We start from the raw sequence: 43,157 nt of genomic DNA, 5'->3' as shown, positions 1-43,157 counted from the left end.
TGGCGGGGGTTCGAAAGGCGCTAAATTGCCGGGGAAAGCGGCAAGCTGCAAGCTACAAGCTGGAAGAAAAAGCAGCAGAGTGCACGGCCCACGCTTTCTTGTCGCTTGCAACTTGCAGCTCGCCGCTCAAGAGAGCCTCAAGCCCCGTGGCACTTCTTGAATTTCTTCTGGCTGCCACACGGGCAAGGATCGTTGCGCCCGACATCCTTCAGGGCATTGCGGACCGGCTCCTGGTGGCCGTGGTTGCAGTGCGGGCCGTGCACATGGCCATGATCGTGGTGGTGGTCGTGACCGTGGTTGCAGTCGGGGCCATGGACATGGGGTTGCTGGGTCATTGCAGGGTTACTCCGGTTGAAGATCGCCGGGGATTATCTCACCACTGCGCGACAAGTGCAGGTCCCGGCGAATGAGCAAGCCGGTATTCAGTTCGCCCTGCAGCCGGTAGTGCAATGGCTGCTCGCTGCGCAGCAGCTTGGCCAGGGGCTTGAGCTGCCGCCACAGGTTGGTCCGTGCGGTGATCTTGAAGGTCCGCCGGGCATGGCCGCCGACGCTGCGCCAGAGGCTGGCCTGGTCCTCGACCAGCAGCAGGTCGTTGAGCCGCACCGAGTAGGCCAGGTTGCGGATGAACAGGCGGCTGTCGTTGGGGTTGTCGACGCGCAGGTGCAGGACGAATTCCTGCTGGTGCAGCCGGGCCTTGACCGTCTCGACCTTGACCAGGTGCACCTCGGGCTGGCGCCAGTCGCTGCCGCCCCAGCCGGCGCAACCTGCCAGCAGCGTCAGCACGAAGCTGAAGACGAGCAGGCGGGCCAGGGCGATCATGCTCAGCTACCGATGTAACTGGCGCAGCACTTCTTGAACTTCTGCCCGCTGGCGCAGGGGCAGGGGTCGTTGCGTCCGGCCTTCAGCCCCACGGTCGGGTCGATGAAGTACCAGCGCCCGTCGTGCTGGACGAAGGCCGACCGCTCGCGGTGCTGGTGGTCGCCTTCCTGGTCGTGCCAGCGCGCGGTGAAGGTGACGAAGGCATGTTCAGGCTGACCACCGAGCACCTCGGCGCTCTCCACCTCCAGGCCCAGCCAGGTGCTGCCGGCACTCCAGGCGGCCATGGCGGCGCAGTCCAGGCCGGCCTGCTGGGCCGGCAGGGTGGTGGCCACCAGGTAGTCGACCAGGCCCAGCACATAGGCGCTGTAGCGCGAGCGCATCAGCGCCTGGGCATCCGGGGCCGGGGTGCCGGCATGGTAATGCCCGCAGCAGGCGTCGAGCAGGTTGCCACTGCCACAAGGGCAGACCGAGACACTCATCGGGTCACCACCAGTACTTGCCGAAGTTTTCAGGGTTGGCCCAGAACTTGGCGTTGAGCCAGTCGGGGACCTGCTTGTAGTCATGTAGATCATAGGTGAACAGGCTCAGCACCTGCTCGTCGCGGCGAAACTTCTCGCTGGCCGACAGGGCCAGGGCGAAGAAGTCGGTGTCCTGCCAGCCACAGGCGGCCAGGTCTGCCAGCACCGCGACCCTGCTGGCATTGAGATTGCGGATGCCACCCAGCAGTTCCAGGCCGGCGCGCCGGGGCAGGTGTTCGAGGCAGTCGACCAGCACCGCCAGGTCGAAGCGCTGGGCAGCCAGCGGGGCCGGCAGCGGGCCTGGCGCGGCGACCTCGATGCAAGTGCCGGGGTGGGCCTCGGCGAAGGCGTCCAGGGCCGGAAAACGGCTGCCGACCAGCAGCAGGCGCTGGGGCGTGAAGCGCTCGAGCAGGGCGGCCAGCGCCTGCTGCGGCGTGCGTTGGGAAAAACCGTCGGTCATTGCCAATCCTCGTTCAGGTCGCTCAAGACTAACGGGCCGGCGCGCGCGGGCAAAGGGGCGAGCGGCCGCGTCGTGGCTTATTGCTGGCAGAGAGGTAATGCGCGGTCTTTACTCCCAAGGATCGGTCTTATGCCGATTCCCCCTAGGAGAAGCAACGAAATGAGCATAGTACGCACAGCGATACCCCTGGTTCTGCTCACCAGTGTGTTAACTGGTTGTGCAGGTTTGCAAAAAACCGACTGGCCGAAGTGTGCTGCCGTCGGGGGTGTGAGCGGCGCGGCCCTCGGCGCCATCGAGAGCTCCAGCTGGGCCGGATGGGGCGCGCTGCTCGGCGGTGGCCTGGCGGCGGGCTACTGCTGGGCCCATGGCGATGGCGACGAAGATGGCGATGGCGTGCCGGACAGCCGCGACAAGTGCCCTGGCACGCCGCGTGGCGTGCAGGTCGATGCCAATGGCTGCCCGCCGGAGCCGGTCGCCGTGGTGGAAGAGGTGGTGGTGGAGAAAGAGGAAGTCATCGTCATCCGTGACGTGCACTTCGAATTCGACTCCGCACGCCTGACCGCCGCCGACAAGACCCGGCTAGACACCATCGCCACTCGCCTGAAGCAGGAAGCGCCGAGCGCCCGCCTGAGCGTCACCGGGCATACCGACAGCGTCGGCTCCGACAGCTACAACCAGAAACTGTCCGAGCGCCGTGCCCACTCGGTCACCGACTACCTGGTCGACAGCGGCGTGCCACGCAGCAGCTTCGTCTCGGTGGTGGGCGCAGGCGAAACCCAGCCGGTCGCGGACAACGCCACCGCCGATGGCCGTGCCATGAACCGTCGCACCGAGATCAAGATCGAGCGTTGACGGCAGGCGCCCGCGCCTTGAGAAGTGGCGCGGGCGCGTCTTTACTCCTGAATGACCGGTTCGGGCCGGTGACACAGGAGCATTCATCATGAGTGTTTTGTCGAAGGCGGCACTGCCACTGCTGGTGGCCTCCAGCCTGCTTACCGGTTGCGCCACCCACAGCGATGGTAGTGCGCCCCTCAATCAACGGAACTGGCCCCTGTGCAGCCTGCTCGGCGGGTTGGTCGGCGGTGGCCTGGGCGCCATCGAGAGTTCCAGTTGGGCCGCCGGTGCCGGCGTCGCTGGCGCCATCGCCGGTGGCTTGATCTGCTACGCCCAGGATGGCGACGAAGATGGCGATGGCGTCTTCGACCGTCGTGACCGTTGCCCCGATACCCCGGCCGGTACCGCGGTCGACCACATGGGCTGCCCATTGCCGCAATACCCACCCTCCACGCCCAAGGCCGAGGCGCCAGTCCCCGAGGTGATCACCCTCGACGACCAGGGGCAGGTGTTGTTCGCCTTCGACTCGGCCGAGTTGACGGCGGGTGCCAGGGAACGCCTGCTGGCCTTGCTACCCACGCTCAATGACCCCCGTGTGGCCAGCATCAGGGTCATCGGCCACACCGACAGTGTCGGCACCGATGGCTACAACCAGGGGCTGTCCGAGCGTCGCGCCAGCAGCGTCGCTGAATTTCTCATCAGCCAGGGGGTGGCGCCGAACAAGGTGACCAGCCAAGGGCGTGGCGAAAGCGAACCGGTGGCCGAAAACGGCACCGACGAAGGCCGCGCGCACAACCGCCGGGTGGAACTGCACCTCGACTGACTAGCAGGGAGGGAACATGAAATTCATCCTGGGTCTGGGCAAGGCCTTGACGGTGGTGTTCTGGTGGGTGGTGCTGGTGAACCTGTTCATACCCCAGCCGCTGCCATTCAACCTGTTGATCAATGCCGCGGGCATCGCCCTGCTGGGGCTGCATTTCCTGGAGGTGCTGTTCTTCAATGGCAGCCTGCGCGGGCGCAGCCATCGCTGGTTCGACCGCCTGCAGATCCTGCTGACCGGCATCTTTCACGTCATGTCCATTCCCAAGCCGCTGGAGGTGCCGCGCAAGGCGTAGATCGAGGCTGCCGAGGTGGCTCAAACCAGCAGCCGCGAACTGGCCACCGCCACCACCAGCAGCCCCAGCAGCAGGTTGATCCCCACCATCCGTCGTATCCGCCCCAGCACCCCGGCACCTGCCGCCCAATCCTCGGCCTGCACCGCCGCGCGCAGCTCCGGCAGCAGCAGCGCCTGGATCCGCAGGAACAGCGCGAACATGGCGATCCCCCCGCCGATCATCACCTGGATGTAGCGCGGTGCCGTCTCGAAGCCGGCGAAGCGCATATGCAACATGCCGATGCCGCTGATCGCCAGGATCGCTACCGCCAGCCAGACCCATCTGAAGAACCGTCGGAAAACTTCCACCCACAGCCGCAACCGTGCCGGCCCCTCCAGGGCCGCGACCGTTGCCGGGCGCAGCACCAGCCAGGCGAAGAACATGCCGCCGACCCAAACCAGGGCGGCCAGGACATGCAGGGTGTAGGGCAGGGCAAAGGCGAGCATCCGGATCTCCATGCGGCATAAAGGGCAATAGCGGGGTATGATAGCCGGCCCATGCGAAACACTGAAAATATATCCAGCCCTGCGGGCGCCCCCAGATCATGATCAGCAAAGAACTCAAAGCCACCATCCAGGGCGCCTACACGCGTTTTCTCGAAGCCAAGAGCCTGCGCCCACGCTACGGCCAGCGCCTGATGATCGCCGAAGTGGCCAAGGTCCTCGGCGACATCGCCTGCGACGACGAAGGCCGCCGCGCCGGCGAGCCCGCCGTGGTGGCGGTGGAGGCCGGTACCGGTACCGGCAAGACGGTCGCCTACAGCCTGGCCGCGATCCCCGCCGCCAAGGCCGCCGGCAAGCGCCTGGTGATCGCCACCGCGACCGTCGCCCTGCAGGAGCAGATCGTCTTCAAGGACCTGCCCGACCTGATGCGCAGCAGCGGCCTGAACTTCAGCTTCGCCCTGGCCAAGGGGCGCGGCCGCTACCTGTGCCTGTCCAAGCTCGACGTGCTGCTGCAGGAGGGCCATGCCCAGTCGGCCACCGCCCAGCTGTTCGAGGAGGAGGGCTTTCGCATCGAGGTCGACGAGAAGAGCCAGAAGCTGTTCAACAGCATGATCGAGAAGCTCGCCGGCAACCGCTGGGACGGTGACCGCGACAGTTGGCCCGAGGCCCTGGAGGACCAGGACTGGGCGCGGCTGACCACCGACCACAGCCAGTGCACCGGCCGCCACTGCCCGAACTTCCAGCAGTGCGTGTTCTACAAGGCCCGCGAGGGCATGGGCAAGGTCGACGTGATCGTCACCAACCACGACATGGTCCTGGCCGACCTGGCCCTGGGCGGCGGCGCCGTGCTGCCCGACCCGCGCGACACCATCTATGTGTTCGACGAAGGCCATCACCTGCCGGACAAGGCCATCGGCCATTTCGCCCACTATTCGCGCCTGCGCTCCACCGCCGACTGGCTGGAGCAGACCGCCAAGAACCTCACCAAGCTGCTGGCCCAGCACCCCTTGCCAGGCGACCTGGGCAAGTTGATCGAGCAGGTGCCGGAGCTGGCGCGGGAGATCCGTACCCAGCAGCAGTTCATGTTCACGCTGTGCGAGCAGGTGGCCGACTTCCGCCCCGGCGAGGACATGGAAGGCCGCGAGCGGCCACGCTACCGCTTCGAGGGCGGCGTGGTGCCGGAGCAGATCCGCGAGGTGGGCATCGAGCTGAAGAAAGGCTTCGCCCGCCTCAACGACCTGTTCACCCGCCTGGCCGACTTGCTCAAGGAAGGCATGGACGGCGAGACCAACATCGGTATCGCCAGCCACCAGGCCGAGGAGTGGTACCCCCTGTTCGGCAGCCTGGTGACCCGCGCCCAGGGCAACTGGGAACTGTGGACCGCCTTCACCGCCGAAGACCCGCAGGACAGCCCGCCGATGGCGCGTTGGCTGACCCTGGCCGAGAGCGGCGCGCTGTTCGACATCGAGGTCAACGCAAGCCCCATCCTCGCTGCCGAGATGCTGCGCCGCAGCCTGTGGAACGTCGCCCATGGCGCCTTGGTGACCTCGGCCACCCTGACCGCCCTGGGCAAGTTCGACCGCTTCCGCATGCGTTCGGGCCTGCCCCGCGACGCGGTCACCTGCGTGGTGCCCAGCCCGTTCCACCATGGCGATGCCGGCCTGCTGCGGGTTCCGGACCTGGGCGCCGATCCGCGCGATGTACCCGGGCACACCGCGGCGATCATCCGCGCGTTGCCCAACATGCTCGAGGACGCCCGTGGCGCGCTGGTGCTGTTCTCCTCGCGCAAGCAGATGCAGGATGTGTTCGACGGCCTGGACCGCGACTGGCGCAAGTTGGTGCTGATCCAGGGCAACCTGTCCAAGCAGGAAACCCTCAACAAGCACAAGGCGCGGGTCGACGATGGCCAGCACAGCGTGCTGTTCGGCCTGGCCAGCTTCGCCGAGGGGGTCGACCTGCCCGGCGCCTACTGCGAGCACGTGGTGATCGCCAAGATTCCCTTCGCCGTACCGGACGACCCGGTCGAGGCGGCGCTGGCCGAATGGATCGAGGCCCGCGGCGGCAATCCATTCATGGAGATCGCCGTGCCCGATGCCTCGCTGCGCCTGATCCAGGCTTGCGGTCGCCTGCTGCGTACCGAGCAGGACCGTGGCGTCATCACCTTGCTGGATCGGCGCCTGGTCACCCAGCGCTATGGCAAGGCTATCCTCAACGCCCTGCCGCCGTTCCGGCGTGAGATTTCCTGACGGCCGGAGCATGATGCGCCGGTCCTCCGTCCACCTCTGTCGTCACCCATCGAGAGGAGAACGACCGCCCCATGATCCGCCGTACCCTGCCTGCCGTGTTCGCCCTGCTGTTCAGCTCGCCGCTGCTGGCCGGGCAGCAGACGTTGTTCAGCTTCGTGCGCCCGGCCTCCGTGGTCATCGTGACCACCACCGATGCCGACCTGCCGCAGTACAACGCGGAGCAGACAGCCGAGGGCGAGGTACTGCGGCGCGTGGTGTTCAACCCGGTGGCGCGGCCGACCTTGCGCTTGAGCCCGCAGAGCGGCGCCTGGGACTGGTCTGCCGGCCAGGCCCTGACGCTGCGCCTGCAGAGCGCCATGGATTGGGCCCTGACCGTGGACGTGACGGTGCAGAGCAGCGACGGCCGTACCCTGACCAGCCGTGTCGACCTGCCCGCAGGGCCCGCGCAGACCGTGATGGTGCCACTCAAGGCCCGTTCGCCGCTGAGCCAGGGCATGCGCGCCGGCCCTCCGATGCCCTGGGTCCATGAGGGCCAGCGCCTGCTGCTGGCCAGCAGTGAGGGGGAGGTCGACCTGGGGCAGGTCGTTTCCGTCAGCCTCAGTATCCCCAACCCCCGGGTAGCGCAGAGCCTGTTGATCGAGAAGGTCGGCATCCAGGACGATGACCTGGCATTCAAGGCGGCCTACGAAGGGCTGATCGACGCCTATGGCCAGTCCACCCGAGGGCGCTGGCCAGAGAAGATCATCAACGACCAGCAGCTCAAGGCCGCCGAGCGCCGCGAACGGCAGCAACTGCAAGGCTGGCTCGCCGAGCGTGGCAAGCAGCGCCTGGACATCTACGGCGGCCTGTTGGCGGGGCCGGTGTTCGAGGCCAAGGGCTTCTTTCGTACCGAGAAGCGTGATGGTCGTTGGTTCCTGGTGACGCCGGAAGGCCACCCGTTCTACTCCCTTGGCGTCAATGCCGTGGCCAGCGACGGCGGGCGCACCTACGTGGCCGGCCGCCAGACCCAGTTCCAGGCCTTGCCGGGCGAGGGCGAGCCCCTGGCGGCGTTCTATGGCGAAGGCAACAACGACGACGGCAATCCGTCGTCGCAAGGGCGCAACTTCAAGCAGGGGCGCTGGTTCGATTTCTATGCCGCCAACCTGCAGCGTACCTATGGCGAGCCTTGCCCGGAGGTACTCGAGGGGCAGACGGCCGAGGTTTGCCCAGCGCCGGCGGTGGATGCACCGCGTTGGCAGGCCCATGCCCTCGACCGTCTGCTGGCCTGGGGATTCAATACCCTGGGCAACTGGAGCGACCCGGCCTTGGGGCAGGCCAAGCGGGTGCCCTATACCTTGCCGCTGTCGATCGTCGGCGATTACGCCAGCATCAGCACGGGCATGGATTGGTGGGGACGCATGCCCGACCCGTTCGATCCACGCTTCGCCATGGCCACTGAACGTGCGGTGGCCATCGCCGCCCGCGATCATCGCAACGACCCTTGGCTGATCGGCTATTTCGCCGACAACGAGCTGGCCTGGGCCGCGCCCGGGGACGACCCCAAGGCCCGCTATGGCCTGGCCTACGGCACCCTGCGCCTGACCACCGACGTGCCGGCCAAGCGCGCCTTCCTCAAGCAGTTGCGCGACAAGTACCGCAACGAGGAGGGGCTGTCCAAGGCCTGGGGTATCGACCTGCAGGGCTGGGAGCTGCTGGAGGACCCCGGCTTCGAGGCGCCGCTGCCCAGCCCCGAGCACCCGGAGATCGAGCGCGACTACCAGCATTTCCAGCTGGTGTTCGCCGAGACCTACTTCAAGACCATCGCCGACTCGCTGCAGTGGCATGCCCCGAACCACCTGCTGCTGGGGGGACGCTATGCCGTGAGCACCCCGGAGGCGGTCAAGGCCTGCGCCGAGTTCTGCGATGTCCTGAGCTTCAATTTCTATACCCTCAAGCCCGAGGACGGCTACGACTTCGCCCAGCTGGCCGAGCTGGACAAGCCGGTGCTGGTCTCGGAATTCCAGTTCGGCTCCCGCGACCGTGGGCCGTTCTGGCCGGGGCCGCTGGAGGTCGCCCGCGAAGAGGACCGGGGGCCTGCCTATGGCAATTTCCTCAAGGCGGCGCTGGCCCAGCCGATGATCGTCGGCGCGCACTGGTTCCAGTACCTGGACCAGCCGGCCAGCGGGCGACTGCTCGATGGCGAGAACGGCCATCTGGGGCTGGTGGCCATTACCGACGTGCCGTACCCAGGCTTCGTCAAGGCGGTACGCAGGAGCAATCTGCAGTTGATGGACGAGCTGGGCAGGATCCTGGAAAAGCCGGCGCCCTGATTTTTCGTTGCCCGTACCGGCCCATTCGCGGCGGTACAGGCAGCGCAAGCCTCGAATCCCGACAGCACAGGCGACCACCCAGCCACAGGTTGTTTGCAAATCCGTCAACTACTGAAACAATGCATCCTTTTGTAAGACGAGTCGACGGAGAACAGGCGGGTGCAGATCCAGGGTCACTATGAGCTGAAGTTCGAGGCGGTGCGCGATGCCTTCGCCGCGTTGTTCGAAGATCCCCAGGAGCGTGGTGCGGCGCTGTGCATCCAGGTCGGTGGCGAAACGGTCGTCGACCTGTGGGCCGGTAGCGCCGACAGGGATGGCCAGGAAGCTTGGCACAGCGACACCATCGCCAACCTGTTCTCCTGCACCAAGACCTTCACCGCCGTCACCGCGTTGCAATTGGTGGGCGAGGGCAAGCTGGCCCTGGATACCCCGGTGGCGCGCTACTGGCCGGAGTTCGCCCAGGCCGGCAAGGACGGCGTGACCTTGCGTCAACTGCTCAGCCACCGCGCCGGCCTGCCAGCCATCCGCGAGCTGCTGCCGGCCGAGGCCCTGTACGATTGGCAGGCCATGGTCGATGCCCTGGCCGCCGAGGCGCCCTGGTGGGTGCCAGGCAGTGAGCACGGCTACGCTGCCATCACCTACGGCTGGCTGGTCGGCGAGCTGATTCGCCGCGCCGATGGGCGTGGCCCGGGTGAGTCGATCGTCGCCCGCACCGCACGGCCGCTGGGCCTGGATTTTCATGTGGGCCTGGCGGACGAGGAGTTCCACCGCGTGGCGCACATCGCCCGTGGCAAGGGCAACCCCGGCGACGCCGCGGCCCAGCGGCTGCTGCAGGTGACACTGCGTGAGCCGGAGGCACTGTCGACCCGCGCCTTCACCAACCCACCGGCGATCCTCACCAGCACCAACAAGCCCGAATGGCGGCGCATGCAGCAGCCTGCGGCCAACGGCCACGGCAACGCCCGCAGCCTGGCGGGCTTCTATGCCGGCCTGCTCGACGGCAGCCTGTTGGAGTCGGAGCTGCTCGACGAGCTGACCCGTGAACACAGCCTCGGCCAGGACCGTACCCTGCTGACCCAGACCCGCTTCGGCCTGGGCTGCATGCTCGACCAGCCCGACGTGGCCAACGCCACCTTTGGCCTGGGCGCGAAAGCCTTCGGCCATCCCGGCGCCGGTGGCTCGGTCGGCTTCGCCGATCCCGAGCACGATGTCGCCTTCGGTTTTGTCACCAATACCCTTGGCCCCTATGTGCTCATGGACCCCAGGGCACAGAAACTGGTGCGCGCCCTTGGCACGTGCCTTTGATCGGGTTGTGCGGGTATTGCCCGGATCCTTTGACTATCCTCAATGCCAACGCCTGGTGTGCGCGGGCAAAATCTCTTTCAATTTCATGGTGTATCGCTGATGTCTTCACATAAAACCTTAGCACTTGCCCTGTGCCTGGCCGCTACCGGTTGCGCCCAGCACCCGCAGACTGCCTCGAACGACACGAGCCACAGCTGGTGGCCATTCGGCTCGGACAAAGTGGCCGAGCAGGAAGTGAAGGAGGCTGTGACCGAGAAGGTGGCCAAGGCCGAGGCCAAGTCCGAGAGCGGCAGCCGCTGGTGGTGGCCCTTCGGCGGCGCAGAACAGCAGGCCAAGGGCCCGGCGGTGCCGAAGATCGACGAGAAGGCCACCCAGGCCTGGCTGGACGAGTACGAGCCCAAGGTGCGCGAGGCGATCAAGGGCAGCAAGTTCGAGCTGGAGCGCCGCGACGATGTGCTGGCGGTGACCATCCCGGTGGATGGCTCCTACAACCCGGATCGCCCGAACATGCTGCTGCCGATGACCCTGGGCCCGATCACCCGCGTGGCCAAGCTGGCCGAGGCCGATACGAAGAGCGCCGTGCTGATTCTGGGCCACGCCGACAGCAGCGGTGCCGCCGCGGCGAACCAGAAGCTCAGCCTGGAACGTGCCGCGTCGGTGTCGGCGATCTTCCGTCTCAGCGGCCTGGAGCGTGATCGCCTGATGCTCAAGGGCATGGGTTCGGACATGCCGCGTGCGGCCAACGACAGTGTCGAGGGCCGGAAGCTGAACCGTCGGGTGGAAATGCTGCTGACTCCGCAGAACACCATGGTGGCGCTGCTGGCCAAGTACCAGCAGGCCGCCCCGGCACCGGCCGCAGCCTCCATGGTTGCAGTCCAGGACGCCAAGGCGCCGGCAGCCAAGGCCGCCGCCAGCAAGCCTGCGGCGAAGGCCCCGGCCAAGACCGTGGCGAAGAAGCCTGCGGCCAAGACCACCGCGAAGAAGGCCTCGACCAACAAGAAAGTAGCCGCCAACAGCCCTGCGAAGAAAGGCAACTGATCGTCTTAAGGAAACGCAGTCATGACCCAATCCCTGGCCGATATGCGCCGCGACTACACCCGTGATGGCCTGGCCGAAGCTCAGGCCCCGGGTGAGCCGTTCGCCCTGTTCCACCAGTGGTTCGCCGATGCGGTGAAGACCGAGCAGCCACCGGTGGAGGCCAACGCCATGACCCTGGCCACTGTCGACGGCGAAGGCCGGCCGCATTGCCGGGTGCTGCTGCTCAAGGGGCTCGATGAGCGCGGTTTCACCTTCTTCACCAACTACGACAGCGCCAAGGGCCAGCAACTGCTGGCCAACCCCTTTGCCGCCATGACGTTCTTCTGGCCGGCATTGGAACGCCAGGTGCGTATCGAAGGGCGGGTGGAGAAGGTCACGGCCAAGGAGTCCGACGACTACTACCAGGTACGCCCGCTGGGCAGCCGCCTGGGGGCATGGGCGTCGCCGCAGAGCCGGGTGATTGCCAGCCGCGAGGCGTTGGAGAACCTGGTCAAGGCTACCGAGGCGCGTTTTTCCGATACCCAGCCGCATTGCCCCGAGCACTGGGGGGGCTATCGCTTGCTGCCCGAGCGCGTCGAGTTCTGGCAGGGGCGCGCGAGCCGCCTGCACGATCGCCTGAACTATCGCCTGGTGGATGGCCAGTGGCTGCGTGAGCGCCTGGCTCCCTAACCCGGATAGGCGGCGGCTTCGCGTTCCAGCCAGGCCGCCAGTTCCTTTCGCTTGATCTTCTGCGCCCGCGCCTGCTCGAGGCGTTGCAGCATGTAGGTGCGCTTGGCTTCGTCGTTGCCGGCCAGCGACAGCGCCAGGTCACGGTCCATCCAGCGTCGCATGCGCACGTACAGCCACCAATGGAAGTACAGGCCCGCGACGGTCGCGACCACGACGATGAAGTAATCCATGGCTATCCTTGGTCAGAATGTTTAGCCGCAACACAGCCGGCGCAGGCTGTACCTGAGCTGAATGAAAACAATTTTATAACCTTTGCGCCGTGACAGTCGTCAATCCACGGCGTCTAATGGACACATGACCTATGGAGAGTTATCCCATGCGTAAATCCGTTTTGCTGGTGGCGAGCTTCACCACCATGTCGCTGCTGCTCGGCGGTTGTGCCTCGAACCTGACGGGCGACAGCTATTCCCGGGATGAGGCCCGTCGCGTGCAGACCGTGCGCATGGGCACTATCGAATCCCTGCGCCCGGTGAAGATCGAAGGTACCAAGACCCCGATCGGCGGTGGCGCGGGCGCGATCGTCGGTGGCGTGGCCGGCAGCGCCGTGGGGGGTGGCCGTGGCAGCATCGTGGCTGCGGTGATCGGTGCCGTTGCCGGTGGCCTGGCCGGTTCTGCCGCCGAGGAAGGCCTGACCCGCACCCAGGGTGTCGAGATCACTGTGCGCGAGGACGACGGCAGCATGCGCGCCTATGTGCAGGAAGTGCAGCAGAACGAGATCTTCCGCGTCGGCGAGCGGGTACGCATCATGACCGTTGACGGTACCAGCCGCGTCACTCACTGAAGTTGCACTAAAAACAAACCCCGACACGGCGAGGCCGGTCGGGGTTTTTTCTTGCCTGCAAGGCGCTGTCAGGCATCCAGCCCCAGGATGTCCCGCGCCACCGCCTCGGCGACGCGAATGCCATCGACCCCGGCCGAGAGAATGCCGCCGGCGTAACCTGCGCCTTCGCCAGCCGGGAACAGGCCCTTGAGGTTGAGGCTCTGGTAGCTGGCGTCGCGGGTGATGCGCAGGGGCGAGGAGGTGCGCGTCTCGATGCCGGTCAGCACCGCATCGTGCAGGTTGTAGCCTTTGATCTGGCGATCGAAGGCCGGCAGTGCCTCACGGATGGCCTCGATGGCGAAATCGGGCAGGCTGGGTGCCAGGTCGCCGAGGGTCACCCCCGGTTTGTAGGACGGCTCGACACTGCCCAGCTCGGTGGAGGGCCGCCCGGCGACGAAGTCGCCGACCAGTTGCGCCGGTGCCTGGTAGTTGCTGCCGCCCAGCACGTAGGCATGGGCTTCCAGGCGCTCCTGCAGCTCGATACCGGCCAGCGGGCCGCCCGGGTAGTCGCGTTCGGGGTCGATGCCGACGACGATGCCGGAGTTGGCGTTGCGCTCGTTACGCGAATACTGGCTCATGCCATTGGTGACCACCCGGCCCGGCTCGCTGGTGGCGGCGACCACGGTGCCGCCTGGGCACATGCAGAAGCTGTAGACCGAGCGGCCGTTGCTGGCGTGATGCACCAGCTTGTAGTCGGCGGCGCCGAGTTTCGGGTGCCCGGCATACTTGCCCAGGCGCGCCTTGTCGATCAGCGATTGTGGGTGCTCGATGCGAAAACCGATGGAAAACGGCTTGGCTTCCATGTAGATGCCCTTGCCGTGCAGCATGCGGAAGGTGTCGCGAGCGCTGTGCCCCAGGGCCAGGACCACATGGCGCGAATGCAACTGCTCGCCGCTCTCCAGCACCACGCCGTTGAGCTGGCCATCGTCGATGAGCAGGTCGGTGACCTTTTCCTGGAAACGCACTTCGCCGCCCAGGGCGATGATTTCCTGGCGCATGTTCTCGACCATGCCGGTCAGGCGGAAGGTACCGATGTGCGGCTTGCTGATGTAGAGGATCTCGTCCGGGGCGCCGGCCTTGACGAACTCTTCCAAGACCTTGCGGCCATGGTGCAGCGGGTCCTTGATCTGGCTGTAGAGTTTGCCATCGGAGAAGGTCCCGGCGCCGCCTTCGCCGAACTGCACGTTGGACTCGGGGTTGAGCACGCTCTTGCGCCACAGGCCCCAGGTGTCCTTGGTGCGCTGGCGCACTTCCTTGCCGCGCTCGAGGATGATCGGTCGAAAGCCCATCTGTGCCAGCAACAGGCCGGCGAAGATGCCACAGGGGCCGAAGCCGACCACGATCGGGCGCTCCACCTGGTTGGCCGGAGCCTGGCCGACGAATGTGTAGCTGATGTCGGGGGCGACGCTGATGTTGCGGTCATCGGCGAACGTGTGCAGCAGTTGCGCCTCGTTGCTCGCTTCCAGGTCGATGGTGTAGATGAACAGCATCTCGCTGTTCTTCTTGCGGGCGTCGTAGCTGCGCTTGAACAGGGTGAAGCTGAGCAACTGCTCGTCGAGGATGCCCAGGCGCTGGACGATGGCCTCGCGCAGGGCCTCGTCGGAATGGTCCAGGGGCAGCTTCAGTTCGGTGATTCGTAGCATGGCAGGATCCAGTATCCCGGCCATGGGGTGGCCGGCGGCTTTACACAAACCGCCAAGTATAAGCTGTTCGCCACCTTGACTGGCAGGATAAACGCATCCGGGCGATCAGTTGTCGCGGGCGCCGCCGTAGTAGCCGCAGCCTTGCAGGGTCTGGCCGTCGATGCGCAGTTCGGCGCGCAGGTGGCGTATCGCGCCGGTGGCGATGTCGACGCAACGCTGCGGAGCGACCCAGAGCTCGATGTGTTGCCCATTGGCTTCGCTGGACAGGCTCAGGCCGCCGTTGGGCATCTGTTCTTCCAGGTAGGGCAGTGGCAGCGGATCCTGGCCGAGCCGTTCCAGGACCATACCCTTGCCGCTGGCCTTGATCGCCCAGCCTGGTTCATGGCCGTCGGCGCGCAGGGTCAGTTGCTTGAAGTTGGGATCGCCGCAGGCATTGGCGGAAGGCTCGAGACGGTACAGGCGCGTCACGTCGAGGCGGCCATCGCTGTCGGCCTGCTTGCTGCCGGCAAGGCGGCCGCGCACGTCGGCGAACAGCGTGTCGCCAGCATCCTCGGCGAGGTTGGCGGCTTCCTGCAGCAGGCCGGTGGCCCCCACGTCGTTGACCTCGAAGTGGCGGCTTTCGCTGCAGGGCTTGAACAGCAGCTTGCCACCTCCGGCACTCAGTTCGCCCTGCATGCGCGTGGTGCCGATGTTCGGGTCGGTTGGCTTGTTCGCCAGCGCCTGGCAGCCTGCGAACAGGGGGAGCAGGGTGACGAGCAGCAGGGAAGGGGTGACGCGCATGGGGCAGGCTCCGGGCGATCCAGCAAAAGAAGTGGCCACGTTACTCAGCCTGGGGGGCGATCACAAGGTTTCATGTGTTCCGCTCTGTTGGCAGCGGTCTGGTGTGCCGGGCGAAGCCCCAATTGCCATTTGGGGCCGCTTCGCGCCCCATCGCCGGCAAGCTCCCACATGGCCCGTGCAAACCGCATCATGTGTGGTCGACGCGGTCCCTGTGGGAAGCCGGCTTGCCGGCGATGGGCTGCGAGGCAGCCCCAAATATGACAAAGCGCCGCTTAACTGACAGGCGTTGGCCCGAAGGCCCTTTTCCACACCATGACGATCAACCGCCCAGGTAGGCGTCGCGCACCTTCGGGTCGCTGAGCAACGCCTCGCCGGTGCCCTGCATGACCACGTGGCCGTTCTCCAGCACGTAGGCGCGGTCGGCGATCTTCAACGCCTGGTTAGCGTTCTGCTCCACCAGGAACACGGTCACGCCATCGCGGCGCAACTGCTCGATGATGTCGAAGATCTGCTGGATGATGATCGGCGCCAGGCCCAGCGACGGCTCGTCGAGCAGCAGCAGCTTGGGCTTGCTCATCAGCGCCCGGCCGATGGCCAGCATCTGCTGCTCGCCGCCGGACATGGTGCCGCCACGCTGCACATAGCGCTCCTTCAGGCGCGGGAACAGTTGCAGGACCCTGTCCAACTGCTCCTGGTAGTCGCCCTTGCTGGTGAAGAAGCCGCCCATGGCCAGGTTCTCCTCCACGGTCAGGCGGGCGAACACGCGGCGGCCCTCCGGGACCACGGCGATGCTCTTGCGCATGATGTGCGAGGAAGGCTGGCCGACCAGCTCCTCGCCCAGGTACGTGATGCTGCCGCTGTGTGCCTGGGGCGAGCCGCAGAGGGTCATCAGCAGGGTCGACTTGCCGGCGCCGTTGGCGCCGATCAGGGTGACGATCTCGCCCTGGTTGATCTCCACGTTGACGCTGTGCAGCGCCTGGATCTTGCCGTAGAAGGTGGAAACGTTCTCGAACTTCAGCATTTACGCCTCCCCCAGGTAGGCCTTGATCACATCAGGGTTGCCGCGGATCTCCTCCGGCGTGCCGTCGGCCAGGGGCGTGCCCTGGTTGATCACCACGATGTGGTCGGAAATGCTCATCACCAGCTTCATGTCGTGCTCGATCAGCAGCACCGTCACGTTGTGCGACTCGCGAAGGTAGCTGATCAGGGCCTTGAGGTCCTCGGTTTCCCGGGGGTTGAGGCCAGCGGCCGGCTCGTCGAGCATGATGATCCGGGGCTGGGTCATCATGCAGCGGGCGATCTCCAGGCGACGCTGCTGGCCGTAGGCCAGGGTACCGGCGGTACGGTTGGCGAAGGCGGTCAGGTTGACCTTCTCCAGCCAGTACTGGGCCCGTTCCATGGCCTCCTTCTCGCTGCGGCGGAAGCTCGGGGTCTTGAGCAGGCCGGCGAAGAAGTTGGTGTTCAGGTGCCGGTGCTGGGCGATCAGCAGGTTTTCCAGCGCGGTCATTTCCTTGAACAGGCGTACGTTCTGGAAGGTCCGCACCACGCCCTTGCGGGCGATCTGGTGGCCGGCCAGGCCCTGGATCGGCTGGCCATCGAGCAGGATGGTGCCGCCAGTGGGCTTGTAGAAGCCGGTCAGGCAGTTGAACACGGTGGTCTTGCCGGCGCCGTTCGGGCCGATCAGCGCCACCACCTGTTTTTCCTTGACGGTCAGGCCCACGCCATTGACCGCCAACAAGCCGCCGAAGCGCATGCTCAGGCCGCTGACTTGCAGAATTTCGCGGCTCATCGACGCAGCTCCATGTGTGGACGTTGCATAGGCAGCAGGCCTTGCGGACGCCAGATCATCATCAACACCATCATCGCGCCGAACATCAGCATGCGGTACTCGCTGAACTCACGCATCAGCTCCGGCAACAGGATCATCACGATGGCCGCGAGGATCACGCCCAACTGCGAACCCATGCCGCCGAGGACGACGATGGCGAGGATGATCGCCGACTCGATGAAGGTGAACGACTCCGGTGTCACCAGCCCTTGGCGAGCGGCGAAGAAGCTGCCGGCGAAACCGGCGAAGCAGGCACCCAGGGTGAAGGCCGACAGCTTGATCACGGTCGGGTTCAGGCCCAGGGCACGGCAGGCGATCTCGTCCTCGCGCAGGGCTTCCCAGGCGCGGCCGATCGGCATGCGCAGCAGGCGGTTGATGACGAACAGCGCCAGCAACGCCAGCAGCAGGGCTACCAGGTAGAGGAAGATGACCTTGTTGATCGAGTTGTACGGCAGGCCGAAGAACTCGTGGAAGGTCTGCATCCCCTCGGCGGCGCGGCGTTCGAAGGTCAGGCCGAAGAAGGTCGGCTTGTCGATGTTGCTGATGCCGTTGGGGCCGCCCGTGAGGCTGGTGAGGTTGCGCAGGAACAGGCGGATGATCTCGCCAAAGCCCAGGGTCACGATCGCCAGGTAGTCACCGCGCAGGCGCAGCACCGGGAAGCCCAGCAGGAAGCCGAAGATGGCCGCCATCAGGCCGGCGATCGGCAGGCACACCCAGAAGCTCAGGCCGTAGTAGTGCGACAGCAGGGCGTAGCTGTAGGCGCCGACGGCGTAGAAGCCGACGTAGCCCAGGTCGAGCAGGCCGGCAAGGCCCACCACGATGTTCAGGCCCAGGCCCAGCAACACGTAGATCAGGATCAGGGTGGCGATGTCGACCGCGCCACGCGAGCCGAAGAACGGCCAGACCAGCGCCACCACGATCAGGCCCAGGATCACCCAGCGCTGGGTCTTGGGCAGGGTCAGGTAGTTGCTGACGGCTGGGGGGATCAGCTTGCGCTCGGGGCGCCCGCGCATCATCGAGTTCCATTGCTTGTCGAACAGCACGCGCAGGAACATCAGTACCGAGCAGACGGTGATGACCGTGAGGGTGAACGGGCCCTGGCTGTGGACCACCAGCCGGATGCCGTCGATGCTGAGTTTCAGGCCCAGCACCGGGAAGGCCACGGCCCAGACCAGGGCGGCGCTGAACAGCGCCTGTTTGAGATGTCTGTTCATACTTTTTCAACCTCCGGACGGCCCAGGATGCCGGTCGGCCGGAACAGCAAGACGAGAACCAACAGGCCGAACGCCACCACGTCCTTGTACTGGTCGCCGAAGATGTCGGCGCCGAAGGCTTCCGCCACGCCCAGCACCAGCCCGCCGAGCATGGCGCCCGGGATGCTGCCGATGCCGCCCAGTACCGCCGCGGTGAAGGCCTTCAGGCCCACCAGGAAGCCGGCGTTGGGGTTGATCACCCCGTACTGCATGCTCAGCAGTACGGCCGCCACCGCCGCCAGGGCGGCACCGATGACGAAGGTCAGGGCGATGATGTTGTTGGTGTTGATGCCCAGCAGGTTGGCCATCTTGAGGTCCTCGGCGCAGGCGCGGCAGGCGCGACCCAGACGGGAACGGGAGATGAACAGGGTCAGGCAGGTCATGGCCACGAGGGTGACCACGAAGACCAGGATCTGCATGTAGGACACCAGCACCTCTTGCGCGCCGCCCGGCCCGAAGGAGAAGGAGCCCGGGATCAGGTTGGGGATGGACTTGTCCTTGGAGTCCTGCGACAGCAGGACGGTGTTCTGCAGGAAGATCGACATACCGATGGCGGAGATCAGCGGGATCAGGCGGTTGCTGTTGCGCAACGGCCGGTAGGCGACCCGTTCGATGCTATAGCCATAGGCACTGGTCACGACCATGGTGGCGATGAACGCCACGGCCATCAGTAGCGGCAGCGAGTCGATGCCCATCATGGCCAGGCCCGCCAGGGCGATGAAGGCCACGTAGGAACCGATCATGTACACCTCGCCATGGGCGAAGTTGATCATGCCGATGATGCCGTACACCATCGTGTAGCCGATGGCGATCAAGGCGTAGGTGCTGCCGATGGTCAATCCATTAACCAGTTGTTGGAAGAAATGGTAGATCTCAGGCATTTACAGCGCTCCTAAAAACCTGATTAGCATTTCGCTGGCGGGTGATGAACCCGGCTCGCCTCGTAGGCGTTGGCAACGAGGGTGGGCACGGCCAGGGAACCGCGGGTGACGGTTTTAAGATTTTCAGGTGAACCCCCTCCCGGATCGCGGGAATCGGGCCCATGAACCTCGTAAAACAAAGCCCACTGCTCACACAGTGGGCTTCCAGTTAGCTAGTCACGCTGTTACTGAGGGGAGACTTCGGTCTTCGGCTTGCCGAAGTGCCATTCGTAGACCACGAACTTGAAGTCCTTCAGGTCGCCTTTCTCGTCGAACGACAGGTCGCCGGTCGGGGTGTGGAAGGTGCCCTTGTGGATTTCCTCGGCGACTTTCTCGGCGTCGTCGCTGGTGCCGGCGGCCTTGATGCCATCGGCGATCACCTGGACGGCGGAGTAGGCCGGGAACACGAACGGACCGCTCGGATCCTTGCCGTCACCCTTGATGGCGTCGACGATCGCCTTGTTCGCAGGATCCGCGTCGAAGGACTTGGGCAGAGTCACCAGCAGGCCTTCGGAGGCGCTCTGGGCGATCTGCGAGATGGAGTCGTTGCCCACGCCTTCCGGGCCCATGAACTTGGCGTTCAGGCCTTTTTCCTTCGACTGGCGCAGGATCAGGCCCAGCTCTGGGTGGTAGCCGCCGTAGTAGACGAAGTCGACGTTGTTCTGCTTGAGCTTCTGGATGATCGAGGAGAAGTCCTTGTCACCGGCGTTCAGGCCTTCGAAGACGGCGACCTTGACGCCCTTGCCTTCGAGGGTCTGCTTGACCGCGGTGGCGATGCCTTCGCCGTACTGCTGCTTGTCGTGCAGGACCGCGACGACCTTCGGCTTGACGTGGTCGGCGATGTAGTTGCCGGCGGCCGGGCCCTGGGCGCTGTCCAGGCCGATGGTGCGGAACACCAGCTTGTAGCCACGGGCGGTGATTTCCGGGCTGGTGGCGGCTGGGGTGATCATGATCACGCCTTCGTCTTCGTAGATGTCGGACGCAGGCTGGGTGGAGCTGGAGCACAGGTGGCCGACCACGAACTTGACGCCATCGTTGACCACCTTGTTGGCGACCGCGACGGCCTGTTTCGGGTCGCACGCGTCGTCGTATTCCTTGGCCTCGAGCATCTTGCCGTCGACGCCGCCCTTGGCGTTGATGTCCTCGATGGCTTGTTTGGCGCCGATGAACTGCATGTCGCCGTACTGGGTGACCGGACCGGTCTTGGGACCGGCGATACCGATCTTGATGGTGTCGGCGGCAAACGAATGGCTGGCGACCCCGGCCAGGACCATTGCGGCGAACAGCTTGGAAATCTTGATCATAGTGCTCCACTCATTCTGTTGTAATTCTTATAGTCCTGGCGGCCAGGGCTACAGATCGGGCGGGAACGCCGGCATGGCCACGCCATGTCGCAAGCCCACCTTCCCCCGGAACGTGTCCCGGAACTGTACCGGTACAGTGTAGAGCGCTGTCCAAGCGCTTGAAAAGCGGGCGAAAAGCGTCTGTTTCCCAGGGTGTCGCCTGGTCGACACAAAGATACAGAAAAGCGCCATTACTTTGCCTGCATCCCTGGCCCCACCCCACAAGTTCGGGGCCAATCGACCAAATTACATATTTGAAACCGGGTTTTTCTGCAAAAATGCCGGCCTTTTCATTGGCCGTTTTTCTGCTGGTAGGAACCCATGACTGATCAAGCAAGCACCCTCTATGCCAAATTGCTCGGCGAGACGGCAATCATCGAGTGGAAGGCACTGGAGCGTTTCTGGGCCAAGGGTGACCTGATTTGGGTCGACCCGAGCTTGGACCTGATCGCCGTTGCCGAGGCGATGGCCGAGAATCGCAGCGAGATCTTCGCCAAGTGGCGTAACGATGGCACTGTCGCCCCGGTCACTGCGCAGCAGGCGCTAGACCTGCAGAACCGCGATCCGCAGCTCTGGGCGGTGGTGGTTTCGCCATTCGTGGTGATGCAAGAGAAGAAAGCGCAGTGAGGCTGCGCTTTTTTGGTGCGTGAAAACGCACAGGTCTTCCGTGCTGGTGCGTATCGACGTTCAGGTGGGGTGGATGTTGGTAACAGTCGGGTGAGTGATTCGGCTGCGCGGTAACAGTTTACGGTATGCGTAATGGGGGCCGCTTCGCGCCCATCGCCGGCAAGCCGGCTCCCACAGGGTTGAGTCGATTGCAAATGATGTGATTTGCAGGGTATTGCGCTGCTTTTGGGATCAGCACAATACCTGTGGGAGCCGGCTTGCCGGCGATGGGCGCGAAGCGGCCCCGTGCCGTCAGTAGTCGACCCGCCCGGTATGGTTGTTCAGCGAGATCACCCGCGTCTTGCCGATCCGGTGGCGGAAGATCTCGCGCAGGTACTTCACCGCCTTCTTCACGCAGTCGCGCGACAGGCGGATGTCGTTGATCGAGACGAAGCGGCTCTTGTCATTGATCAGTTCGCGGTACTTCTTCTCGTACATCGGCTTGATCGCATACCAGTTGGTGTCGAGGATCTTCGCCGGGTTCTCGAACTCGTTGAGCAACTCGTCGATGCGTGCCTCGTCGAACTGCTCGCTGGTGATGAACTCGAGGATGGCGTTGTCCAGGGTGTCGTCGAAGCGATACGGGTTGCGGGCGAAGCAGCGCTTGATGAAGGCCACGATCAAGGTCAGGAAGTCGTCCGACAGGCACGGGCTCTTGGCGATCAGGGTGGTCAGCGAGAGGTTGGCCGAGGCGCCGATCACCAGGGCGTAGCGCTTGAGGGTGGTGTTGGGGAACAGGCTGTTGAGGTGCGTCTTGAGCCGGTTCAGGTCCATGTACGACAGCTTGTAGTCCTTGGGCAGCGAAACGATCGACACCACCGACGAGCAGTTCTTGAAAAAGTGCAGGTCATGCAGCGCCGCCGCGTCGTAGCCCGAAGCCTGGTACTGCTCCAGGGCCGCGCGGTAGCGGCGTGACTCGATCGGCAGCAGGCTGATGCCTTCGATGGCCTGGGTCTGCTTGTTGAAGTGCGGCAGGTCGATGGAGCGCAGGAACAGGTCGTCGATGTCCAGTCGCGGGTTTTCCTTCTCGAACACCTTGAACTTGTCCGAACCGGGCACAGGCTGCTCCGGCACCACCGATTCGGCATAGGCGATGGCCACCGGGCCGGCCAGGCTCATGAACAGGTCGTTGGCATCCAGGCGAATGGTCTCGCCGATATCGATGCCGGCACGGCGGAAGTAGTTCTGGTCGTAGTCGGTGGTCACCGCCTGGGCCGTGAGGATGTTGAAGATCTGCTGGGAGATGTACTGGTTGGCGTGCTTCTCCATGGCGTTGACGTCGATGTTCTGGATCGTGCCGTCGTCGTTCTCCTCGGCGTAGCGCATGATGTCGTTGGAAATCAGCATCATCGCGTTCCACGGGCGGATGCGGCCCATGACGCTGGCTTCGCTGCTGTCTTCGTTGTCGAAGTTGTACGAGAAGTCCCACTCTTCCGAGAGGTACTTGCACAGCAAGCGCCCGGCGTTGATGTGCAGGGCTTCGGACATCTCGCTGCGATGGTCGGAAACGTTCGGCAGTACGCAGATGCCGCTGGTGAAGATCGGCTCGAAGACGAACGAATGCCCGCTCTTGCCGTCATTCTCGTCGGCCGGCTTGGTGTCGAAGGTTTTGTTCATGTACGAGTACTGCTGGGCCAGGCCGAACTCCGAGGCCATGCCCGAGCCAGTGCCGCCACCGGCGCTGAAGATGTAGAAATACAGACGCGACTGGTTGGCCTTGATACCGCAGGAGTCGATCAGGTACGAGTGGATCAGCTTCCAGTCGCTGCTGGAGAAGCGCTGGGTGTCCTTGTTGAGGATGATCTTGGCCAGGTACTGGCCGAGGATCGGCGCATTGCCGGCACCGCCGGCGTGGACCTCGGACAGGTCCATGATCTTCATCTTGCTGTAGTCGCGCAGGAAGCCCCCGCGCTCGCCCTTGCGCGAGAAGCGGATGCGCCCGGCGATGTCCTTGTCCAGGTCGCCCAGCATCACCAGCGGCTCGACCAGGAATACCGGCTTCGCCACCTTGTTCTGCACCAGGCGCAGGTTCTGGCGGATCCAGCGTGCCGGGCTGTAGCCGGCCTCGCCCTTGTTGCGCTCCTCGTTGTTGAACTCGTTGAGGAAGAAGGTGCGGGCGTTGTAGACCAGTTCTGCCACGTCCAGGGCGATGTTCGAGCCGCAGCGGCCCAGGCCGATCAGGCACACCGAGGGGAACTGCTGTTCGAGGCGTAGCTGGCTTTCGTCCTCGACGTGCAGGTTCTGCGGGAACACCAGGTCGCGCAGGCCGTCGAGGTTGTCGAGGATGCGCTGGATGTCCTGCTCGGTGTAGTAGAGGTATTGTTGCGTCGGCAGCAGGCGCGTGGGCTGCAGGTCCCGCGGGGACAGCGCGGCCGGCGAGGAAGAGGGGATCGACGACTCGGGCAGCGCATTGGCAGAAGTGTTGGTAGAGGTCATAGTGCGCCATTCGCCTTGGGTGGTGGGCCGTCGACAGGTATGTCATCTAGCCATCATTGGGAAATTTCGCGACTGTATCAGTGCGCCTTTCACGTAGGCGATAGGGGTTTGCCTTATATCCCGTGAGTTGTCTTGTCGCCTTCGCAGTGCATCGCCCGATTGCCCTGCTTCTTTAATCATCTGCCTGGAGTTGCTCATGAGTACTGCATTGCCTTCGCTGGGATTCGCCGGAATCGGCCTGATGGGCCTGCCGATGTGCCGGCGCCTGCTGGCCGCGGGCTACCCGCTGACGGTCTGGAACCGTAGCCCGCAGAAGTGCGCCGAACTGGTTGCCGCCGGCGCGCGCCTGGCCGCCAGCCCCGCCGAGCTGTGCCGTGACACGGACATGGTGCTGCTGTGCCTGGCCGATACGGCGGTGGTGCGCGAGGTGGTGTTCGGCGAGCAGGGCGTGGCCCAGGGCGGGCGCAGTGGCCAGTTGCTGGTGGACTTCTCCAGCCTGGAGCCGACCGCCACCCGCGAGATGGCCGCCGAGCTGGCGGCACTGTGCGGCATGGCCTGGCTGGATGCGCCGGTATCCGGTGGCACCCCCGGCGCCGAGGCCGGCACCCTGGCGATCATGGTCGGCGGCGAGGCCGAGGACCTGGCGCGGGCGCGCCCGGTGCTGCTGACCCTGGGCCAGCGGGTGACCCACATGGGGGGCATCGGTGCGGGCCAAGTGACCAAGGCCTGCAACCAGATGATCGTGGCCTGCAATGCCCTGGTGATCGCCGAGGTGGTGGCCCTGGCCGAGCAGTCCGGGGTCGATGCGCGGCTGATCGCCGAGGCCCTGGCAGGCGGTTTCGCCGACTCCAAGCCGTTGCAGATCCTCGCGCCACAGATGGCCGAGAGCCGTTTCGAGCCGATCAAGTGGCACGTGCGCACATTGCTCAAGGACCTGGATACTGCAGTGAAGTTCTCGCGCGAGCAGGGCTCGGCAACGCCGCTCAGTGGCCTCGCCGCGCAATTGATGCGCTTGCACGGTAGCCAGGGCTATCTGCAAAAAGATCCAGCGACCCTGGTAGAACTGTATCGCAACAAGGGCTGAAGTCGCTGTCCTGGCGGTCGAGCCGTTCGAGGATCGGGCGTAGCTCGGCCAGTGGCACCGGGCGGCTGAGCAGGTAGCCCTGGAGGAAGTCGCAGCCGTGGGCGGCGAGGAACTCGTGCTGCTCCACGGTCTCGACGCCTTCGCAGACCACCTGCAGGTGCAGGGTATGGGCCATGATGATGATCGCCTGGACGATCTCGCGGTCCTTCTGGCTACCCGGCACGTCCTGGATGAACGAGCGGTCGATCTTCAGCACGTCCAGGGGCAGGCGCTTGAGGTAGGCCAGCGATGAATAGCCGGTACCGAAGTCGTCGATCGACAGGGCCACGCCCTGGGCGCGGATGCGCTTGAGCAGGCTGACGGTGCGCTGGATATCGCCCATCAGGGCATTCTCGGTGACTTCCAGTTCCAGTTGGCGAGGTGTCAGGCCGGCCTGGAACAGCGCCATCTCCACCTCGCTGGCCAACTCCTCGCGCCCCAGGGTCACTGCCGAGCAATTGACCGTGACCTTGAGCGCGCCATAGCCGTGGCGGTTGAGCCGGGCCAGGTCTTCGCAGGCGCGGCGCAGCACCCATAGATCAAGGTCGACGATCAGGCCGTTGGTCTCGGCGATACCGATGAAACGGTCGGGGGCGAGCAGCCCATGTTGCGGATGCTGCCAGCGCACCAGGGCTTCGAGCTTGGCCACCTGGCCGTTGTGCAGGTCGAAGATCGGCTGGTAGTGCACGCACAGGCCGCATTCTTCGAGCAGGGCCAGGCGCAGCTCTTCCTCCAGTTGCAGCTCCAGGGTGGCGCGGGTCTTCAGGCCGTTGTCGAAGAAGTTCAGGCTGTTGCGCCCGCAGCCCTTGGACTGGTACAGCGCCAGGTCGGCGTTCTTGAGCAGTTCTTCGGCGGTGCGGCCGTCATCGGGGAAGATGCTGATGCCGATGCTGGTGGTCATGACCATGCGCCGCCCGCCCAGGTCGATTGGCTCTTTCATCCGTTGCATGATGCGCTGGGCCAGGTGGCGTGCTTCCTCGCGGCTGTTGAGGCTGGTGACGATGCAGAATTCGTCGCCACCGAAACGCGCCACCAGGTCCTGGTTGCGGGTGGCGGCCTTGATGTGGTCGGCGATCACCTTGAGCAACTCGTCGCCGGCGGCATGGCCGAGGCTGTCGTTGATCCGCTTGAAGTGATCGATGTCGAGGAACATGACGGCCAGCATGCCGTCGTTGGCACTGTGTTCCACCAGACGTTCGGCGAATACCTGGTTGAAGCCTCGGCGGTTGACCAGGTTGGTCAGGGCATCGTAGTGGGCGGCCTGCTGCAGCGAGACTCGGGCCTGGTCGAGCTGGCTGAGCAGCACGTTGACCCGGCGCAGGTCGCGTTCCTTGCTTTGCAGCTTCTTGTCCGACAGCGCCGCGCTGATGCTGCCGCCACAGATCAGCAAGGTGATCGAGGCGAGGGTCAGCCCCAGTTGCAGGCTGTTGTCCACCGAGGGCAGGCGCAGGGCGGTGTCGGCCGGGATCACCAGGGTCATCGCGGCCATGCCGGTGAAATGGGTGGCCACGATGCCGGCGGCCATCAGCAGGCTGGCGCCGTACTTCAGCACCAGGTGCAGGGTGCCGGCGCCATTGCTGAAGTAGCGGGCCATCAACAGGGCCAGCAGGCTGGTGGCGATGGCGATGCCCAGGGACGCCACTACCAGGCCGGCCTGGTAATACTGCTGGGCACTGGCCTGCAGCGCGGCCATGCCGACATAGTGCATCAGGGTGATGCCCAGCCCGATGAACAGCGCGGCCTGCAGGTAGTGGCGCGGGCGCATCGCGCTGCGGTCGAGGGTGTTCATCGCCAGCCAGGCGGCGAGCAGGGCGATCAGCAGCGACAGCCCGGTCAAGGGCACGTCGTAGTGGATCTCCAGGGGCGCCTGGAACGCCAGCATGCTGATGAAGTGCATGGCCCAGATACCGCCGGCCAGGCAGCAGGCGCCGAGCATGCGCCATTGCCGGCGCGCGGCGTCGTCTTCGCTGTGGCATTGGCGTTCGGCCATGTCGAGGGTGGCGAAGCATGCCGCGCAGGCCACCGCATAGGCGAGCACGACCATGAAAGGTTCATGACGGCAGTCGAGAACGATCTGTCCGCTGGTCGGCAGCTCGGCGAACAATTGCAGTCCCAGCCATTCCATTGCTTGCCTCTTCGTCGAGTTCTCGCGCGTCTCCAGGAAGTCCTCACGGAGACCGTTGAGCAGCAGTATAGGAACGGGTGATTAAGCCTTCCTGATTGATGGCACTTTGATTTCAATCATTTGGATATTGGCTTGATAGCGGGGAGATCTAAGGGCGGTGGGAAATTCCATGAGGCCGCTTCGTGCCCATCGCCAGCTTGCCAGCGATGGGCACGAAGCGGCCCCAGCATGTTGCATGTACTAAGGCATCAGCCCGCGACCAGCACGCGGATCGCCTCCAGGCGCAGGGCGGCCTTCTCCAGCATGGCCAGGCCATCCTCGCGCTGCTTGCGCAAGGCGTCGATCTCGCTGTCGCGCACGCTTGGGTTGACCGCCTTGAGCGCCGTCAGGCGGGCCAGCTCTTCGTCGGCCTCGGCGGCGAGGCGTCGCTGGGCTTCGGCCACCCGCTCCTCGTGCGTGGGCATGACCTTGGCTTCGCCACCGGCAATGCGCTTGGCCAGTACGTCACGCTGGGCTTGGACGAACTTGTTGGCGCTGGCCTTGGGCACGCTCTCCAACTGGTCGTTGAGGGTCTCGAAGGCCACGCGAGGCGCCAGGTCGTTGCCGTTGGCGTCGAGCAGGCAGCGCAAGGCCGCCGATGGCAGGTAGCGGCCCAGTTGCAGGTGGCGCGGGGCAACCACTTCGCTGACGTAGAGCAGCTCGAGCAGCACGGTGCCGGGCTTGAGCGCCTTGTTCTTGATCAGCGCCACGGCGGTGTTGCCCATGGAGCCGGACAGCACCAGGTCCATGCCGCCCTGGACCATCGGGTGTTCCCAGGTCAGGAATTGCATGTCCTCGCGGGACAGGGCCTGGCCACGGTCGTAGGTGATGGTCACGCCTTCCTCGTCGCCCAGCGGGAAGCTGGCGTCGAGCATCTTCTCGCTCGGCTTGAGGATCAGGGCGTTTTCCGAATGGTCCTCGCTGTCGATGCCGAAGGCGTCGAACAGGGTTTCCATATAGATCGGCAGGGCGAACTGGTCATCCTGCTCGAGGATCGCCTCGACCAGGGCCTGGCCTTCGCCGGCACCGCCCGAGTTGAGCTCCAGCAGGCGGTCGCGGCCGCTGTGCAGCTCGGCTTCCAGGCGCTCGCGCTCGGCGCGCGCCTCGGCCACCAGCTTGTCCCAGGCGCTGCCGTCGCCGGCTTCGAGCATCGGCAGCAGGCGCGGGCCGAAACGGTGCTGCAGGGCATTGCCGGTCGGGCAGGTGGCGAGGAAGGCGTTCAGGCCCAGATGGTACCACTGGAACAGGCGCTCCTGGGGGCTGTCCTGCAGGTAGGGCACGTGCAGTTCGATGGTGTGTTTCTGACCGATCCGGTCGAGGCGGCCGATCCGCTGTTCGAGCAGGTCCGGGTGGGCCGGCAGGTCGAACATCACCAGGTGATGGGCGAACTGGAAGTTGCGCCCCTCGCTGCCGATTTCCGAACAGATCAGTACTTGGGCGCCGAACTCCTCGTCGGCGAAGTAGGCCGCGGCACGGTCGCGCTCGAGGATGCTCATGCCTTCATGGAACACCGTGGCCGGGATGCCGGAGCGCACGCGCAGGGCGTCCTCCAGGTCCATGGCGGTCTCGGCGTGGGCGCAGATCACCAGGACCTTGGTGCGCTTGAGCATCTTCAGGGTATCGATCAGCCAGTCGACCCGTGGGTCGAAGCGCCACCAGCGCTCGTCGTCGTTGGTTTCGCCCTGGGCCTGGAAGGCCACCTCCGGGTACAGCTCGGCGTGCTCGCCGTTGGGCAGGTCGCGGTACTGCTCCGGGTTGGCCAGCGGGTAGGGGTGCAACTGGCGTTCCGGGAAGCCCTGGATCGCCGCGCGGGTGTTGCGAAACAGCACCCGCCCGGTGCCGTGGCGGTCGAGCAGTTCGCGGATCAGGCGTGCGTTGGCCTGGCTGTCGCCAGCGCTGACCGCGGCCAGCAGGGTTTCGCCTTCGGCACCGAGGAAGCCTTCGATGGTGGCGTGGGCCTTGGGCGACAGGCGGCCCTCATCGAGCAGTTCCTGTACCGCTTCGGCCACCGGGCGATAGTGCTCGCTCTCGGCGCGGAACGCGGCCAGGTCGTGGAATCGGTTGGGGTCGAGCAGGCGCAGGCGGGCGAAGTGGCTGTCCTGGCCCAGTTGCTCGGGGGTGGCGGTCAGCAGCAGCACGCCAGGGATGACCTGGGCCAGTTGCTCGACCAGGGTGTACTCGGGGCTGGCCTGCTCCTCGTGCCAGACCAGGTGGTGGGCCTCGTCGACCACCAGCAGGTCCCAGCCCGCGGCGAACAGGGCATCCTGGGCCTTTTCGTCGTCGACCAGCCACTCCAGGGCCACCAGCGCCAACTGGGCATCTTCGAACGGGTTGCTGGCGTCGCTCTCGATGAAGCGCTCGGCATCGAACAGTGCCACCTGCAGGTTGAAGCGCCGGCGCATTTCCACCAGCCATTGATGCTGGAGGTTCTCCGGGACCAGGATGAGCACGCGGCTGGCGCGTCCGCAGAGCAACTGGCGATGGATCACCAGGCCTGCCTCGATGGTCTTGCCCAGGCCCACTTCGTCGGCCAGCAGCACGCGCGGGGCGATACGGTCGGCCACCTCGCGGGCGATGTGCAATTGGTGGGCGATGGGCTGGGCGCGGCAACCGCCCAGGCCCCACAGCGACGACAGCATCTGCTTGCTGGTGTGCTGCAGGGTGTTGTAGCGCAGGGAAAACCACGGCAGCGGGTCGATCTGGCCGGCGAACAGACGGTCGCTGGCCAGGCGGAACTGGATGAAGTTGGACAGCTGGGTTTCCGGCAGGACACGCGGCTGGTTCTGGTTGTCGAGGCCGTGGTAGACCAGCAGGCCATCGGCGTCCTCGACCTCGCGCACGGTCAGTTTCCAGCCGTCGAAGTGGGTGATCTGGTCACCGGGCGAAAAGCGTACGCGGGTCAGCGGCGCATTGCGCAGGGAATATTGGCGGGTGTCGCCAGTGGCCGGGTAGAGCACGGTCAGCAGGCGGCCATCCTGCGCCAGGATGGTCCCCAGGCCGAGCTCGGCTTCGCTGTCGCTGATCCAGCGTTGCCCCGGTTGATACTGCTGCGCCATACTGCCTGAACTCCCGCGATGAAAAAGCCGGCTATGTTAACGGATAGGCCCGGTAGACCAAAGAGTCTAGCTGCTTCATCGACGAATACCGTCTTGCCGAGGAGGGTTGCGCGCCGACATGCCTGCCAAGCACCGCTGGTTGAATGCCTCCCTGGCCATGGGCGGCCTGCTGTCGCTGGCCGCCTGCGAGCAGCAGGGTTTCCAGACCCTGCCGCCGATTCCGGTCGAGCAACTGGAAGTGCTGGGCGTGCGCACGCCGATCAAGAGCGTGCACTTTCGCGACCGCGATGGCGAGGGTCTGCTGGTGCTCAGCCGCAGCGATGGCCAGGCCACCGACGCGCAGGCCGAGCAGGAGGTCGACCAGGTGGTGCTCAAGGCCACCTTGTATGGCCGCGCCGATGGCGATCTGTTCACGCCGCGTTGGCAGAGCGAGCAGGAAACCACCTGCCCGGGCCTGGACCTGGATGTGGACTTCTATACCGATGTCAGTGACGTCAGCGACCTCGACAAGGACGGTGTCGCCGAGGTGACCGTGGCCAGCCATGCCTTCTGCGGCGGTGGCATCGATCCCCACGACATCGCCATCGAGATGCGCCAGGGCCAGGCGGTCTATACCATCACCGGGCAGTCGCTGGTCACTCCGTCGGGCGAGGAGCCCATCGGCGGCGAGCGCCACGACAGCGCTTCGTTGAAGAATGCCTCGCCCGTGTTGCGCGAGCACATGGATGCGGTCTGGCTGCAGGTCTACAAGCGGCCGTGGAGCGAAGGCGGGCCGCCGACCGACGACGAACTGGACGATGCTGCCGGCTGAGATCGTTCTGGCGGCCTCGGCGCTGTTGTGACGCCCCGCACAATCCTGTGCGTGAAGGTTCAAGGTGGCTGATGGCCGGCCGATACAAGGGTCACAGGAGACGATTGCATGCTGCCGCCGATCATTCCAATCAGCGCCGCCCCGGTGACCTCGCAACAGGACCCGGTCAAGCCGACCCCGGACATTGCGCCGGTGGTCCCGGCGCAGCCTGCCTCCAGCGATGGCACCATCGACCTGCGGCACCAGCGCGATCCCCAGGAGCAAGCCTTGCTGCTGCGCGAAGAGCAACGCCGTCAGCAGCAGCGCCGCCGGCATGCGCAGGACGAGCGCTACGACGCCGTGCCTGGCGATGAACTCAATGCCGACAACACCGTGCCGGTGGCGCCGCTGGGCGATCGCCCGCGCCAGGGCCTGCTGGTCGACATCGAAGTCTGACTGGCCAGGGACGCCGCCTGCGGTCATCATGCAAGTCTCTGCTGTCAGTCGAGCCTGCCCATGAGCCAAGACAACCTGATCGACTTCGGCGCCGAGCGCGCCAAACGCATCCATGACCTCAACGAGAAGCGCCTGAACGAAGTGCGCCAGGCGTTCGAGCAGGCCATGCCGTTGGGCAAGGCGAAGAAGAAAAAGCCCAAGGGCAAGCCGAAGAAGCGCTGAAACTTGACGCAGGTCAAACCTGCGCCCGCCTTGCGTGCCTGGCCCCGGGCACCATTGACTCCGGTCAATTTTCCCTCCCCCTGCATTCGTTACCTTGCACCCATCGGACAACGGCAGGCGCAAACGGGAGGCCGACATGTTCTTCGACAATGTGGTTATCGCAGGTGTGGTAACGGTCGGGTTGATGTTCGCGTTCTTTGCCGGTCTGGGCATTTTCATCTGGAAGGACTCGAACAAGCGCAAGCCGCGCTGATCCTCCTGGATTCACGAGCACGCAAGGCATTTGGGGCGACTTCGGTCGCCCATTTTTTTGCCTGGAATTTCTTGTCGACCCATTGGGCTGCTCCGAGGGTAGTTCAGCTACCTTTTGGGGGGCTTTGTGGCCCCGCTAGAGACAGGTGCAACCTCTTCGACTAAAAAGATGATTAGCTAGCTAATTACACCCTTTCCGCTTTATCCTCCCCGCCGTTGTCTATCTTTCTATTCACCATCCCCTCGCAAGGTCCGATTCGTGCCCATCACCCTCAAGGCCCTGTTCGCCCCCAGCGACCTCGCCATCAAGTTCGCCATCAAGACCTTGCTCGGTGGCGGCCTGGCGTTGTGGCTGGCCATGCGTTGGGGCCTGGAGCAGCCTTCGTGGGCCTTGATGACGGCATTCATCGTCGCCCAGCCGCTGTCCGGGATGGTGGTGCAGAAGGGCTTGGCGCGCCTGGCCGGCACCCTGGTGGGGACCTTCATGTCGGTGCTGTTCATTGGCCTGTTCGCCCAGGCGCCCTGGCTCTTCCTGCTCACCCTGGCCCTATGGCTGGCGCTGTGCACCGCCGCTTCCACCCAACTGCGCAGCGCCTGGGCCTATGCCTTCGTGCTGGCCGGCTACACCGTGGCGATCATCGCCTTGCCGGCGATCGACCATCCTTTGCAAGTATTCGACCAGGCGGTGGCGCGCTGCACCGAGATCTGCCTGGGTATCGTCTGCGCCACCGCCACCAGCGCCTTGCTCTGGCCCATGCGGGTGGAGCAACAGCTCGGCGGTCAGGCGCGCCAGGCCTGGCAGAACGGCCTGCAAGCCTCCAGCGCCATGCTCGGTGGCGAGGACGAGGCGCGCAAGGGGCTGCTGGAGATCCTCGGACGGATCGTCGCCATCGATGCCCAGCGCGAGCATGCCTGGTTCGAAGGCAATCGCGGCCGGCAACGGGCCAGGGCCATCCGTGGGCTCAGCCAGAAGCTGATGGTGCTGCTGCGCATTTCGCGCTCGGTGCGTCGGCAGTGGCGTCAGCTCGACGAAGACCAGGCACAGCGGATGGCTCCCTGGCTGGATGAAGCCCGCGAGCAATTGGCCAAGCCCGATCGACCGAGCCTGTTGCTGCTGCGCCAGCGTGTCTGGGACGCGGCCCACGACGAACGGATCAGCTCCGCCGAACACTATTGCCTGGCGCGCCTGACCTTGCTCTTGGACTTTGCCATGGCCGCCACCCAGGCGTTGCAGGACGTGGAGGCGGGCAGGGCGCCGACGGATGTGGCCCAGGGGCTTGCCGCCCACCGCGACGTGCCGCTGGCATTGCTGTTCGGCACACGCAGCGCCGTGGCGTTTCTGGTGATGGCCTGTTTCTGGCTGGCCACCGCCTGGCCTTCGGCACCGGGTGGGTTGGTGCTGACCTGCGTGGTCTGCAGCCTGTTCGCCAGCCGCGAGAACGGCGCGCAGATCGGCTTGAGCTTCCTGCGCGGGATCCTCCTGGCGGTACCCGTGGCCTTCTTCGTCGGGCAGATCCTCCTGCCGCAATGGAGCAGCTTCGCCATGCTCTGCCTGGGCATGGGGGTTCCGCTGTTCTTCGGTGCCCTGGGCATGGCCCATCCGCGCATCGGCGCGACCGCCACGTCCTATTGCTTGCATTTCATCGTCCTGGTGGCGCCGCTCAATGCCATGCACTTCGACGTGGCGACCATGCTCAACAGTGCCCAGGCCATGCTGATCGGGGTGGGCGCCGCTGTCTTGGCGTTCCGCCTGCTGGTGCTGCGCCACCCGGCCTGGCTTGGCTGGCGCCTGCGGGCGGCGACCCAGGGCGACCTGGTGCGCCTGACCCGGCGTGACCTGCGTGGCGCCGACAGCTGGTTCGGCGGGCGCATGGCCGACCGCCTGATGCAGCTGGCGCGACATGCCAGCGAGTTGCCGGAAGCCGAGCGCAAGCGCTGGGACGATGGCCTGCACGGCCTGGACATCGGCGATGAGCTGGTGCACCTGCGCATGTGCCTGGCCGTGGCCCAGGCGCCACTGGGCGATGCCGAGCGCCAGTACCTGCAGCAATTGGCGGCGGTGCTGGCCAGCGGGCCGGCGCCAGGGCGCGGCGAGCGCCTGGACGCGGCCAGTGAACAGTTCATCGAGGCCTTGCGCCGACTGCCCCCGAGCGACCCGTTGCGCCTGGCCGAAGGGGCGGTACTGCAGTTGCGCAGGAGCTGGGGCAAATGGTGCCGCTGGCAGGAGGACGTCCATGGGGTTGCGTGAATGGGCGCTGGGGGGCGTGCTGCTCAGCCCGTTCCTGGTCTATGTGTTGATGGCGCTGGTCTTGACCGGCCTGTTGCGCCTGGTGGTGCAGGCCACGCCGTTGGGGCGCTGGATCTGGCACGAAGCGTTGTTCGATGCGGCGTTGTTCGTTTGTGTCCTGTCCCTGGTGGTGCATCTGCTGGGGCCTTTGTAAGGAGTCGATCCATGCGTACAGCGGTACGTATCTTGGTTACCTTGTGTGTGGTGGTGGTCGCGGTGTTCGCCGGCTATCGCCTGTGGCAGTACTACATGCTCACCCCCTGGACCCGCGATGCGCGGGTGCGCGCCGATGTGGTGGTGATCGCACCGGACGTTTCCGGCTGGGTGCGCCGGCTCGCGGTGCACGACAACCAGCAGGTCAAGGCGGGCGAGGTGCTCATGAGCATCGACCGCGAGCGCTTCCAGGCCGCGTTCGACCAGGCCAGCGCGGTGGCCGAGACCCGCGCCCAGCAGTTGCGCCTGCGTGAGCGCGAGGCGGCGCGGCGTACCGCGTTGGGGCCGGGGGCGATCAGCGCCGAACTGCGGGAGAACGCCCAGATCAACGCCGCGATCGCCCGGGGCGAGCTGCACGAGGCCGAGGCGCAGTTGCAGGTGGCCAAGATCAACCTGGCCCGCAGCGAAGTACGCGCGCCGCGTAGCGGGCACATCACCAACCTGCGCCTGGCCGAGGGTAACTATGTCACCACCGGGCAGCCGGTGATGGCGCTGGTGGACGACTCGACCTTCTATATCCAGGCCTACTTCGAGGAGACCAAGCTGCCGCGCATTCGCGAGGGTGACCCGGTCAAGGTCTGGCTGATGGGCGCGGGCGAATCGATCCAGGGGCATGTGGAAAGCATCAGCCGCGGCATCACCGACCGTAACAGCAACCCCGACAGCCAGTTGTTGCCCGAGGTCGAGCCGACCTTCAACTGGGTACGCCTGGCGCAGCGCATACCGGTGCGGATACGCCTGGACCGGATACCCGAGGGCGTGAGCCTCAGTGCCGGGATGACGGCGAGCGTGCAGGTGCAAGAGGACCAGGCCGAGCGTTGAGCCTCATGGATACGGCAGGCGACGGCGCCAATATTGCCGACGATGGGGCGCGAAGCGATCCCAAATGCAACTGAAGCCTGGCTGTTCAGGGCTGCTGCGCCGTAGCCGCCAGCACGATCTCTCGAATGCATACCTGCTGTGGCTGCTGGTAAGCCCAGACGATGGCCCCGGCCACATCCTCCGCCGCCAGCACCACGCCTCCCATGTCATTGGCCTTCCAGGCCTCGTAGTCGCGCTTGATGCCCTCGTCGGTGGTATGCCCGAGCAACTCGGTCTCCACCGCACCCGGCGCAATGGTCACCACCCGCACGTTATGCGGTGCCAGCTCCTCGCGCAGGTTCTCCGACAACCCATGCACGGCGAACTTGCTGCCCACGTAGGCCACGTGGTTGGGGAAGGTCTTGCGCCCAGCCACGGAGCTGACATTGATCAGCGTGCCGCGGCGCCGCTCGACCATGCCGCCGAGCAGGGCACGCACGCCGTTGAGCAGCCCTTTGACGTTGATGTCGAACATGCGCTCCCACTGCTGCGGATCCTGTTCGTGCATCTGCCCCAGCAGCATCACCCCGGCATTGTTCACCAGCGCATCGGCCGGCCCATACAGCGCTTCGGCTTCCTGCACGGCGGCGGCCAGTGTCGCACGGTCGCGGATGTCCACGGCGCGGCACAGGCAATCGGGCAGGCCCAGCGCTTCGAGACGCTCCAGCCGTCGAGCGACCAGCAGCAGCGGGTGGCCGGCGGCGGAGAACAGGCGAGCGGTAGCGGCGCCGATACCGGAGCTGGCGCCCGTGACGATGATCAGCGGTTTGTTCATGACTGCCTCCCAGGCATAATCGTTTTCGATGGCCGGGATTCTAGATAACCCTTTCGGCCCTGAAAAACGGCTTATTTCTCTGGCTAGCATCGGTTCTGTCTATGGATATCCGTCACCTCAAAGCGTTCATCGCTGTGTTCGAAGAACGCAACATCACCGTCGCCGCGCAGCGCTTGTGCGTGGCCCAGCCGACCTTGTCGGTGACCATTCGCCAGTTGGAGGACGACCTGGGCGTCGAACTGTTCCTGCGTCAGGCCCGTGGGGTCGAGGTCAGCGAACAGGCGCGCCAGCTGTATCCGCAGGCGTGCCGCATGGTCGCTGAAGCCGAGGCGCTGCGCCTGCGTTTCCGCCAGGGGCAGGAGCGGGTGTCGTTGGCATTGGGCATCGAGGCGGATATCGCGCCGGCACAGGTCGAAGCCTGCGTGCGCCTGGCCAGCCAGGCCGTCGGTGGCTTGCAGTTGACCTTGCTGGAGGGCTGCGATGGTGATGCGCGGCTGGCCGACGAGGCGCTGCGTTGCGAGGATGAGCTGTTCCTGCCGCTGTGGGAGGAAGCTTTCGTCCTGACGATGGCTACCGGCAGCCAGCCCGACGGGCGCTGGATCACCTGCCCGCACCACCCCTCGCACCAACGGCTGATGAGCCTGTATGGCGAGGGCGAGCAGGTGGGCCAGGCCGCTTCGTTGCAGCAGGCCCTGGCCATGGTCGCTGCCGGCTTGGGCGCGGCCTGGTTGCCGCAATCGCTGGTCGAACGCCACCCGGGCATCTACTGGCAGCCAAGCCCGGGGCTGGCGCTGCGCCGTCGGGTCGGCCTGTGCCTGACCAGCCAGGCCCTGGTACTGCCGGCGCTGGCCAGCCTGCAGCAGTTCCTGAGTGGCCCGGCCAGCCTTTAAAGGAACATGCCGCCGGAAACCTCCAGGCGCTGGCCGGTGATCCAGCCATTGCCTTCTTCCAGCAACAGGGCTATGGCGGCGCCGATGTCGTCGGGCAGGCCGACACGCCCCAGCGCGGTATTGCTGGCGATGAAAGCATTGACCTGCTGGTTGTCGCGTACGACGCCGCCACCGAAATCGGTCTCGATGGCGCCTGGTGCCAGGATGTTCACGCGAATGCCGTGCGCGCCCAGTTCCTTGGCCTGGTAGCGGGTCAGTACCTCCATCGCCCCCTTCATGGCGGCGTAGGCGGCATAGCCGGGCAGGGCGAAACGGGTCAGGCCGCTGGAGATGTTGACGATGCGGCCACCGTCGGCCAGCAGCGGCAACAGGCGCTGGGTCAGGAAGAACGGCCCTTTGAGCTGGATGTTCAGCAACTGGTCGAACTGGGCCTCGCTGGTTTCGGCGAAGGGCACGTTCACGCCGATGCCGGCATTGTTCACCAGGAAGTCGAAATCGGGGCGGTCGAACCGCTGCTGGAGGGTTTCGCCCAGGCGTTCGGCGAAGGCGACGAAGCTGCCGCTGTCGCTGACATCCAGCTGCAGCATGGCGGCCTTCACCCCGGCCTGTTCCAGGCGCTCGGCTACGGCGCGGGCCTCGTCGGCCTTGCTGTGGTAGGTGCCGATGATGTCGATGCCGCGTGCGGCCAGGTGCTCGGCGGCGTTCCTGCCCAGGCCGCGGCTGGCGCCGGTGATCAGAGCGAGCTTGCGGGTCATGTCGGTTACCTCGTTGATGGTGGTGACGATGGCAACAGGTTATTGATCGAGGCAGGGCTGTTAAATCCTGTGAATCCGGAAATACTGTTCGTATTCATCGGACAATAGGGGCCATGCATGAACAAGCTGGAACTCTTGCGAACCTTCGTCAGGGTCAGTGAACTGGCCAGTTTCACCCAGGCTGGCGAACACCTGGGGTTGCCACGCTCGACGGTGTCGGAGCAGGTCAGGGCGCTGGAGAACCTGTTGGGCACGCGCTTGTTCAACCGCACCACTCGCCGGGTGCAGGCGACCCAGGATGGCGTGTTGTTGTACGAGCGCAGCAAGGACCTGCTCTCGGGCATGGACGAGATCGAGCACCTGTTCCGGGGCGACGATGCCGCGCTGGCCGGATGCCTGCGCATCGACCTGCCGACCATGATGGCCCGTCGGGTCATCGTCCCGGCATTACCGGAGTTCCTCGCGCGCTACCCACACCTGGAGGTGGAGATCAGTTGCACCGACCGCCAGGTCGACCTGTTGCGCGAAGGTTTCGACTGCGTGCTACGCATCGGCGCCCTGAGTGACCTGGATGTGGTGGCGCGGCCTGTGGGCCGCTTGAGCATGCGCAACTGCCTCAGCCCTGCCTACCTGGCCCGCCACGGCGAGCCCCGCAGCCTCGAAGACCTGGCAGGGCACCGGCTGGTCCACTACGTGCGCAACCTGGGCTCACGCAGCCCGGGGTTCGAGTACGAGCACAATGGCGAACTGCGCTTCCAGGCCATGGGCGGCGTGGTCACGGTCAACAACACCGAAGCCTATTCCGCCGCCTGCCTGGCTGGCCTTGGCCTGATCCAGGTGCCGGCGGTCGGGGTGGCCGAACACCTGCGCAGCGGCGCGCTGGTGTCGGTGCTCGAGGCCTGGCAGGCCCAGGCGATGCCGGTTTCCCTGTTGTATGCCCGGCAGCGCCATGTGCCGCGCCGGGTCCAGGTGTTCATGGACTGGCTGGCGGCGCTGCTGGCGTCTCAGGTCGATCCACCGGCAGGCGGAAGCTGAACAGGGTCCCGGCCTGTGCGCTGGAGGCCACGTCCATGTACCCGCCATGGGCCAGGGCGATCTGGTTGGCGATGTACAGGCCCAGGCCCAGGCCTTGTTGGGGGGCGTCGGACAATGGCCGGGAAAAAGGCTGGAACAGCTGGGCCAGTGTCTGCGCGGGGATGGGTTCGCCGAGGTTGTGGACGCTGAGCACGAAGGTGCCATCGCGGATGGCCGCGCTGACCGTGACTGGCCCGTCGGGGGCGCCGTGGGTGAGCGCGTTGGCGATCAGGTTGGAAAGCAACTGGGCCACCCGTTCGCGGTCGCAGCGCAGGCCGCCGATGTCGGCGATGTCCAGCAGGATGCGTCGCTGCGGATGCACCTGTTGCAGCTCCGAGGCGACATGGCCAAGGGCTTCGCGCAGGTCTGGGCAGGGCTGCTGGTTGAGGGGGATGCCGGCACCGAGACGGCCTCGGGCGAAGTCCAGCACATCGCGCACCAACTGTGAGGCACGACGGCCACTGGTGAGGATATGACGGGCGATGGCGCGACTCTTGTCGTCCTGCAGGCGCTGGGCCAGCAGTTCTGCGCCGGCGGTGATGGCGAACAAGGGGTTGCGCAGGTCGTGGCCGAGCACGGCGATGAACTGTTCGCGTACCTCCGCCATGGCGCGTTCCTTCTGCAGGGCGCGCTCGGTGCGCTGGGCGTTTTCCTCGCTTTCGATCTGGATCGACAGCAGGCGGGCGAACGACTCCATCATCGGCTGGATGGCGCTGCCCTTGAGCTGCGCAGGCTCGGGGTCGAGGGCGCAGAGGGTGCCGAAGAAGCGGCCGTCGGCACGTAGCACCGGCACCGAGATATAGCTCTCGAAGCGGTAGATGCGCGGCGTGTGGTGACGGCAGTACTGCTCGTCCTCGCTGGCCTTGTCGATCACGATGGTCTGCTGGCTGCTGCGGATCTCGTGGCACAGGGTGCTGGCCACATCGAGCTCGTCACCGGCCTTGAGGCCGAAGCCCAGGTTGTCGAGCACGGCGCAGGCGGTCCAGCTGTCCTCGGTGACCCGCGCCACGGCAGCAAAGCGCATGCCGGTGGTCTCGCAGATCACCTGGAGGATGGCCGGTACGACATTGATGCGGCCAATGGTGGCGATGTCGGCGCTGACGGCGTTGGTCATGACAATCCAGTGTCAGGGTGGGAAACGGGGGCTGGAGCCTTACAGTCTAGCGGTACAGGCGACGTCGGATGAAAAACCTTGGCGAACGGTCCGGGACTTGCGCTAGGCTGGCACCTGCGCGTTGCCCACCAGAGGCGACCGCTCGTGCCTGGCGTGCGTCACTTCCAAACATCTTGCGAGGTACGTCATGGCCATTACATCACAGGACATCTGCAACGCCGCCGATCGACTCAAGGGTTTCGTCGGCTTCCATGGCAAGCGCGGCACCCACATCGTGCGCTTCTCCGAGGATTCGTTCGGCCTGGACGTCGCCGGCGACAGCATCATCCCCTGCAGCGAATTCGTCTGGCGGCCAGAGGCGGGCCGGCGCATGGTCCTGTGCCGTGAGCGCCTGGCACTGCTGCTGGCGCAGCATGTGGACGATCGCCTGAACATCGGCGAGCCCCTGCGGATCTACCTGCGGCGCACCGACCTGGCGGAAATCGTTGCCGAGCGCAGCGTCTCTCCTGCGTAGTTGTCAGGGGCGGCTGCGCAGCCGCCCTGCATCACCCTCGCGCAGCAGCGCCTCGAAGCTCGCCTGGTCCAGCGGCCGGCTCAGGTAGTAGCCCTGGACTTCATGGCAGCCTTTGTCGGCCAGCATCCTGAGCTGCTGCTCGGTTTCCACCCCTTCGGCGGTCACCGTCAGGCCCATGGCTTTGCCCAGGTCGATGATCGCCTGGACCACGGCCTGGTCGTTGCTGTTCGGGTTGGTCAGGCCGGCGATGAAACGCTTGTCGATCTTGATGCTGTCGAACGGATAGCTGCGCAGGCAACCCAGCGAGGAGTAGCCTGTGCCGAAGTCATCCATGTTCAGGTGAACACCCAGCTCCTTCAGGGCGAGCAGGGTGCCGAGGGCACCTTCGATGTCGGCGAGCATGACGTTCTCGGTGATCTCTAGTTCCAGGCGCTGGGCGGGGAAATCGGTCTCCAGGAGAATCTCGCGTACCTCGGCGACCACGTCGCTGCGGGAGCATTGCGCCGGCGACAGGTTCACCGAGACCAGCAACTCTGCTTGCCAGTGGCGGGCGGTGCGGCAGGCCTGGCGCAATACCCAGCGGCCGAGGGCGACGATGAGGTCGCTCTGCTCGGCCAGGGGAATGAAGGTATCGGGGCCGAGCAGGCCCTGCTGGGGATGCTGCCAGCGCAGCAGCGCTTCGACCGAGACGATCCGCAGGTCCTGCAGGCGGTAGCGGGGCTGGTAATGGAGCACGAACGCCTCCTGCTCGAGGGCCTGGCGCAGGTCGTTCTCCAGTTGCCGGCGGTACTGGATCTGCTGGTTCATCTGCGCGCAGAAGTAACGCCAGGTGTTCTTGCCGTCGGCCTTGGCCTGGTACAGGGCGATATCGGCGCAGCGTACCAGCTCGCCGGCATCGCAGACCTGGGGGCCGGTCTGGGCGATGCCGAGGCTGGCGCCGACATGCAGTCGCTGCCCGTTGACGACGATAGGCTGGCGCAACAGGGCGATCAGGTGTGTGCAGAGGCGATCGATCTCGTTGCGGTCGTCCATGGCCTCGACGACCAGGGCGAACTCGTCGCCGCCCAGGCGCGCCACCAGGTCGTCTTCGCGGGTGGCCTCGCGCAGGCGCGACGCCACTTCCTGCAGTACCGCATCGCCGATGGCATGGCCGAGGGCGTCGTTGATCGGCTTGAAATTGTCCAGGTCCAGCAGCAGCAAGGTCAGCGGCGGTGCATCGCTGCCACGTTGCAGGGCCTGTTCCAGATGGCGCGTGAGCTTGTTGCGGTTGGCCAGGCCGGTCAGCGCATCGTGCAGCGACAGGTGCTGGATGTGCGCGTGGGCGGCGACTTCATGGGTGATGTCGCTGGCGGTTCCGCGAAAGCCGGCGAGCTTGCCGTCGACCAGGATCGGCCGTGCGGACATGCGGCAGTAGCGGTGCTGCCCGTTGGGGTCGTGGTAGGCGCAGCGTAGGTTGGCCATCTGCTGTGGGTCGGCTTCGGCCTGGGCGTCGAGCCAGGAGGCCAGGGGCGTGGTATCGCAGGCCAGCAGTTGGTTCAGCGGTTGCCCCAGCCAGTCTTCGAGCCGATAGCCCGTGACGCTGGCGAAGCGCTGCGACAGGTAGGTCAGGCGCTGGTGGCGATCGGTTTCCCAGATCCAGTCGGAGGTGGCCTCGGCAACGGCACGAAAGCGCTGCTCGCTGGCCTCCAGCGCCTGGTTGCTGTGTCGCAGGCGCTGCAGGCTCTGGTCGATGGCGCGGGAACTGCGCAGGGCATGGCGGAACAGGTAGAGCATCACCAGGCCGAGCACCAGCAGGGCGCCCAGCAGCGGCGGCAGGACCGCCCAGAGCAGTTGCCGGCCTGGCAGCGGGGTGGTCCAGGTCAGGTGGTAGCCGGTGTCGCCCAGGACGATGCGTGGCGTGGCCCGGTGCGTGGTCGTGTTCTTTTCCAGGCGCATGTCGGCCAGCCCCGCGCCTTCGCCCAGGTGGGCCAGCTTGGCCTCGGTCAACTGGTCGACGAACAGCATCACCGGCGCCTTGCCGACATCGATCTTCAGGACCTCCATGTCCGGGCGCACGGCAGCGGCGCTGAGCACCGCGGGCCAGCCATCGAACAGCACGAAGTGAGTGACCTGTTCGCGGTCGACGGCTACCTGGCGGGCCTGGGCGATGATCGGTGCCAGCGGGGCATCGATGAAGGTCTCGGCGGGGAGGTCGGTTGGCTCGCCTCTTAACAGGGCGTAGCGGGTATGCCGGTCGTCGACCACGAAGACACCTTCGAACCCGCTGGCGCTGTACAGCGATTCGCCGACATTCTTCTCGTCATAGGCCCAATGCCAGTCGACCTCGTTGGCCAGGTGCTGGTAGGCGGCATCCCAGACGGCATAGCTGGAGAGAAACTGGCGCGAGGCGAGCAGGCGCTGTTCCAGCGCCTGGGTGGCGTGAAAGGTGCTGCGTTGGCGTTCCTGTCGGTCGAGGGTAGCGGCGATGTTGAACAGGGCGCCCAAGGTGACCAGCGCGGCAAGGGCGAACAGTAGGGAAAAGCCGCCGATCAGACGGCGGACCTGCAGGCGCGGAGCGGGGAGGTCGACGATCCTGTCCATGCGCGGGCGACTCCTTCTTGAACAGCGCCCCCTTGCCAGGCAAGCACCGGGGAGGGTTCAGTCAGGATAGGCCAGCCTGGGCGGGGAAGCCGCGCCCAGGGCGAAATTCAACTGTTCATAGGAATAGAGGAGCGTTTCGTGCGGTTGCCTCGGGCATGCGAAACTTTTTTCGACGGGAGTGTTGACTCTGAATTCAAAGCGCGTATTATTCGCCTCCCGCAGCGATGCACTTGCTGCGAGTCAGGTGGCAGTTGAAGTTGAACGCTTTCGATAAGAAAGCAGCTTCGAAAAAAACTTCAAAACAAACGCTTGACAGACTCTGAGGAAAGCGTAGAATGCGCGGCCTCGGTTGAGACGAAGCGCTCTTGACCAAACGCTCTTTAACAATCGAATCAAGCAATTCGTGTGGGTGCTTGTGAGTACGGACTGATAGTCGCCAAGATTATCAGCATCACAAGTGGCCATATGAGAAATCACATAGTCATTT

Annotated in this window: 41 protein-coding genes; 21 read left to right on the top strand and 20 right to left on the bottom strand. The window is 65.4% G+C overall.

Features of this window, described 5'->3' with window-relative positions; translation table 11 throughout:
* Positions 1-137 precede the first annotated feature (137 nt).
* The 4 genes from WCE05_RS20520 to WCE05_RS20505 are packed head-to-tail and all read right to left on the bottom strand — an operon-like array spanning position 138 to position 1,797.
* Positions 138-335 carry an SEC-C metal-binding domain-containing protein gene (locus WCE05_RS20520; protein WP_225788145.1) on the bottom strand — a complete coding sequence of 66 codons (198 nt, stop codon included), beginning with the start codon at positions 333-335 and terminating at the stop codon, positions 138-140.
* Between the two features lie 7 nt (positions 336-342).
* Positions 343-819, bottom strand: a complete 477-nt coding sequence (locus tag WCE05_RS20515) for an LEA type 2 family protein (protein ID WP_225788146.1) — start codon at positions 817-819, stop codon at positions 343-345.
* A gap of 2 nt (positions 820-821) precedes the next feature.
* Positions 822-1,298 (bottom strand): YchJ family protein, encoded by a 477-nt coding sequence (locus WCE05_RS20510; RefSeq protein WP_368816461.1) that lies wholly within the window; start codon positions 1,296-1,298, stop codon positions 822-824.
* Positions 1,299-1,302: 4 nt separating this feature from the next.
* Positions 1,303-1,797, bottom strand: coding sequence for a DUF6231 family protein (locus tag WCE05_RS20505; protein WP_225788148.1), 495 nt, complete (start codon positions 1,795-1,797; stop codon positions 1,303-1,305).
* 159 nt (positions 1,798-1,956) lie between these two features.
* On the opposite strand from WCE05_RS20505, the gene WCE05_RS20500 reads away from it, so the two are divergent.
* The 3 genes from WCE05_RS20500 (at position 1,957) to WCE05_RS20490 (ending at position 3,746) form a co-directional block, all read left to right on the top strand.
* Positions 1,957-2,649 (top strand): OmpA family protein, encoded by a 693-nt coding sequence (locus WCE05_RS20500; protein WP_225788149.1) that lies wholly within the window; start codon positions 1,957-1,959, stop codon positions 2,647-2,649.
* 88 nt (positions 2,650-2,737) lie between these two features.
* A complete protein-coding gene (locus WCE05_RS20495) occupies positions 2,738-3,454 on the top strand; it encodes an OmpA family protein (protein WP_225788150.1) in 717 nt (238 codons plus the stop codon).
* Positions 3,455-3,470: 16 nt separating this feature from the next.
* A complete protein-coding gene (locus WCE05_RS20490; RefSeq protein WP_225788151.1) occupies positions 3,471-3,746 on the top strand; it encodes a DUF1145 domain-containing protein in 276 nt (91 codons plus the stop codon).
* Positions 3,747-3,766: 20 nt separating this feature from the next.
* On the opposite strand, the gene WCE05_RS20485 is transcribed toward WCE05_RS20490, so the two are convergent.
* Positions 3,767-4,231, bottom strand: coding sequence for a CopD family protein (locus WCE05_RS20485; protein WP_225788152.1), 465 nt, complete (start codon positions 4,229-4,231; stop codon positions 3,767-3,769).
* A 98-nt stretch (positions 4,232-4,329) separates the two neighbouring features.
* Between WCE05_RS20485 and dinG the strand changes: the two genes are divergently transcribed.
* The 5 genes from dinG to pdxH all read left to right on the top strand — a co-directional run bounded on the left by dinG (position 4,330) and on the right by pdxH (position 11,795).
* A complete protein-coding gene (gene dinG / locus WCE05_RS20480; protein ID WP_368816460.1) occupies positions 4,330-6,474 on the top strand; it encodes an ATP-dependent DNA helicase DinG in 2,145 nt (714 codons plus the stop codon).
* Between the two features lie 71 nt (positions 6,475-6,545).
* The gene (locus WCE05_RS20475) at positions 6,546-8,783 is read left to right on the top strand and encodes a beta-agarase (RefSeq protein ID WP_368816459.1); all 2,238 of its coding nucleotides are present in this window, start codon (positions 6,546-6,548) and stop codon (positions 8,781-8,783) included.
* Positions 8,784-8,942: 159 nt separating this feature from the next.
* Complete coding sequence (locus WCE05_RS20470) at positions 8,943-10,088, top strand: serine hydrolase domain-containing protein (RefSeq protein ID WP_253168360.1); 1,146 nt, start codon at positions 8,943-8,945, stop codon at positions 10,086-10,088.
* Positions 10,089-10,187: 99 nt separating this feature from the next.
* On the top strand, positions 10,188-11,126 hold the full coding sequence (locus WCE05_RS20465) for an OmpA family protein (RefSeq protein WP_368816458.1): 939 nt from the start codon (positions 10,188-10,190) through the stop codon (positions 11,124-11,126).
* Positions 11,127-11,147: 21 nt separating this feature from the next.
* A complete protein-coding gene (pdxH, locus tag WCE05_RS20460; protein ID WP_225788157.1) occupies positions 11,148-11,795 on the top strand; it encodes a pyridoxamine 5'-phosphate oxidase in 648 nt (215 codons plus the stop codon).
* On the opposite strand, the gene WCE05_RS20455 is transcribed toward pdxH, so the two are convergent.
* Positions 11,792-12,025, bottom strand: a complete 234-nt coding sequence (locus WCE05_RS20455) for a hypothetical protein (RefSeq protein WP_225788158.1) — start codon at positions 12,023-12,025, stop codon at positions 11,792-11,794. The two genes, pdxH and WCE05_RS20455, sit on opposite strands and share 4 nt — an antisense overlap.
* A 146-nt stretch (positions 12,026-12,171) precedes the next feature.
* Between WCE05_RS20455 and WCE05_RS20450 the strand changes: the two genes are divergently transcribed.
* Positions 12,172-12,636 (top strand): glycine zipper 2TM domain-containing protein, encoded by a 465-nt coding sequence (locus tag WCE05_RS20450; RefSeq protein WP_225788159.1) that lies wholly within the window; start codon positions 12,172-12,174, stop codon positions 12,634-12,636.
* Positions 12,637-12,704: 68 nt separating this feature from the next.
* Here the strand turns inward: WCE05_RS20450 and WCE05_RS20445 are convergent, their stop codons facing one another.
* The 7 genes from WCE05_RS20445 to WCE05_RS20415 form a co-directional block, all read right to left on the bottom strand.
* Positions 12,705-14,318, bottom strand: coding sequence for an NAD(P)/FAD-dependent oxidoreductase (locus WCE05_RS20445; RefSeq protein WP_225788160.1), 1,614 nt, complete (start codon positions 14,316-14,318; stop codon positions 12,705-12,707).
* A gap of 105 nt (positions 14,319-14,423) precedes the next feature.
* Positions 14,424-15,098 (bottom strand): COG3650 family protein, encoded by a 675-nt coding sequence (locus tag WCE05_RS20440; RefSeq protein ID WP_225788161.1) that lies wholly within the window; start codon positions 15,096-15,098, stop codon positions 14,424-14,426.
* Positions 15,099-15,417: 319 nt separating this feature from the next.
* Positions 15,418-16,119 carry an ABC transporter ATP-binding protein gene (locus tag WCE05_RS20435; protein WP_225788162.1) on the bottom strand — a complete coding sequence of 234 codons (702 nt, stop codon included), beginning with the start codon at positions 16,117-16,119 and terminating at the stop codon, positions 15,418-15,420.
* On the bottom strand, positions 16,120-16,887 hold the full coding sequence (gene livG, locus WCE05_RS20430; RefSeq protein WP_225788163.1) for a high-affinity branched-chain amino acid ABC transporter ATP-binding protein LivG: 768 nt from the start codon (positions 16,885-16,887) through the stop codon (positions 16,120-16,122).
* Positions 16,884-18,140: a high-affinity branched-chain amino acid ABC transporter permease LivM gene (locus WCE05_RS20425; RefSeq protein ID WP_368816457.1), complete on the bottom strand. Its 1,257-nt coding sequence runs from the start codon at positions 18,138-18,140 to the stop codon at positions 16,884-16,886. The genes livG and WCE05_RS20425 overlap by 4 nt, the downstream gene beginning before the upstream one ends.
* On the bottom strand, positions 18,137-19,060 hold the full coding sequence (livH, locus tag WCE05_RS20420; RefSeq protein ID WP_225788165.1) for a high-affinity branched-chain amino acid ABC transporter permease LivH: 924 nt from the start codon (positions 19,058-19,060) through the stop codon (positions 18,137-18,139). Before livH ends, WCE05_RS20425 begins: the two co-directional genes overlap by 4 nt.
* A 224-nt stretch (positions 19,061-19,284) precedes the next feature.
* Positions 19,285-20,403, bottom strand: coding sequence for a branched-chain amino acid ABC transporter substrate-binding protein (locus WCE05_RS20415; RefSeq protein WP_368816456.1), 1,119 nt, complete (start codon positions 20,401-20,403; stop codon positions 19,285-19,287).
* A gap of 360 nt (positions 20,404-20,763) precedes the next feature.
* Here WCE05_RS20415 and WCE05_RS20410 point away from each other — a divergent pair, with 360 nt between their 5' ends.
* On the top strand, positions 20,764-21,069 hold the full coding sequence (locus WCE05_RS20410; protein ID WP_368816455.1) for a DUF2288 domain-containing protein: 306 nt from the start codon (positions 20,764-20,766) through the stop codon (positions 21,067-21,069).
* A 291-nt stretch (positions 21,070-21,360) separates the two neighbouring features.
* On the opposite strand, the gene WCE05_RS20405 is transcribed toward WCE05_RS20410, so the two are convergent.
* Positions 21,361-23,544, bottom strand: coding sequence for a hypothetical protein (locus WCE05_RS20405; protein ID WP_225788168.1), 2,184 nt, complete (start codon positions 23,542-23,544; stop codon positions 21,361-21,363).
* A gap of 196 nt (positions 23,545-23,740) precedes the next feature.
* Here WCE05_RS20405 and WCE05_RS20400 point away from each other — a divergent pair, with 196 nt between their 5' ends.
* Positions 23,741-24,628, top strand: coding sequence for an NAD(P)-dependent oxidoreductase (locus WCE05_RS20400; RefSeq protein ID WP_225788169.1), 888 nt, complete (start codon positions 23,741-23,743; stop codon positions 24,626-24,628).
* Here the strand turns inward: WCE05_RS20400 and WCE05_RS20395 are convergent.
* On the bottom strand, positions 24,528-26,792 hold the full coding sequence (locus WCE05_RS20395; RefSeq protein ID WP_253091444.1) for a bifunctional diguanylate cyclase/phosphodiesterase: 2,265 nt from the start codon (positions 26,790-26,792) through the stop codon (positions 24,528-24,530). The two genes, WCE05_RS20400 and WCE05_RS20395, sit on opposite strands and share 101 nt — an antisense overlap.
* 248 nt (positions 26,793-27,040) lie before the next feature.
* Positions 27,041-29,887: an RNA polymerase-associated protein RapA gene (gene rapA, locus WCE05_RS20390; RefSeq protein ID WP_368816454.1), complete on the bottom strand. Its 2,847-nt coding sequence runs from the start codon at positions 29,885-29,887 to the stop codon at positions 27,041-27,043.
* A gap of 118 nt (positions 29,888-30,005) precedes the next feature.
* Here rapA and WCE05_RS20385 point away from each other — a divergent pair, with 118 nt between their 5' ends.
* The 7 genes from WCE05_RS20385 to WCE05_RS20355 all read left to right on the top strand — a co-directional run bounded on the left by WCE05_RS20385 (position 30,006) and on the right by WCE05_RS20355 (position 34,929).
* Complete coding sequence (locus tag WCE05_RS20385; protein ID WP_253081645.1) at positions 30,006-30,698, top strand: M949_RS01915 family surface polysaccharide biosynthesis protein; 693 nt, start codon at positions 30,006-30,008, stop codon at positions 30,696-30,698.
* A 108-nt stretch (positions 30,699-30,806) separates the two neighbouring features.
* Complete coding sequence (locus WCE05_RS20380) at positions 30,807-31,133, top strand: aspartate-semialdehyde dehydrogenase (protein ID WP_253081646.1); 327 nt, start codon at positions 30,807-30,809, stop codon at positions 31,131-31,133.
* 60 nt (positions 31,134-31,193) lie between these two features.
* Positions 31,194-31,355, top strand: a complete 162-nt coding sequence (locus WCE05_RS20375) for a hypothetical protein (protein ID WP_225788174.1) — start codon at positions 31,194-31,196, stop codon at positions 31,353-31,355.
* Between the two features lie 136 nt (positions 31,356-31,491).
* Positions 31,492-31,608: a cytochrome c oxidase subunit CcoM gene (gene ccoM, locus WCE05_RS20370; RefSeq protein WP_008097462.1), complete on the top strand. Its 117-nt coding sequence runs from the start codon at positions 31,492-31,494 to the stop codon at positions 31,606-31,608.
* A 258-nt stretch (positions 31,609-31,866) separates the two neighbouring features.
* Positions 31,867-33,855 (top strand): FUSC family protein, encoded by a 1,989-nt coding sequence (locus WCE05_RS20365; RefSeq protein ID WP_368816453.1) that lies wholly within the window; start codon positions 31,867-31,869, stop codon positions 33,853-33,855.
* Positions 33,842-34,048: a DUF1656 domain-containing protein gene (locus tag WCE05_RS20360; RefSeq protein WP_225788176.1), complete on the top strand. Its 207-nt coding sequence runs from the start codon at positions 33,842-33,844 to the stop codon at positions 34,046-34,048. Before WCE05_RS20365 ends, WCE05_RS20360 begins: the two co-directional genes overlap by 14 nt.
* An 11-nt stretch (positions 34,049-34,059) precedes the next feature.
* A complete protein-coding gene (locus WCE05_RS20355; protein WP_253081648.1) occupies positions 34,060-34,929 on the top strand; it encodes an HlyD family secretion protein in 870 nt (289 codons plus the stop codon).
* Positions 34,930-35,014: 85 nt separating this feature from the next.
* Here WCE05_RS20355 and WCE05_RS20350 read toward each other — a convergent pair whose 3' ends face one another.
* Positions 35,015-35,743, bottom strand: a complete 729-nt coding sequence (locus WCE05_RS20350; protein ID WP_368816452.1) for an SDR family oxidoreductase — start codon at positions 35,741-35,743, stop codon at positions 35,015-35,017.
* A gap of 101 nt (positions 35,744-35,844) precedes the next feature.
* On the opposite strand from WCE05_RS20350, the gene WCE05_RS20345 reads away from it, so the two are divergent.
* The gene (locus WCE05_RS20345) at positions 35,845-36,633 is read left to right on the top strand and encodes a LysR family transcriptional regulator (protein ID WP_225788179.1); all 789 of its coding nucleotides are present in this window, start codon (positions 35,845-35,847) and stop codon (positions 36,631-36,633) included.
* On the opposite strand, the gene WCE05_RS20340 is transcribed toward WCE05_RS20345, so the two are convergent.
* On the bottom strand, positions 36,630-37,388 hold the full coding sequence (locus tag WCE05_RS20340; protein WP_225788180.1) for an SDR family NAD(P)-dependent oxidoreductase: 759 nt from the start codon (positions 37,386-37,388) through the stop codon (positions 36,630-36,632). The genes WCE05_RS20345 and WCE05_RS20340 overlap by 4 nt on opposite strands.
* A gap of 117 nt (positions 37,389-37,505) precedes the next feature.
* On the opposite strand from WCE05_RS20340, the gene WCE05_RS20335 reads away from it, so the two are divergent.
* Positions 37,506-38,423 (top strand): LysR family transcriptional regulator, encoded by a 918-nt coding sequence (locus WCE05_RS20335; RefSeq protein WP_225788181.1) that lies wholly within the window; start codon positions 37,506-37,508, stop codon positions 38,421-38,423.
* Here the strand turns inward: WCE05_RS20335 and WCE05_RS20330 are convergent.
* Positions 38,362-39,576, bottom strand: a complete 1,215-nt coding sequence (locus tag WCE05_RS20330) for an ATP-binding protein (protein ID WP_368816451.1) — start codon at positions 39,574-39,576, stop codon at positions 38,362-38,364. The two genes, WCE05_RS20335 and WCE05_RS20330, sit on opposite strands and share 62 nt — an antisense overlap.
* 187 nt (positions 39,577-39,763) lie before the next feature.
* Between WCE05_RS20330 and WCE05_RS20325 the strand changes: the two genes are divergently transcribed.
* A complete protein-coding gene (locus WCE05_RS20325) occupies positions 39,764-40,090 on the top strand; it encodes a DUF2025 family protein (protein ID WP_253081651.1) in 327 nt (108 codons plus the stop codon).
* 3 nt (positions 40,091-40,093) lie between these two features.
* On the opposite strand, the gene WCE05_RS20320 is transcribed toward WCE05_RS20325, so the two are convergent.
* Complete coding sequence (locus WCE05_RS20320) at positions 40,094-42,670, bottom strand: EAL domain-containing protein (RefSeq protein WP_368816450.1); 2,577 nt, start codon at positions 42,668-42,670, stop codon at positions 40,094-40,096.
* Between the last annotated feature and the right edge of the window lie 487 nt (positions 42,671-43,157).

Source organism: Pseudomonas sp. I2, assembly GCF_040984075.1.
In the GTDB taxonomy this organism is placed as follows: domain Bacteria; phylum Pseudomonadota; class Gammaproteobacteria; order Pseudomonadales; family Pseudomonadaceae; genus Aquipseudomonas; species Aquipseudomonas guariconensis_B.
The sequence above is the reverse complement of the archived record's forward strand: the minus strand, read 5'-3'. Positions and strand labels throughout refer to the sequence as shown.

Excerpts from the sequence above, each read along its gene's own strand:
- WCE05_RS20520 (WP_225788145.1), bottom strand. The coding sequence starts at position 335 with ATGACCCAGCAACCCCATGTCCATGGCCCCGACTGCAACCACGGTCAC.
- WCE05_RS20515 (WP_225788146.1), bottom strand. The coding sequence starts at position 819 with ATGATCGCCCTGGCCCGCCTGCTCGTCTTCAGCTTCGTGCTGACGCTG.
- WCE05_RS20510 (WP_368816461.1), bottom strand. The coding sequence starts at position 1,298 with ATGAGTGTCTCGGTCTGCCCTTGTGGCAGTGGCAACCTGCTCGACGCC.
- WCE05_RS20505 (WP_225788148.1), bottom strand. The coding sequence starts at position 1,797 with ATGACCGACGGTTTTTCCCAACGCACGCCGCAGCAGGCGCTGGCCGCC.
- WCE05_RS20500 (WP_225788149.1), top strand. The coding sequence starts at position 1,957 with ATGAGCATAGTACGCACAGCGATACCCCTGGTTCTGCTCACCAGTGTG.
- WCE05_RS20495 (WP_225788150.1), top strand. The coding sequence starts at position 2,738 with ATGAGTGTTTTGTCGAAGGCGGCACTGCCACTGCTGGTGGCCTCCAGC.
- WCE05_RS20490 (WP_225788151.1), top strand. The coding sequence starts at position 3,471 with ATGAAATTCATCCTGGGTCTGGGCAAGGCCTTGACGGTGGTGTTCTGG.
- WCE05_RS20485 (WP_225788152.1), bottom strand. The coding sequence starts at position 4,231 with ATGCTCGCCTTTGCCCTGCCCTACACCCTGCATGTCCTGGCCGCCCTG.
- dinG (WP_368816460.1), top strand. The coding sequence starts at position 4,330 with ATGATCAGCAAAGAACTCAAAGCCACCATCCAGGGCGCCTACACGCGT.
- WCE05_RS20475 (WP_368816459.1), top strand. The coding sequence starts at position 6,546 with ATGATCCGCCGTACCCTGCCTGCCGTGTTCGCCCTGCTGTTCAGCTCG.
- WCE05_RS20465 (WP_368816458.1), top strand. The coding sequence starts at position 10,188 with ATGTCTTCACATAAAACCTTAGCACTTGCCCTGTGCCTGGCCGCTACC.
- pdxH (WP_225788157.1), top strand. The coding sequence starts at position 11,148 with ATGACCCAATCCCTGGCCGATATGCGCCGCGACTACACCCGTGATGGC.
- WCE05_RS20455 (WP_225788158.1), bottom strand. The coding sequence starts at position 12,025 with ATGGATTACTTCATCGTCGTGGTCGCGACCGTCGCGGGCCTGTACTTC.
- WCE05_RS20450 (WP_225788159.1), top strand. The coding sequence starts at position 12,172 with ATGCGTAAATCCGTTTTGCTGGTGGCGAGCTTCACCACCATGTCGCTG.
- WCE05_RS20445 (WP_225788160.1), bottom strand. The coding sequence starts at position 14,318 with ATGCTACGAATCACCGAACTGAAGCTGCCCCTGGACCATTCCGACGAG.
- WCE05_RS20440 (WP_225788161.1), bottom strand. The coding sequence starts at position 15,098 with ATGCGCGTCACCCCTTCCCTGCTGCTCGTCACCCTGCTCCCCCTGTTC.
- WCE05_RS20435 (WP_225788162.1), bottom strand. The coding sequence starts at position 16,119 with ATGCTGAAGTTCGAGAACGTTTCCACCTTCTACGGCAAGATCCAGGCG.
- livG (WP_225788163.1), bottom strand. The coding sequence starts at position 16,887 with ATGAGCCGCGAAATTCTGCAAGTCAGCGGCCTGAGCATGCGCTTCGGC.
- WCE05_RS20425 (WP_368816457.1), bottom strand. The coding sequence starts at position 18,140 with ATGAACAGACATCTCAAACAGGCGCTGTTCAGCGCCGCCCTGGTCTGG.
- livH (WP_225788165.1), bottom strand. The coding sequence starts at position 19,060 with ATGCCTGAGATCTACCATTTCTTCCAACAACTGGTTAATGGATTGACC.
- WCE05_RS20415 (WP_368816456.1), bottom strand. The coding sequence starts at position 20,403 with ATGATCAAGATTTCCAAGCTGTTCGCCGCAATGGTCCTGGCCGGGGTC.
- WCE05_RS20410 (WP_368816455.1), top strand. The coding sequence starts at position 20,764 with ATGACTGATCAAGCAAGCACCCTCTATGCCAAATTGCTCGGCGAGACG.
- WCE05_RS20405 (WP_225788168.1), bottom strand. The coding sequence starts at position 23,544 with ATGACCTCTACCAACACTTCTGCCAATGCGCTGCCCGAGTCGTCGATC.
- WCE05_RS20400 (WP_225788169.1), top strand. The coding sequence starts at position 23,741 with ATGAGTACTGCATTGCCTTCGCTGGGATTCGCCGGAATCGGCCTGATG.
- WCE05_RS20395 (WP_253091444.1), bottom strand. The coding sequence starts at position 26,792 with ATGGAATGGCTGGGACTGCAATTGTTCGCCGAGCTGCCGACCAGCGGA.
- rapA (WP_368816454.1), bottom strand. The coding sequence starts at position 29,887 with ATGGCGCAGCAGTATCAACCGGGGCAACGCTGGATCAGCGACAGCGAA.
- WCE05_RS20385 (WP_253081645.1), top strand. The coding sequence starts at position 30,006 with ATGCCTGCCAAGCACCGCTGGTTGAATGCCTCCCTGGCCATGGGCGGC.
- WCE05_RS20380 (WP_253081646.1), top strand. The coding sequence starts at position 30,807 with ATGCTGCCGCCGATCATTCCAATCAGCGCCGCCCCGGTGACCTCGCAA.
- WCE05_RS20375 (WP_225788174.1), top strand. The coding sequence starts at position 31,194 with ATGAGCCAAGACAACCTGATCGACTTCGGCGCCGAGCGCGCCAAACGC.
- ccoM (WP_008097462.1), top strand. The coding sequence starts at position 31,492 with ATGTTCTTCGACAATGTGGTTATCGCAGGTGTGGTAACGGTCGGGTTG.
- WCE05_RS20360 (WP_225788176.1), top strand. The coding sequence starts at position 33,842 with ATGGGGTTGCGTGAATGGGCGCTGGGGGGCGTGCTGCTCAGCCCGTTC.
- WCE05_RS20355 (WP_253081648.1), top strand. The coding sequence starts at position 34,060 with ATGCGTACAGCGGTACGTATCTTGGTTACCTTGTGTGTGGTGGTGGTC.
- WCE05_RS20350 (WP_368816452.1), bottom strand. The coding sequence starts at position 35,743 with ATGAACAAACCGCTGATCATCGTCACGGGCGCCAGCTCCGGTATCGGC.
- WCE05_RS20345 (WP_225788179.1), top strand. The coding sequence starts at position 35,845 with ATGGATATCCGTCACCTCAAAGCGTTCATCGCTGTGTTCGAAGAACGC.
- WCE05_RS20340 (WP_225788180.1), bottom strand. The coding sequence starts at position 37,388 with ATGACCCGCAAGCTCGCTCTGATCACCGGCGCCAGCCGCGGCCTGGGC.
- WCE05_RS20335 (WP_225788181.1), top strand. The coding sequence starts at position 37,506 with ATGAACAAGCTGGAACTCTTGCGAACCTTCGTCAGGGTCAGTGAACTG.
- WCE05_RS20330 (WP_368816451.1), bottom strand. The coding sequence starts at position 39,576 with ATGACCAACGCCGTCAGCGCCGACATCGCCACCATTGGCCGCATCAAT.
- WCE05_RS20325 (WP_253081651.1), top strand. The coding sequence starts at position 39,764 with ATGGCCATTACATCACAGGACATCTGCAACGCCGCCGATCGACTCAAG.
- WCE05_RS20320 (WP_368816450.1), bottom strand. The coding sequence starts at position 42,670 with ATGGACAGGATCGTCGACCTCCCCGCTCCGCGCCTGCAGGTCCGCCGT.